The organism is Aquibium carbonis (assembly GCF_003970795.1).
Taxonomy (GTDB): Bacteria; Pseudomonadota; Alphaproteobacteria; order Rhizobiales; family Rhizobiaceae; genus Aquibium; species Aquibium carbonis.
In genome coordinates, this window is the sequence record NZ_RWKW01000041.1 from 1 (window position 1) to 55,385 (window position 55,385).

The 55,385-nt window shown below is 63.0% G+C and carries 59 protein-coding genes, 1 tRNA gene and 1 riboswitch (1 of these 61 running past the window's edge); of the genes, 28 read left to right on the forward strand and 32 right to left on the reverse strand.

Annotated features, from left to right (window positions below; all coding sequences use genetic code 11):
• The 6 genes from EJC49_RS11820 to rpsT all read right to left on the reverse strand — a co-directional run.
• Positions 1-905, reverse strand: a 905-nt coding sequence (locus tag EJC49_RS11820) for an aconitase X (protein ID WP_126700139.1), incomplete at its 3' end; no start/stop codon positions are given.
• A 9-nt stretch (positions 906-914) separates the two neighbouring features.
• Positions 915-1,694: a molybdopterin-synthase adenylyltransferase MoeB gene (locus EJC49_RS11825; RefSeq protein ID WP_126700140.1), complete on the reverse strand. Its 780-nt coding sequence runs from the start codon at positions 1,692-1,694 to the stop codon at positions 915-917.
• A 31-nt stretch (positions 1,695-1,725) separates the two neighbouring features.
• A complete protein-coding gene (gene recF, locus EJC49_RS11830) occupies positions 1,726-2,892 on the reverse strand; it encodes a DNA replication/repair protein RecF (protein ID WP_245453374.1) in 1,167 nt (388 codons plus the stop codon).
• 5 nt (positions 2,893-2,897) lie between these two features.
• Positions 2,898-4,016 carry a DNA polymerase III subunit beta gene (gene dnaN, locus EJC49_RS11835; RefSeq protein ID WP_126700141.1) on the reverse strand — a complete coding sequence of 373 codons (1,119 nt, stop codon included), beginning with the start codon at positions 4,014-4,016 and terminating at the stop codon, positions 2,898-2,900.
• Between the two features lie 204 nt (positions 4,017-4,220).
• A complete protein-coding gene (dnaA, locus tag EJC49_RS11840) occupies positions 4,221-5,681 on the reverse strand; it encodes a chromosomal replication initiator protein DnaA (RefSeq protein WP_126700206.1) in 1,461 nt (486 codons plus the stop codon).
• An 897-nt stretch (positions 5,682-6,578) separates the two neighbouring features.
• The gene (gene rpsT / locus EJC49_RS11845; RefSeq protein ID WP_126700142.1) at positions 6,579-6,845 is read right to left on the reverse strand and encodes a 30S ribosomal protein S20; all 267 of its coding nucleotides are present in this window, start codon (positions 6,843-6,845) and stop codon (positions 6,579-6,581) included.
• A gap of 333 nt (positions 6,846-7,178) precedes the next feature.
• Here rpsT and rimP point away from each other — a divergent pair, with 333 nt between their 5' ends.
• From rimP to ubiG, 7 genes are all read left to right on the forward strand, one after another.
• On the forward strand, positions 7,179-7,799 hold the full coding sequence (gene rimP, locus EJC49_RS11850) for a ribosome maturation factor RimP (protein ID WP_126700143.1): 621 nt from the start codon (positions 7,179-7,181) through the stop codon (positions 7,797-7,799).
• 48 nt (positions 7,800-7,847) lie between these two features.
• Positions 7,848-9,440, forward strand: a complete 1,593-nt coding sequence (gene nusA / locus EJC49_RS11855; RefSeq protein WP_126700207.1) for a transcription termination factor NusA — start codon at positions 7,848-7,850, stop codon at positions 9,438-9,440.
• A gap of 38 nt (positions 9,441-9,478) precedes the next feature.
• Positions 9,479-10,129, forward strand: coding sequence for an RNA-binding protein (locus EJC49_RS11860; protein WP_126700208.1), 651 nt, complete (start codon positions 9,479-9,481; stop codon positions 10,127-10,129).
• Entirely contained in the window at positions 10,126-12,696 is a 2,571-nt protein-coding gene (gene infB / locus EJC49_RS11865) for a translation initiation factor IF-2 (protein ID WP_126700144.1), read from the forward strand. The genes EJC49_RS11860 and infB overlap by 4 nt, the downstream gene beginning before the upstream one ends.
• Positions 12,697-12,802: 106 nt before the next feature.
• Positions 12,803-13,210: a 30S ribosome-binding factor RbfA gene (gene rbfA / locus EJC49_RS11870; RefSeq protein WP_126700145.1), complete on the forward strand. Its 408-nt coding sequence runs from the start codon at positions 12,803-12,805 to the stop codon at positions 13,208-13,210.
• Positions 13,210-14,196: a tRNA pseudouridine(55) synthase TruB gene (truB, locus tag EJC49_RS11875; protein WP_126700146.1), complete on the forward strand. Its 987-nt coding sequence runs from the start codon at positions 13,210-13,212 to the stop codon at positions 14,194-14,196. Before rbfA ends, truB begins: the two co-directional genes overlap by 1 nt.
• 82 nt (positions 14,197-14,278) lie before the next feature.
• Positions 14,279-15,031, forward strand: coding sequence for a bifunctional 2-polyprenyl-6-hydroxyphenol methylase/3-demethylubiquinol 3-O-methyltransferase UbiG (gene ubiG / locus EJC49_RS11880; RefSeq protein ID WP_126700147.1), 753 nt, complete (start codon positions 14,279-14,281; stop codon positions 15,029-15,031).
• Positions 15,032-15,061: 30 nt separating this feature from the next.
• Here the strand turns inward: ubiG and EJC49_RS11885 are convergent, their stop codons facing one another.
• The 5 genes from EJC49_RS11885 to EJC49_RS11905 are packed head-to-tail and all read right to left on the reverse strand — an operon-like array spanning position 15,062 to position 18,368.
• Positions 15,062-15,952 (reverse strand): DMT family transporter, encoded by an 891-nt coding sequence (locus EJC49_RS11885; protein ID WP_126700148.1) that lies wholly within the window; start codon positions 15,950-15,952, stop codon positions 15,062-15,064.
• A gap of 50 nt (positions 15,953-16,002) precedes the next feature.
• Positions 16,003-16,428: a DUF1178 family protein gene (locus tag EJC49_RS11890; RefSeq protein ID WP_126700149.1), complete on the reverse strand. Its 426-nt coding sequence runs from the start codon at positions 16,426-16,428 to the stop codon at positions 16,003-16,005.
• Positions 16,425-17,288, reverse strand: coding sequence for a carbon-nitrogen hydrolase family protein (locus EJC49_RS11895; RefSeq protein WP_126700150.1), 864 nt, complete (start codon positions 17,286-17,288; stop codon positions 16,425-16,427). The genes EJC49_RS11890 and EJC49_RS11895 overlap by 4 nt, the downstream gene beginning before the upstream one ends.
• A gap of 11 nt (positions 17,289-17,299) precedes the next feature.
• Complete coding sequence (gene grxC, locus EJC49_RS11900; RefSeq protein ID WP_126700151.1) at positions 17,300-17,560, reverse strand: glutaredoxin 3; 261 nt, start codon at positions 17,558-17,560, stop codon at positions 17,300-17,302.
• Between the two features lie 22 nt (positions 17,561-17,582).
• The gene (locus EJC49_RS11905; protein WP_425358810.1) at positions 17,583-18,368 is read right to left on the reverse strand and encodes a ComF family protein; all 786 of its coding nucleotides are present in this window, start codon (positions 18,366-18,368) and stop codon (positions 17,583-17,585) included.
• An 84-nt stretch (positions 18,369-18,452) separates the two neighbouring features.
• Here EJC49_RS11905 and EJC49_RS11910 point away from each other — a divergent pair, with 84 nt between their 5' ends.
• Entirely contained in the window at positions 18,453-19,325 is an 873-nt protein-coding gene (locus EJC49_RS11910) for a methyltransferase domain-containing protein (protein ID WP_126700152.1), read from the forward strand.
• A gap of 7 nt (positions 19,326-19,332) precedes the next feature.
• On the opposite strand, the gene EJC49_RS11915 is transcribed toward EJC49_RS11910, so the two are convergent.
• From EJC49_RS11915 to EJC49_RS11940, 6 genes are all read right to left on the reverse strand, one after another.
• Positions 19,333-19,533 carry a Flp family type IVb pilin gene (locus EJC49_RS11915; protein WP_245453375.1) on the reverse strand — a complete coding sequence of 67 codons (201 nt, stop codon included), beginning with the start codon at positions 19,531-19,533 and terminating at the stop codon, positions 19,333-19,335.
• An 81-nt stretch (positions 19,534-19,614) separates the two neighbouring features.
• The gene (locus EJC49_RS11920; protein ID WP_126700153.1) at positions 19,615-19,905 is read right to left on the reverse strand and encodes a hypothetical protein; all 291 of its coding nucleotides are present in this window, start codon (positions 19,903-19,905) and stop codon (positions 19,615-19,617) included.
• Between the two features lie 119 nt (positions 19,906-20,024).
• Positions 20,025-20,438 carry a (deoxy)nucleoside triphosphate pyrophosphohydrolase gene (locus EJC49_RS11925; protein ID WP_126700211.1) on the reverse strand — a complete coding sequence of 138 codons (414 nt, stop codon included), beginning with the start codon at positions 20,436-20,438 and terminating at the stop codon, positions 20,025-20,027.
• A gap of 2 nt (positions 20,439-20,440) precedes the next feature.
• Positions 20,441-21,196, reverse strand: coding sequence for a GNAT family N-acetyltransferase (locus EJC49_RS11930; RefSeq protein ID WP_126700154.1), 756 nt, complete (start codon positions 21,194-21,196; stop codon positions 20,441-20,443).
• A 33-nt stretch (positions 21,197-21,229) separates the two neighbouring features.
• Complete coding sequence (argJ, locus tag EJC49_RS11935; RefSeq protein WP_126700155.1) at positions 21,230-22,471, reverse strand: bifunctional glutamate N-acetyltransferase/amino-acid acetyltransferase ArgJ; 1,242 nt, start codon at positions 22,469-22,471, stop codon at positions 21,230-21,232.
• Between the two features lie 28 nt (positions 22,472-22,499).
• Complete coding sequence (locus tag EJC49_RS11940; protein WP_126700156.1) at positions 22,500-23,381, reverse strand: peptidylprolyl isomerase; 882 nt, start codon at positions 23,379-23,381, stop codon at positions 22,500-22,502.
• Between the two features lie 242 nt (positions 23,382-23,623).
• On the opposite strand from EJC49_RS11940, the gene secA reads away from it, so the two are divergent.
• The 3 genes from secA to EJC49_RS11955 all read left to right on the forward strand — a co-directional run bounded on the left by secA (position 23,624) and on the right by EJC49_RS11955 (position 29,227).
• Positions 23,624-26,350 (forward strand): preprotein translocase subunit SecA, encoded by a 2,727-nt coding sequence (secA, locus tag EJC49_RS11945; RefSeq protein WP_126700157.1) that lies wholly within the window; start codon positions 23,624-23,626, stop codon positions 26,348-26,350.
• 181 nt (positions 26,351-26,531) lie between these two features.
• Positions 26,532-27,941, forward strand: a complete 1,410-nt coding sequence (locus EJC49_RS11950; protein ID WP_170314691.1) for a lipopolysaccharide biosynthesis protein — start codon at positions 26,532-26,534, stop codon at positions 27,939-27,941.
• A 2-nt stretch (positions 27,942-27,943) separates the two neighbouring features.
• Positions 27,944-29,227, forward strand: a complete 1,284-nt coding sequence (locus EJC49_RS11955) for a GNAT family N-acetyltransferase (RefSeq protein ID WP_126700159.1) — start codon at positions 27,944-27,946, stop codon at positions 29,225-29,227.
• A gap of 6 nt (positions 29,228-29,233) precedes the next feature.
• Here EJC49_RS11955 and EJC49_RS11960 read toward each other — a convergent pair whose 3' ends face one another.
• Both EJC49_RS11960 and EJC49_RS11965 read right to left on the reverse strand, forming a co-directional pair.
• On the reverse strand, positions 29,234-30,886 hold the full coding sequence (locus EJC49_RS11960; RefSeq protein WP_126700212.1) for an AMP-binding protein: 1,653 nt from the start codon (positions 30,884-30,886) through the stop codon (positions 29,234-29,236).
• Between the two features lie 31 nt (positions 30,887-30,917).
• Positions 30,918-31,002, reverse strand: a tRNA-Leu gene (locus EJC49_RS11965).
• 252 nt (positions 31,003-31,254) lie between these two features.
• Here EJC49_RS11965 and EJC49_RS11970 point away from each other — a divergent pair.
• Together EJC49_RS11970 and EJC49_RS11975 are read left to right on the forward strand one after the other, a co-directional pair.
• Positions 31,255-31,836: a YqaA family protein gene (locus EJC49_RS11970; protein WP_126700160.1), complete on the forward strand. Its 582-nt coding sequence runs from the start codon at positions 31,255-31,257 to the stop codon at positions 31,834-31,836.
• A gap of 12 nt (positions 31,837-31,848) precedes the next feature.
• Complete coding sequence (locus EJC49_RS11975; protein WP_126700161.1) at positions 31,849-32,355, forward strand: disulfide bond formation protein B; 507 nt, start codon at positions 31,849-31,851, stop codon at positions 32,353-32,355.
• Between the two features lie 159 nt (positions 32,356-32,514).
• On the opposite strand, the gene EJC49_RS11980 is transcribed toward EJC49_RS11975, so the two are convergent.
• Positions 32,515-33,072 (reverse strand): HNH endonuclease, encoded by a 558-nt coding sequence (locus tag EJC49_RS11980; protein WP_126700162.1) that lies wholly within the window; start codon positions 33,070-33,072, stop codon positions 32,515-32,517.
• 142 nt (positions 33,073-33,214) lie between these two features.
• On the reverse strand, positions 33,215-33,859 hold the full coding sequence (locus tag EJC49_RS11985; RefSeq protein ID WP_126700163.1) for a DNA-3-methyladenine glycosylase family protein: 645 nt from the start codon (positions 33,857-33,859) through the stop codon (positions 33,215-33,217).
• Positions 33,860-33,930: 71 nt separating this feature from the next.
• Between EJC49_RS11985 and gluQRS the strand changes: the two genes are divergently transcribed.
• Positions 33,931-34,800 carry a tRNA glutamyl-Q(34) synthetase GluQRS gene (gene gluQRS / locus EJC49_RS11990; protein WP_126700164.1) on the forward strand — a complete coding sequence of 290 codons (870 nt, stop codon included), beginning with the start codon at positions 33,931-33,933 and terminating at the stop codon, positions 34,798-34,800.
• A 20-nt stretch (positions 34,801-34,820) separates the two neighbouring features.
• Here gluQRS and EJC49_RS11995 read toward each other — a convergent pair whose 3' ends face one another.
• Positions 34,821-35,180: a hypothetical protein gene (locus EJC49_RS11995; RefSeq protein WP_126700165.1), complete on the reverse strand. Its 360-nt coding sequence runs from the start codon at positions 35,178-35,180 to the stop codon at positions 34,821-34,823.
• A gap of 46 nt (positions 35,181-35,226) precedes the next feature.
• Here EJC49_RS11995 and EJC49_RS12000 point away from each other — a divergent pair, with 46 nt between their 5' ends.
• Positions 35,227-36,114, forward strand: coding sequence for a DMT family transporter (locus EJC49_RS12000; RefSeq protein ID WP_126700166.1), 888 nt, complete (start codon positions 35,227-35,229; stop codon positions 36,112-36,114).
• Here EJC49_RS12000 and EJC49_RS12005 read toward each other — a convergent pair.
• Complete coding sequence (locus EJC49_RS12005) at positions 36,081-36,932, reverse strand: YihY/virulence factor BrkB family protein (RefSeq protein ID WP_126700167.1); 852 nt, start codon at positions 36,930-36,932, stop codon at positions 36,081-36,083. The genes EJC49_RS12000 and EJC49_RS12005 overlap by 34 nt on opposite strands.
• Before the next feature lie 226 nt (positions 36,933-37,158).
• On the opposite strand from EJC49_RS12005, the gene EJC49_RS12010 reads away from it, so the two are divergent.
• The 6 genes from EJC49_RS12010 (at position 37,159) to EJC49_RS12035 (ending at position 41,654) form a co-directional block, all read left to right on the forward strand.
• Complete coding sequence (locus EJC49_RS12010; protein WP_126700168.1) at positions 37,159-37,359, forward strand: twin transmembrane helix small protein; 201 nt, start codon at positions 37,159-37,161, stop codon at positions 37,357-37,359.
• Positions 37,360-37,379: 20 nt separating this feature from the next.
• Positions 37,380-37,961, forward strand: a complete 582-nt coding sequence (locus EJC49_RS12015; protein ID WP_126700169.1) for a cob(I)yrinic acid a,c-diamide adenosyltransferase — start codon at positions 37,380-37,382, stop codon at positions 37,959-37,961.
• A gap of 17 nt (positions 37,962-37,978) precedes the next feature.
• The gene (locus EJC49_RS12020) at positions 37,979-38,737 is read left to right on the forward strand and encodes a rhomboid family intramembrane serine protease (RefSeq protein ID WP_126700213.1); all 759 of its coding nucleotides are present in this window, start codon (positions 37,979-37,981) and stop codon (positions 38,735-38,737) included.
• Between the two features lie 222 nt (positions 38,738-38,959).
• Positions 38,960-39,709: an electron transfer flavoprotein subunit beta/FixA family protein gene (locus EJC49_RS12025; RefSeq protein WP_126700170.1), complete on the forward strand. Its 750-nt coding sequence runs from the start codon at positions 38,960-38,962 to the stop codon at positions 39,707-39,709.
• Positions 39,710-39,736: 27 nt separating this feature from the next.
• The gene (locus EJC49_RS12030) at positions 39,737-40,666 is read left to right on the forward strand and encodes an electron transfer flavoprotein subunit alpha/FixB family protein (protein WP_126700171.1); all 930 of its coding nucleotides are present in this window, start codon (positions 39,737-39,739) and stop codon (positions 40,664-40,666) included.
• Positions 40,667-40,778: 112 nt separating this feature from the next.
• Entirely contained in the window at positions 40,779-41,654 is an 876-nt protein-coding gene (locus EJC49_RS12035) for a 3-hydroxybutyryl-CoA dehydrogenase (RefSeq protein WP_126700172.1), read from the forward strand.
• 83 nt (positions 41,655-41,737) lie between these two features.
• Here the strand turns inward: EJC49_RS12035 and EJC49_RS12040 are convergent, their stop codons facing one another.
• The 5 genes from EJC49_RS12040 to EJC49_RS25645 form a co-directional block, all read right to left on the reverse strand.
• Complete coding sequence (locus tag EJC49_RS12040; protein ID WP_245453376.1) at positions 41,738-42,748, reverse strand: GGDEF domain-containing protein; 1,011 nt, start codon at positions 42,746-42,748, stop codon at positions 41,738-41,740.
• Positions 42,749-43,035: 287 nt separating this feature from the next.
• Positions 43,036-44,340 (reverse strand): nicotinate phosphoribosyltransferase, encoded by a 1,305-nt coding sequence (gene pncB, locus EJC49_RS12045; RefSeq protein ID WP_126700173.1) that lies wholly within the window; start codon positions 44,338-44,340, stop codon positions 43,036-43,038.
• 101 nt (positions 44,341-44,441) lie between these two features.
• Positions 44,442-44,804: a response regulator gene (locus tag EJC49_RS12050; RefSeq protein ID WP_126700174.1), complete on the reverse strand. Its 363-nt coding sequence runs from the start codon at positions 44,802-44,804 to the stop codon at positions 44,442-44,444.
• Between the two features lie 59 nt (positions 44,805-44,863).
• Positions 44,864-45,406 (reverse strand): hypoxanthine phosphoribosyltransferase, encoded by a 543-nt coding sequence (gene hpt / locus EJC49_RS12055; protein ID WP_126700175.1) that lies wholly within the window; start codon positions 45,404-45,406, stop codon positions 44,864-44,866.
• Positions 45,406-45,582, reverse strand: a complete 177-nt coding sequence (locus tag EJC49_RS25645; protein ID WP_170314692.1) for a hypothetical protein — start codon at positions 45,580-45,582, stop codon at positions 45,406-45,408. Before EJC49_RS25645 ends, hpt begins: the two co-directional genes overlap by 1 nt.
• A gap of 640 nt (positions 45,583-46,222) precedes the next feature.
• Between EJC49_RS25645 and ftsE the strand changes: the two genes are divergently transcribed.
• The 4 genes from ftsE (at position 46,223) to EJC49_RS12075 (ending at position 49,523) form a co-directional block, all read left to right on the forward strand.
• On the forward strand, positions 46,223-46,882 hold the full coding sequence (gene ftsE / locus EJC49_RS12060; RefSeq protein ID WP_126700176.1) for a cell division ATP-binding protein FtsE: 660 nt from the start codon (positions 46,223-46,225) through the stop codon (positions 46,880-46,882).
• Complete coding sequence (locus EJC49_RS12065; protein WP_126700177.1) at positions 46,869-47,846, forward strand: cell division protein FtsX; 978 nt, start codon at positions 46,869-46,871, stop codon at positions 47,844-47,846. Before ftsE ends, EJC49_RS12065 begins: the two co-directional genes overlap by 14 nt.
• A gap of 136 nt (positions 47,847-47,982) precedes the next feature.
• The gene (locus EJC49_RS12070; RefSeq protein WP_126700215.1) at positions 47,983-48,657 is read left to right on the forward strand and encodes a YdcF family protein; all 675 of its coding nucleotides are present in this window, start codon (positions 47,983-47,985) and stop codon (positions 48,655-48,657) included.
• A gap of 77 nt (positions 48,658-48,734) precedes the next feature.
• Positions 48,735-49,523, forward strand: a complete 789-nt coding sequence (locus tag EJC49_RS12075) for a lysophospholipid acyltransferase family protein (protein WP_126700178.1) — start codon at positions 48,735-48,737, stop codon at positions 49,521-49,523.
• Between the two features lie 67 nt (positions 49,524-49,590).
• On the opposite strand, the gene EJC49_RS12080 is transcribed toward EJC49_RS12075, so the two are convergent.
• Complete coding sequence (locus EJC49_RS12080) at positions 49,591-50,115, reverse strand: gamma-glutamylcyclotransferase (protein WP_126700179.1); 525 nt, start codon at positions 50,113-50,115, stop codon at positions 49,591-49,593.
• A 63-nt stretch (positions 50,116-50,178) separates the two neighbouring features.
• Here EJC49_RS12080 and EJC49_RS12085 point away from each other — a divergent pair, with 63 nt between their 5' ends.
• Entirely contained in the window at positions 50,179-51,174 is a 996-nt protein-coding gene (locus tag EJC49_RS12085; protein WP_170314693.1) for a DUF2125 domain-containing protein, read from the forward strand.
• Positions 51,175-51,199: 25 nt separating this feature from the next.
• Here the strand turns inward: EJC49_RS12085 and EJC49_RS12090 are convergent, their stop codons facing one another.
• On the reverse strand, positions 51,200-52,135 hold the full coding sequence (locus tag EJC49_RS12090; protein WP_170314694.1) for a prephenate/arogenate dehydrogenase family protein: 936 nt from the start codon (positions 52,133-52,135) through the stop codon (positions 51,200-51,202).
• A gap of 2 nt (positions 52,136-52,137) precedes the next feature.
• Positions 52,138-53,241, reverse strand: coding sequence for a histidinol-phosphate transaminase (gene hisC, locus EJC49_RS12095; RefSeq protein WP_126700181.1), 1,104 nt, complete (start codon positions 53,239-53,241; stop codon positions 52,138-52,140).
• 99 nt (positions 53,242-53,340) lie between these two features.
• Positions 53,341-53,418: riboswitch (SAM riboswitch) on the forward strand.
• Between the two features lie 69 nt (positions 53,419-53,487).
• Here hisC and metX point away from each other — a divergent pair.
• Together metX and metW are read left to right on the forward strand one after the other, a co-directional pair.
• Entirely contained in the window at positions 53,488-54,663 is a 1,176-nt protein-coding gene (gene metX / locus EJC49_RS12100; RefSeq protein ID WP_126700182.1) for a homoserine O-acetyltransferase MetX, read from the forward strand.
• Positions 54,663-55,280, forward strand: coding sequence for a methionine biosynthesis protein MetW (metW, locus tag EJC49_RS12105; RefSeq protein WP_126700183.1), 618 nt, complete (start codon positions 54,663-54,665; stop codon positions 55,278-55,280). The genes metX and metW overlap by 1 nt, the downstream gene beginning before the upstream one ends.
• Before the next feature lie 80 nt (positions 55,281-55,360).
• Here metW and EJC49_RS12110 read toward each other — a convergent pair whose 3' ends face one another.
• A protein-coding gene (locus EJC49_RS12110; protein WP_126700184.1) for a hypothetical protein crosses the window boundary here: on the reverse strand, positions 55,361-55,385 show its end. The gene runs 179 nt beyond the window's last position; only the last 25 of its 204 coding nucleotides appear in the window; its start codon lies beyond the right edge, outside the window — the gene reads right to left on this strand; its stop codon occupies positions 55,361-55,363.

Genomic DNA, 55,385 nt, shown 5'->3' on the forward strand with positions numbered 1-55,385 from the left:
CGCTCTTCCGATCTGTCGATGCGGTCCACCGGCCCGGCGGTCGACAGCCTCGCCTGCGCGTCCGCCGCCATCGCCGGCGTCACGCGGATCGTCGTCGCGGGCGGAAGACCACCGGTCGCGGCGTCGAGGTCGGCCGCTTCGGGGGTGACGCCCGCCACGTGGAACAGCCCGACCGCGCCCGACGAGGCGGCGGCCGCGCCGAAGGCCTTCAGCGCGTCCTCGCCGGGATGGGCCGCGATGCCGGTCACCACGCCGATGGCGTCTCCCACCATCCGGCCGTAGAGGCTGCCCAGCACCGGCCAGGCGATCTCGGCGGCGAGGAAGCCCGGCGACAGGCCGGACACGTCGAAGACCACGGTCGCGCGGCGGTTTTCGGCCAGGTGCAGGCCCACGCGCGGCGCGCGTCCGGCAATGGCGCAGGCGATGTCGAGGAAGTCGCCGTAGCGGTTCGTGCGGGCGCCCAGCACCGAGTTGCAGAACACCACCGCGTTGGACTCGCCCCAGGCCACGTCGGTGCCAGGCGCCGGCCGGTGGCCCGCCTGGTAGGGCGCGCAGGTCCAGGACGGCTCGCAGCCGAGCGCGCGATAGGCCTGCATCATCCGCTTCGCCATGTCGCGCCGCGCCCCGTCCAGCCGCACCCGGCAGCTGCCGGTCAGGTCCAGCGCGCCGACGTTGAGCGTGGCGCGCACGGCGACCGTCGCCCCGCCCTCCACCAGCTTCTCGGCAAACAGCGTGCCCGAATCGCCATGGTAGAGCGCCCCGTCGATATGGGCCGACGCGACGGGGATCAGCCGGTCGGCGCCGAGCAGGCGGGCGCTGTCGGCCACGATGCGCATGGCCATTGCCGCGCCCGGGCCGTCCCGGCCGTCGGCGATGGCGCGTTCCTCGTCGGTCAGGTCGAGCATGGGCGCCCGCTACTCCGCCGCCTGTCGTCGCGCCTTGTAGCGCATGACGTCGAACCGCGCGCCCAGCGCGTCGTAGAGCAGGATCCGGCCGACCAGCGGCTCGCCGATGCCCGCGATCAGCTTGATCGCCTCCATCGCCTGCAGCGTGCCCATCACCCCGGTCAGCGCGCCGAGCACGCCGGCCTCCGCGCAGGACGGCACCAGGCCGGCCGGCGGCGGCTCGGGAAACAGGTCGCGATAGGACGGCAGCGGCGCGCCGTCCGCGCCGGTCTCGAAGGGCTTCAGCACCGTCAGCGATCCGTCGAAGCGGCCGACGGCGGCCGCCACCAGCGGCCTGGCCGCCGCCGCGCAGGCATCGGCCACGGCATAGCGCGTGTCGAAATTGTCGGACCCGTCGATGACGACGTCGTAGGCGGACACGAGGTCCGCCGCATTGCCGGCGTCGAGGCGCAGGCGGTGCCTTTCCACGACGACGTGCGGGTTGATGCGGCCGATGGTCTCGGCGGCGCTGTCCACCTTGGCCCGGCCGACCGAGGCCGTGTCGTGGATCACCTGCCGCTGCAGGTTGGACAGCGACACGGTGTCGTCGTCGACGATGCCGAGCGTGCCCACCCCGGCCGCCGCGAGATATTCGAGCACCGGCGCGCCGAGCCCGCCCGCGCCGATGACGAGCATGCGGGCGCGCTTCAGTCTCTGCTGTCCCGGGCCGCCGATCTCCGGCAGCACGATGTGGCGCGCGTAGCGCTGCAGCTCTTCCGTCGACAGCGGCGGGGATGGCGAGGCGATCATCACCCGATCATAGGGCTCCCGGCCGGCGATGTCAGCCTGTCGATACGGCGCCTGCTGACACCGTCAGGAACCGGGCGCGGCCTTCGATCGCCGCGAAGAGTTCGCGTTCGGTGCCGGTCATGAAGACCTGGCATCCCAGGTCGTCGAGGATGCCGAACAGGGCGGCGCGGCGGCGGTGGTCGAAATGCGCCGCGATCTCGTCCAGCAGCAGGATCGGGGCCATGCCGGAAAGCTCCCCGGTCAGGCGTGCATGCGACAGCACCAGCCCGACCAGCAGCGCCTTCTGCTCGCCGGTGGAGCAGAGCTCGGCCGGCATGTCCTTGGGGCGGTGGCGCACCAGGAGGTCCGAGCGGTGCGGCCCTTCCAGCGTCCGGCCAGCCGCGCGATCCCGTTCGCGGCCTTCCGCCAGCCTGGCGCGAAAATCCTCCTCGGCATCCACGGCCGCGCCCGACGCCAGGCCGGCCTCCAGCACGCCCGACAGGGCGACGTCGGCCTTGGGGAAGGGGCCCGTGTCCGGTGCGCGCTCGATCATGGCCTTGAGAAGCCGCACCATCTCGAAGCGGGCGGCCGCGATCGCCGCGCCCGTCTCGGCCATCTGGGTCTCGATCGCGTCGAACCAGGCACTGTTGCGCGATCCCTCGGACAGCAGCCGGTTGCGGCCGCGCATCGCCTTTTCGTAGTCGAGCGCCCGACGGCCATGGCCCGGGTCGATCGTCAGCACCAGCCGGTCGAGGAACCGGCGGCGGTCGGCGGCGGGACCGGTGAAGAGCCCGTCCATGGCCGGCGTCAGCCACATCACCCGCAGCCATTCCAGCATGTCGTCGGCCGAGCGTGCAGGGGCGCCATTGATGCGAACCTTGCGCACGGCGCCCTCGGCATCCGGATCGCTTCCACCCGCGCCGGTGCCGATGTCGGCCTCGCCCTCCGGCCCGTCCACATGGGCGTGAACCACGAAGCCGCCCGCCGCGCCATCGCGCGCGATCTCGGCATAGGCGGCGCGGCGCAGCCCTCGCCCGGGAGACAGCAGCGAGATCGCTTCCAGGAGGTTCGTCTTGCCGGCGCCATTGTCGCCGGTCAGCACCACGGCCCCGGGCGACAAATCGACCGAAAGGGACGCGTAGTTCCGGAAATTCGTCAGCCTGAGCTTGCCGATCGTCACCGGCGGCGGCGCGCCCCGGATGGTCGTGTCGTCCGGCACGACCGTCAGACGCGCATCGGCATCAGGACATAGAGGGTCTGCTCGTCCGCGGTGTCGTTGATCAGCGTCGGCGATCCGGCGTCCGCCAGCATGAACTGGGCGTTGGTGCCGCCGAGCTGCCCGGCGACGTCCAGCAGGTAGCGGGCATTGAAGCCGATCTCGATCGGATCGGCATCGTAGTCAGCCGCGATTTCTTCGACCGCACTGCCGGAATCCGGATTGTTGACCGTCAGCGTCACCTGGCCGTCGGCGATGGCCAGTTTCACGGCGCGGCCCCGCTCGGACGAAATGGTCGAGACGCGGTCCACAGCGGCGGCGAAGCTCTGCCGGTCGATGATCAGCCGCTTGTCGTTGCCGGACGGAATGACGCGCTGGTAGTCCGGGAAGGTGCCGTCGATCAGCTTCGACGTCAGCACCACGCTGCCGATCGTGAACCGGATCTTGGTGTCCGACAGTTCGACCACCACCTTGATGTCGGGATTGTCGACGAGCTTCTGCAATTCGCTCACCGTCTTGCGCGGGATGATCACGCCGGGCATGCCTTCAGAGCCCGCCGGCGCCTCGATCTCGGCGCGCGCCAGCCGGTGGCCGTCGGTCGCCACGGAGCGCAGCATCAGCTTGCCGCCGGATTCATGGGCATGCAGGAAGATGCCGTTGAGGTAGTAGCGCGTCTCTTCGGTCGAAATCGCAAACTGCGTCTTGTCGATGAGGCCTTTCAGTGCCGGCGCGTCGAGGCGGAAGATGTGCGAGAAGGAGCCGGCCGACAGTTCCGGGAAATCCGATTGCGGCAGGCACTGGAGCTTGAAGCTCGACCGTCCCGACGTCACGGACATGGTATGGCCGTCGGCATCGGTGCGCAGCATCACCTCTGATCCGTCCGGCAGCTTGCGGACGATGTCATAGAGCAGGTGCGCGGGCACGGTGGTCGCGCCGGACTGCTCCACCTGCGCGGGGGTCGCCTCCGTCACTTCGAGATCGAGATCCGTCGCCTTCATCTCGAGAACAGCGCCTTCCGCCTTCAGCAGCACGTTGGACAGAATGGGAATCGTGTTGCGTCGCTCCACCACGCGATGCACGTGGTTCAACGACTTCAGCAGGTTGGAACGTTCGAGGGTGACGCGCATGACGACTTGGGGCCTGTGGACGTTGTCAGGATTGCCTCGGGGCGAAGCACAGAAACGAACGGCCCGCATCCCGGGCCGGCAGGCGGTCAAAATGACAGCAAAAACACCGCGAAGGCAAGCCCGCGCGAGGGGTTGGCTGCAGTAACGCGGGCTTTCCCGGGGATAATTCCCCGGGCTTGTCGATGAAACGCTGCAATCGGCCGCTCAGGCCTGGTCGTTGATCAGCCTGCGCAGGAGTTCGAGCTCCTGCTCCAGCTTTTCGTCCGTGCCCGACAGGTTCTCGATCTTGCGCACGGCATGGAGCACCGTCGTATGATCGCGACCCCCGAACCTGCGCCCGATCTCCGGAAGCGACCGCGGGGTCATCACCTTGGCGAGGTACATGGCGACCTGCCGCGGCTTGACGATCGTGCGGGTGCGGCGGTTGGACAGAAGTTCCGTCTTCGACACGTTGTAGTGCCGGGCAACGATGCGCTGGATGTCCTCGATACGGATGCGCTTCGGATCGCCCGAGCGGAACATGTGTCCCAGCAGTTCGTCGATCCGCTCGATCGTCAGGTCCGGCTCGAAGGACTGGCGGAAAAGCAGCTGGTTGAAGGCGCCTTCCAGCTCCCGCCCGCTGCCGGTGACCGTGCGTGCGACATGCTCGAGAATATCGTCGGCGATCGAGATGGCGGGGTCGTCCTGACGCGCCGAGTCGAGACGCTGCTTGAGCATGGAAAGCCGCATCGGCATGTCGGGCGACGACATTTCGAGCGAGACGCCGCCCTGCAACCGCGAACGGACCCGGGGCTCAAGGGATTCCAGCTCGGAGGCCGGGCGGTCGGCGGCGACGACCACTTGCTTGGCACTGTCGAGCAGCATGTTGATCAGGTGGCAGAACTCGTGCTGGATCGACTTGCCTTGGAGAAATTGCATGTCGTCGATGATCAGCAGGTCGATGTCGCGCAACTGCTCCTTGAGCATCAGCGCATTGTTGTCACGGATTGCAGTGGCGAAGCGCCACATGAAGTACTCCGCCGTCAGGTAGACGACCCGGGATGACGGACGCCGCGATAGCGATTCCGCAGCGATCGCCTGCAGGAGATGGGTCTTGCCGAGCCCGACCGACGCGTGGACGAACAGCGGGTTGAAGCGAAGCGAAGCAGGCGCGTTTTCCGCAACGGCGCGCGCGGCGGCGAAAGCGACCCGATTGGATGGGCCGTCGACGAAGGATTCGAAGGTATAGCGCGCATCGAGCGGCGATCCGAGAATGCTTTGCCGATTGGATGTGTCCGGCGTCGCCCGCGGCTGAGCAGGCCTGGATGGGTTGACGGTACCGCTGGAGAGTGCGGTCTGGGAGGACCGGGGCGCAGCTTTTGGTCTGGTTTCCTCCACTTCGATCGCGCCGCGAGTTGCCCGCGTGGCGCTCCTTACGACGATTTCCAGTCGCAACAAGCCCGCATCCTCGACCTTCCAGATGTCCGTGATGAGCGCCAGATAGTGGTTGTTGATCCAGGAGCGCAGAAAAGCCGTCGGCACAGACAGCCGGACGATGCCGCGCGAAGCCTCCGCAAGCTTCATGCGTCCAAACCAGCTGGAGTAGACGTCAACGCCGAGCCGAGCCTGCAATTGGGCCCGGAGCTTCTCGAAGATCGAGCCCGCGTCCGTCCCCGCGTCAGCCATTGCTGGTTCTCCACCGCTCATTGGGATGAAAGGAAGCGCCGCATCGGCTCCCGTTTCAATGCCGCCAAACATGTCCTCGTTCCTTCTTCTCGTCGTCTTCATAGCAAAAGCGTACCCCTCGCGCATGGCACGCCATGCGCGTCTTCCTCGTATGTCCGCGGCTGACGCCGCCATTCTTGCTACCCGACCCCTGCCGCCCGTAGCGGACGGCGCACCTACTCGCACACGGTTGTACAAACCGCTCCCAACCGAGGCAGGCAAGAACCGTCGAGGCAGTGCCCGGACGTCCCCGTTCTCGCCATGCTTCAACGCGGCATTTCGGCCGCATCGAAAGGACAAATTTCGCCCGACCGCCGAAAAATTTCCGGCGTTGCATCGGTTAAAATTTCTTGGGATTGTGGCCTTGGGCCCTGCCCCTTTCGATGTCTGGACCTTAGAAAAATGGCCTTGGGAGAGCAAGTCCGTGTTTCACGGTTTTTTAAGGATCGACGCTCTTCGTGCCGTCGATTCGAGGCTTGTATGACAGCCCGCCCGGTTTATCCCTTTACGAATCAACCCCTTTCAGTCGGGGGAGAAATTCGGTGTCCGGCTGCAAAAAAAAATCCAAATTTCAGCTTGACACGAGTTATTCCCGCAGGGAGCCGACCCGGGGCGAACAAGCTGTGGACAACCTTCTATAAGTGACTGATCTATAACGGTATTTTCTGATCGCGGCGCAACGCCGAGAAGGTGCGCTTTAAAAGCCCCGGAAGGTCTGGGTGGGGCGCCGGCAAAGGATGTTTTCTGCCGCTGCGTAAGGGAGCCACAAGGCGTAATCCGCCTGTCATTAAAAACAAAAAACCCGGCCGCGAGGCCGGGTCTGGTCGAGCGAGCCGGGCGGCTCGTCTGACGGGTATGTCAGGCTTCGAGAGCCTTGAGCCGCTGCGCCAGGCGGGACACCTTGCGCGAGGCAGTGTTGCGATGCATGACGCCCTTGGTGGCGGCGCGCATCAATTCCGGCTGGGCTGCGCGGAACGCGTCCGCCGCTGCCGACTTGTCGCCGGACGCAAGTGCTTCCTCAACCTTGCGAACGTAGGTTCTGACCCGCGAACGGCGGTTCTTGTTGGTAGCCGTCCGGCTCGCGATCTTGCGCGTTGCCTTCTTGGCCGAGCTGGTATTGGCCATGTCGCCTCTCTCGTTCTTCAGACGGACGCTCTGCACGACAGCCGGCAGGCGCGAAAACAAACGGGCGGCCGGGTAGGCCGCCTCAGTGGTCGCGGCTTATAGTCGAGCTTGTCGGTCGCGTCAACGGTCGACGAGGGTCCCGGTTTCAGATTTGCGACTAGCTTTGCACGCCCGTCTCCCCACGGTTCGACATCAAGACGCGGCTGCGCTTGAAATGAACCGCCGGCTCCTGTATATCAAGCGCGAATTCTTGGTCGTACGGAACAAGAGTGGGCCCTCCCGGACCCGCTCTTTTTTGTTACCCGCACGGTCGCAATGAGAGCAATGCAGGGCATGGCTGATACCGACACACAGGCAGACGACCGCATCATCCGAGAAACTGGAACGGATGCGCGCGTGGCTTTGCTGATAAGGCCACTGATCGAGACGATGGGCTACCGCCTCGTCAGGGTTCGGTTGTCCGGCCAGAACGGGATGACGCTTCAGATCATGGCGGAGCGGCTGGATGGCACCATGACCGTGCAGGATTGCGAGGAGGTCAGCAAGGCCATTTCGCCGCTGCTCGATGTCGAGGATGTGATTGACAAGGCATACCATCTCGAAATCTCGTCGCCGGGTATCGACCGCCCGCTTGTCCGCAAGTCCGACTTTGAACAGTGGGTAGGCCACCTGATCAAGCTCGAGACCTCGATGCCCGTGGCGGAGCGGAAGCGATTCCGCGGCAAGATCGCCGAGACCACCGAGATGGATGTCGTCATCGAGCGCGACGTCGCAAGCTACGGCGATGAACCGGTGGTCCGTGTTCCCTTCGATGCCATTTCGGATGCGCGCCTCATCCTGACGGATGATCTCGTGCGGGACGCTTTGCGGGCCGACAAGAAGGCGCGTCAGGAGCAGAAGAAGCGCCGCGGTGAAGATGCCGACGGCGAAGACGACAACAACGCTGAAGACTGAGATCGCCGGCTGGCCGTGCGGCCGGGGCGATACAAGGGAGACCACCACATGGCAGTCAGTGCAAACAGACTCGAACTTTTGCAGATCGCAGATGCGGTCGCGCGCGAAAAGTCGATCGACAAGTCGATTGTGATCGCCGCGATGGCGGATGCGATCCAGAAGGCGGCGCGCTCGCGTTACGGCCAGGAAACCAACATCCGTGCGGACATCAACCCGAACACGGGCGAGATGAAGCTTCAGCGGCTGATGGAGGTGGTGGAGAACGTCGACGAGTTTGCCCGGCAGATATCGCTGCGCGACGCGCGTGATCGCAATCCGGACGCTCAGGTCGGCGATTTCATCGCCGAGCAGCTTCCGCCGATGGACTTCGGTCGCATCGCTGCCCAGTCGGCCAAGCAGGTCATCGTCCAGAAAGTTCGCGAAGCCGAGCGCGACCGCCAGTACGACGAGTACAAGGACCGCATCGGCGAGATCATCAACGGTACCGTCAAGCGTGTCGAATATGGCAACGTGATCGTCGATCTTGGTCGTGGCGAAGCCATCATTCGCCGTGACGAACTCATCCCGCGCGAGAATTTCAAATACGGCGACCGCGTGCGCGCCTATGTCTACGACGTCCGCCGAGAACAGCGCGGGCCGCAGATATTCCTGTCGCGCACCCATCCGCAGTTCATGGCGAAGCTCTTCCAGATGGAAGTGCCGGAAATCTATGATGGCATCATCGAGATCAAGTCGGTTGCACGCGACCCGGGTTCCCGGGCCAAGATTGCAGTGATCTCGCGTGACTCGTCGATCGATCCGGTCGGCGCCTGTGTGGGCATGCGCGGCAGCCGCGTGCAGGCGGTCGTCGGTGAATTGCAGGGCGAGAAGATCGACATCATCCCCTGGTCTCACGACGCTGCCTCCTTCATCGTCAACGCCCTTCAGCCGGCGGAAGTCGCCAAGGTCGTTCTCGACGAAGACGCGGAACGTATTGAAGTCGTGGTGCCGGATGACCAACTATCTCTGGCAATCGGCCGCCGTGGCCAGAACGTTCGTCTGGCCTCGCAGTTGACCGGTTGGGACATTGACATCCTGACCGAAGAAGAGGAATCGCAGCGCCGCCAGAAGGAATTCGTCGAGCGATCGACCCTGTTCATGGACGCGCTGAACGTCGACGAGATGGTCGGCCAGGTACTGGCATCGGAGGGCTTCACTTCGGTCGAGGAGGTCGCCTATGTCGATGCGTCCGAGATCGCCTCGATCGACGGCTTCGACGACGACACCGCTTCGGAAATCCAGGCGCGGGCGCGCGAATACCTCGATCGCATCGAGGAAGAGCATGACGCCAAGCGCCGCGAATTGGGAGTCGAAGACGAGCTGCGCAATGTTCCTGGCGTAACCACGGCCATGCTGGTGACCTTGGGTGAAGATGGCGTGAAGACGATCGAGGATTTCGCGGGCTATGCGGTCGACGATCTCGTTGGCTGGAAGGAGCGAAAGGACGGGGAAACCAAGATGTTTCCTGGCGTTTTGGCTGCGCATGGTGTGAGCCGTGCCGATGCTGAGCAGATGGTGCTTTCGGCGCGTCTGCAGGCTGGCTGGATATCCGAGGACGATCTCGCTATCGAGGAGGCGGAAGGGGAGGCGGCGGAAGCCTGACTTGGGCCGAGGCCGGCAGGGAGACGCTGTTGAACGGCATGGTCGAGCGGACATGCATCGTGACCCGCCGTGTGGGCGAGCCGGACGAGATGATCCGTTTCGTCGCAGGGCCGGACATGTCGGTCGTTCCCGACCTGAAGCGGAACTTGCCAGGCAGGGGCTGCTGGGTCACGGCTGAACGGACGCGTGTCGACGAGGCGGTTCGCAAGAAGCTGTTTCGCCGGGGCTTGAAGGCTGAGGTGACGGTCAACCCGCAACTCGGCGTCCTCGTCGACTCGCTGATGGTGAAAGCGTTGTCCGGCGGGCTTGGTCTTGCGCGCAAGGCAGGCGCTGTGGCATTGGGCTCGGCGAAGGTCGATGCCGCGATACGGTCGGGCAAGGCGCTCTTCGTCCTCCACGCCTTCGAGGCAGCGGAGGATGGGGTTCGAAAGATGACCCAGGCTCGCAAAGCAACCGTCCATCTGGGCGGTCCGGAGATACCCGCCTACAAACTCCTTTCGGAAGCCGAAATGGGTTTGGCAATGGGGGGGGCAAATGTGATACATGCTGCCGTGCTCGCGCAGGACGCAGGCAAGGCGGCATTCAGGCGCGCGGTTGCGCTTGACCGTTACCGGGGCGGACCTCCGGATGGCCGCGCGGCGGTTGAAGGCGTTCCGGTGACGACGACGCCTCATAAGGATACGGAATGACGGATACGAAATCAGGCGACGACAAGACGCTGACCGTGAGCACGAAGAAGACGCTGACCCTGAAGCGCCCCGGCGTCGAGCAGGGTACTGTGCGTCAGAACTTCTCGCACGGACGGACGAAGTCTGTCGTCGTCGAAACGAAGAAGCGCAAATTCTCCGCGCCCGGAGAACGTGCGGAGGGCAGCGGTCAGCCCCTGACGCTTGCGCCGCGCCCGCAGCCGCAGGCGCCGCGTCAGGCGGGGTCCACCCAGCCGGTGCAGTCCGATCGCGTGCGCCTGCCGCAGCAGCCGGAACGCTCGGGCATGGTGCTCAACGAATTGTCTGGCGACGAGATGGAAGCTAGGCGCCGCGCGCTGGAAGGCGCTCGCGGACGCGAGGCCGAGGAGCGCAAGCGCGCCCAGGAAGATGCCCTTCGCCGGGCGGAGGAAGACGAGCGTCGCCGCAAGGAGCGCGAAGATTCCGCTCGCCGTCAGGCCGAAGAGGAAGCCCGCTTGGCCGCCGAGGCCGAAGCGCGCCGTCGGTCGGAGGAAGAGGCTCGACGCCGCGCGCCCCAGCTTGAGGCCGAGCCGGTCGCCGAGGAAACAGAATCCAAGAGCAAGGCTCGTCCAGTGATCGCGCCTAAGCGCGCGCCCGCCGTCGAGGTTGCGCGTCCCGCCAAGACCACTAGAGACGAGGATCGCCGCCGCGGCAAGCTGACGCTGAACAGCGCCCTGTCCGGCGACGAAGCGCGTGGCCGCTCGCTGTCGTCGATGCGTCGCCGCCAGGAGAAGTTCAAGCGCGCGATGCACCAGGAACCGCGCGAGAAGATCTCGCGCGAGGTGACCGTTCCCGAGACCATCACCATTCAGGAACTCGCCGGCCGCATGGCCGAGCGCGCCGTGGATGTGGTCAAGTTCTTCATGAAGCAGGGTCAGATTCTGAAGCCGGGCGATGTCATCGACGCCGACACGGCGGAACTGGTCGCAAGCGAATTCGGGCACACGGTCAAGCGTGTCGCGGAGTCCGACATCGAGGAAGGCCTGTTCAACATCGCGGACAAGCCGGAAAATCAGTCGCAGCGCCCTCCCGTCGTTACGATCATGGGTCACGTCGATCACGGCAAGACCTCGCTGCTCGACGCCATCCGGGAGACCAGCGTGGTTTCCGGCGAAGCAGGCGGCATCACCCAGCACATCGGCGCCTATCAGGTCGAGAAGAATGGTCAGAAGATCACCTTTATCGACACGCCGGGCCACGCCGCCTTCACGGCAATGCGTGCGCGTGGTGCGCAAGCCACCGATATCGCCGTTCTGGTGGTTGCGGCAGACGACAGCGTGATGCCGCAGACGATCGAGTCCATCAGCCACGCGAAGGCAGCCGGGGTCCCGATCATCGTCGCCATCAACAAGATCGACAAGCCGGATGCCGACCCGCAGAAGGTTCGTACGCAGCTGCTTCAACACGAGGTGTTCGTCGAGACCATGGGCGGCGAAGTGCTCGACGTCGAGGTTTCCGCGACCAAGAAGATCAATCTCGACAAGCTTCTCGAGGCTATCCTGCTTCAGGCCGAACTGCTCGACCTTCGCGCCGATCCGGAGCGCACATCGGAAGGTGTCGTGATCGAGGCGAAGCTGGACAAGGGCCGCGGCCCGGTCGCGACCGTGCTGGTGCAGACCGGTATGCTGCTTCCAGGCGACATCATCGTGGCGGGCGACCAGTGGGGTCGCGTCCGCGCGCTGATCAATGATCGCGGCGAACAGATCAAGGATGCCGGCCCATCGACCCCGGTCGAGGTTCTCGGCCTCCAAGGCACGCCGAAGGCCGGCGATCGCTTCGCCACCGTGGAAAACGAGGCTCGCGCCCGCGAGATCACCGAGTATCGTCAGCGTTTGGCACGCGACAAGGCCGTGGCCAAGCATGCCGGCCAGCGCGGCTCGCTCGAGCAGATGATGTCGCAGCTCCAGACCTCCGGACTGAAGGAGTTCCCGCTGGTCATCAAGGGCGATGTGCAGGGCTCGATCGAGGCGATCTCGGTCGCGCTCGACAAGCTCGGCACAGACGAAGTCCGCGCGCGCATCGTTCATGCGGGCGCTGGCGGCATCACCGAGGGCGACGTGTCGCTGGCGGAGACATCGAGCGCGGCTATCATCGGCTTTAACGTACGGGCCAACAAGCAGGCGCTTCTGGCTGCCGAGAAGGCAGGCGTCGAAATCCGCTACTACAACATCATCTACAACCTTGTGGATGATGTGAAGCAGGCGATGTCAGGCCTCCTGTCGCCGGAGCGCCGTGAGACTTTCCTCGGCAATGCGGAGATCCTCGAGGTCTTCAACATCACCAAGACCGGCAGGGTGGCGGGTTGCCGCGTCACCGAGGGTCGCGTCGAACGTGGCGCGGGCGTCCGTCTGATCCGCGACGACGTGGTGATTCACGAAGGCACGCTGAAGACGCTGAAGCGCTTCAAGGATGAGGTATCCGAAGTACCAGCTGGCCAGGAGTGCGGCATGGCATTCCAGAACTACGAGGACATTCGCGCAGGCGACATCATCGAGTGCTTCCGCGTCGAGATGGTCACGCGGACACTGTAGTCCTACACGGATATCCTTTGAGCGGGGCGGCGCGTTGCCGCCCCATTGACTTTTCGAGACGTGTGGCGCGGTTCGATCCCTCGCGCACGATCCAGGATTTGAAATCATGTCTTCTTCCGCCTCCGGTCCCTCCCAACGCATGCTTCGCGTCGGCGAGCAGGTGCGCCATGCGCTTTCCGACGTGCTTCAGCGCGGCGAGGTACTCGACGAGGTCATCGAGAACACGGTTATCTCGATCTCCGAAGTCCGCATGTCTCCCGACCTGAAAATAGCCACCGCCTTCGTGACGCCACTTGGCACCAAGGACGGAGATGCCGTTATCAAAGCGCTGGCGCAGAACGCGAAATTCATTCGCGGGCGGGTATCCGGGGCGTTGCGGCAAATGAAGTACATGCCGGAGTTCCGCTTCCGGCTCGACACCAGTTACGACAACATGAGCAAGATCGACCAGTTGCTGCGTTCGCCCGAAGTGGCCCGCGACCTCGATCGTGACGGCGAAGAGGACCAAGACTGATGGCGCGGCGCGGAAAGAAGAAGGGTCGCCCGATCTCGGGCTGGGTGGTATTCGACAAGCCGCACGGCATGGGATCCACCGACGCCGTCGCCAAGATCAAGTGGCTGTTCAAGGCCGACAAGGCCGGTCATGCCGGAACTCTCGACCCGTTGGCGTCCGGCATGCTGCCGATCGCGCTCGGAGAGGCTACGAAGACTGTTCCCTATGTCATGGACGGCGCCAAGGTATACCGTTTCACCGTTACCTGGGGCGAGGAACGCTCGACCGACGATCTGGAGGGCGTGGCGACGAAGACGTCGGATCACTGCCCCACCGACGACCAGGTACGGGCGCTGATGCCGAAGTACACGGGCGTGATCATGCAAACGCCGCCACAGTTCTCCGCCATCAAGATCGCCGGCGAGCGGGCTTACGACCTTGCGCGCGAAGGCGAGACCGTCGACATCCCGGAGCGCGAGGTCGAAATCGGCCGGCTCGACCTGATCGAGTGGCTGGACGAACGCCGGACCGTGTTCGAAGTCGAGTGCGGCAAGGGCACCTACGTCCGCTCACTGGCCCGCGACATGGGCCGCGACCTCGGCTGCTTTGGACACATCTCGGAGTTGCGCCGCGTCGAAGTAGAGCCCTTCACGCCTGATGAACTCGTCACGCTTGAGGAACTCGAAGCCGCGTCCGCACTGGCCGTTCCCGTGGGCGATGCGGACGATGAGGGACGCATCATCGACCCGCGTACAGAAAGGGAGCGCTTCTCGGCCATAGACGCGCTCATGGTGGACACCGGAGCTGCGCTCGACTGCATGCCGCAGGTCTCCGTCTCAGACGATGCCGCGGTCAAGATCCGGCTTGGCAATCCAGTTATCGTGCGCGGGCGTGACGCGCCCGTAGAGGCCGAGGAGGCCTGCGTGACCGCTCGTGGACGGCTCGTCGCCATCGGAGCGATCGAGGCCGGCATGTTCAAGCCCAAGCGCGTCTTCGCCGGCCGCTGACAGCCCTTGAAATGCGCTGACCCGGATGTCTTGACATTGCCGGCCCGCCACCCACCTTGCAGTGTCGTAGAGGAGACCGCGCATGTCCGAAGCTCGTAGAACGACCATCGACGCCGCCGAAGTCGAACGCTTCTCGATGATGGCGGCCGAATGGTGGGACCCCAAGGGCAAGTTCAAGCCTCTGCACAAGTTCAACCCGGTTCGCTTGGCTTACATCCGCGACCGTGTCGCAGAACAGTTTGGCCGCGATCCGCATTCGAGCCGGCCTTTCGATGGACTTCGGTTTCTCGACATTGGCTGCGGTGGCGGGCTCCTTTGCGAACCGATGGCGCGCTTGGGGGCAACGGTAGTCGGCGCCGATGCGTCCGAGACCAACATCGAGGTAGCGAGGCTGCACGCCGCGCAGAGTGGCGTTTCGATCGACTACCGGGCCACGACGGCGGAGGATCTCGCCGACGCGGGCGAGCAGTTTGACGTCATACTTAACATGGAAGTCGTCGAGCATGTCGCCGACGTTCCGCTCTACTTGGCAAAATGTGCGCAGATGGTGAAGCCGGGCGGCATCATGTTTGTTGCCACCATCAACCGGACGCTCAAGGCGCTCGGCCTTGCCATCGTCGGAGCCGAGTATGTGCTGCGCTGGTTGCCGCGGGGCACACATCAGTATGAGAAGCTCGTGCGGCCGGACGAACTGGAGCAGGCATTGTCGGAATCGGGTATGACGATCATCGATCGTACCGGCGTGTCCTACAATCCACTGGCCGATCGCTGGCAGAAATCGCGCGACCTCGACGTCAACTACATGGTTCTGGCGCACAAGCCCGCCCTGTCCTGAGCGCGTAGGCGCGGGGCTTCGCTTCGGGAATCAACTGCCCTGTGACTGCGCGCGCGTGGTCATGCCAACGCCGATGGCAATGATGGCGGCTCCCACCCAAGTCAGGAGCCCATAGGACTCGCCGAGGAAAATCATTCCGGAGACGAGGCCGAGGGCTGCGGCAACATAGCCCATTTGGCTGAGATAGACTGGCCCGCCGACCACCTGCAAGCGAAAGAAGAACACGAACATGCCGGCCGACGACAGGACCTGCACCAAGGTCTCGAGCGGTACGGCCACCAATGGCGAAGGATCGAAGCCCCAGGGTGACCAGGCGCCGACCACAACGAGGACGGCTGCTGCCGCGAAATGGCTGCCATATGCCAATTCCAGCGAACCCGCATGGGCCGGCCAGTCTAGGGTGCGGTAGATGTTGCCGAGGGCCAGTGCCACGGGGATGAGCAGTCCCAGTGCCACCCAGGCCGCCGAGGCGGGTTGGCCGAGCTCGCCGCGCGTTGTCGCAACCACCAGGGCGCCAGCAAAGCCGATCGTTATACCGGCGATGCCTAGTCCATTCGGCCGTCGCAACTTGAGCAGTATCGAAAAGCAGAGTGTTATCACCGGCGAAAGCGTGAACATGATAGCCGTGAAGCCCGCGCCCAGATGCGGGATGGCGGCGAAAACGATGATGTTCGGAATGCAGTAGGAAATCGTCCCCGCGAGGATGAAGTAACGCAGGCTGTGCGCGTCCGGCCTGCGCAGTCCGCCGCGCACTGCGTCAACGGTGACGAGCGTTGCCGCAACACCGAATGAAATCACGAAGGACCAGATCACCGGCGAAACGCCCGCCTCGCCGGCAATCTTGCCAAGAGGGAAGATCATGCCGAGCAGGCCGCCAGTGATCAGCAGCAGCGCTGGCGCAGAATCCCGAACTGGTTTCATGGGGAGCTTCCGGATGTCAGGGTGAAGTGGGCGGTAGAATGTCGCCCGTGTCAGTTCCTGTCATCCGGGAAGACAGGAATGGGCATAAACTCCACGCCATCCTCGACCAATGCGCGCGCTTCTTCGGACGTCGCCTGGCCATAGATGCCGCGCGCTTCCGCCTCGCCAAAATGAATCTTTCGTGCCTCATCCGCGAACTTGTCGCCGACGTAATCGGCCTCCTGTTTCACCTTCTCGGTCAGTTCCTTGAGTTGCATCAGGATGCGCTTCTGCTCTTCACCCATCGCGAGCGCGATCTGCTCGCGCTTGCGGCCGGTCGATACGGAGGGCGCCATCAGCGACTTGGAAACGTGGCCAGACCCGCATTGCGGGCATTCGATCAAACGCCTCGCGGCCTGCGTCTCGAAATCCTCGTTGTTGCGAAACCAGGCATCGAAGTCATGGTCGCGGTCGCAGCGCAGCGAGAAATGGATCACAAGGCGGCACTCCGCGGCGAAGCGAGGGGCACGATCTCGTCGAGCACGAATTCGCGGGCGTTCTTCAGGTTCGGAACCTTGCGCCGCGCCGCCGCGGACGCCTCGGTGTCGATCTCGGCGATCACGATTGATGGTTCGTCATGATCCGCCTCTGCCACGATGCGTCCCCACGGATCGATGATCATGGAATGGCCGTAGGTCTCGCGCCCGTCCTCATGCCGGCCACCCTGTGCGGCGGCGATCACGAACGCGCCGTTCTCGATGGCGCGGGCGCGCAGAAGCACGTGCCAGTGCGCCTCGCCGGTCTGTCGGGTGAAAGCGGCGGGTACGGTGAGAATATGCGCTCCGGCCAAGGCCTGCACTCGGAACAACTGCGGGAACCGCAGATCGTAACAGACGCCGAGCCCTATGCGGGCTTCGTCGAGCATTGCAACCACCGCCCGCTGTCCGGGCTGGTAGGTAGCGGATTCGCGCCAGCTTTCGCCATTGTCCAGATCGACGTCGAACATGTGAATCTTGTCGTAGGTTGTCACCAGCGTTCCGTCCGATGCAAACAGGAACGCCCGGTTGGCAACCTTGCCGTCATCGAGTGCGATCGCGGTAGAGCCGACATGAATGAATATGCCGAGTTCGGCTGCGAGTTTCGAAGCCGTTTCCGCGATGATGTCCTCCGACTGGTTCTTCAGGATCGAACGCAACGTCTCACGATCGCGGACCAGCCCACCCGTCATTTCCGGAGACTGGACGTAGCGCGCGCCCAATCCTGCCGCCTCGCGCACCATCGTCTCGAACGCGCGGGCGTTGGCGTCGGGATCAGTTCCCGACCGCATCTGCAGGGCCGCGACCTTGAATACGTTCATATCCCGACCCTTCATGCGTTCCCGGAAAGAAGCTTGTCGAGGCGACCGGTCTCCTCCGCTTCATGAAGGTCGTCGCAACCGCCGACGTGGACATCCCCAATGAAGATCTGAGGAAACGTGTTGCGACCGGAGCGCGCCACCATTTCCGTGCGGATTTCCGCAGAAAAGCTGGCATCGCGCTCCGCATAGGACACTCCCTTCCGGTCGAGAAGCCGCTTTGCGGCGCTGCAATAGCCGCACATCATGCGGGTGTAAATCGTGACGTCGGGCATGGCATGGTTCCGGATGGCGCCCTTATATAGGGTCAGTTGCAGTATCGAGAAAGTCCTCCGGCAGAACACGCGCGAAGGTGAGCACATCGACGCCTCCGGCCCCGGCTCGCTTGAGCGAACGCGCGACGGACGAGACCGTTGCGCCTGTCGTGTAAACGTCGTCTACAAGTAAGATGCGTCGCCCACGAATCGCTTCGCGCGAGGCCTTGTCCACCACGAACGCGCCACGCACGTTTTCGTCACGTTCTGTACGGCCGAGCCCGACTTGCTGGAGGGTGTGGCGGCGGCGTTTGACGAGGTCCGGCTCGAAACGCAGACCGCTCGCTCTGGCCACGGCCCGTCCAAGTTCCGCCGACTGGTTGAAGCGGCGCCAGAGGAACCGCCGACGGTGCAGTGGCACTGGAACGACAATGTCGGCTTGGGCGGTCAGTTCGGTTCCCGCGCGAAGCATCCACACCGCCATCCATGGCGCGAGGTCGGTTCGGTCGTTGAACTTGAGTGCCTGTACCATCCGCCGCGCTACGCCGGTATATGCAACGGCCGACCTTGCCCGGTCGAACGCCGGCGGATTCGCAATTGCTGCCGGCGATACCGCGTCTTCTCCCATGTCGACCGGAAAGGGCGTTCCCAGGATCTCGCACCAAGGCCGCTCGATCATCCTCAATTCGCGCCAACATGTACCGCACAACGAACCTGGGATACTGACGATGGTGCGGCAGCCTCCACAGAGCGGCGGAAACAGAATGCGCGCGGCACTGCCTGCCAGCGCGGCCATTCTGCGCTTGATATCGAGTGTCGGATCGGCCACCACGCTCTCCAATGGGCAAGAGCCTAGCAGATGGCCTTGGGTCAGCCCATCGGCTCCGTGAGTTTCGTTGAAAGGCGGTAACGGATGGATGTGTTGTTCGAACCCGGTTTGGTGATCCGCCGGCGGAAGAGGGCGTTTGCCTATCCGGTCGATGGTGCGGACTTTCTCCTGCGTCGCGTCATTGATGATCTCGTCGACCGTCTCTCCGCCGTCGATCGGTTTTTTGCGCGCGCCGCCGCGGTCAAAGGCTGGACACCGCATCTTTCGGAAGCGCTCAAATTTTCCGGCAAGGTCGGCGAGGTCGTTCGGATTGAAGCCGACAAGTTCTTCCTTGGGCCGGACGATGGGGTGGTGGCCTCGGACGATCGGCTCCCGCTCGAACCCGAGAGCCTGGACCTCGTCGTTTCGGTGCTCGACCTTCAGGATTCGGATGACCTGCCGGGCCAATTGGTCCAGATGCGTCGCGCACTACGGCCCGACGGGCTGTTTTTGGCTTGCTTTGCGGGCGCAGGGACGCTGGCTGAATTGCGCGAAGCCCTTCTCATCGCCGAAACGAAAATCACCGGCGGCGTTAGCCCCCGCGTCAATCCTTTCGCCGACGTACGCGATGCCGGCGCGCTCTTGCAGCGCGCAGGCTTTGCCCTTCCTGTCGCTGATGTTGATACCGTCACGGTTCGTTACGAAGATATGTTCGGCTTGCTGCGCGACCTTCGCAATATGGGCGCAACGAATCCATTGCTTGGTCGCCTGAAGCGCCCGACCCGGCGCGAATTGTTCCTACGCGCGGCCGAACTCTATCGAGAGCGTTTCGCGGACGCGGATGGCCGAATCCGCGCGACCTTCAATCTGGTTTGGATGGCGGGTTGGGCGCCGCACGATTCGCAACAACAGCCGTTGAAGCCTGGCTCCGGGACGGTCTCGCTAGCGGAGGTGCTTAGACCGCGTGAGGGCACCTAAAATCAGGTCAATTCAGCGTGGTGCTGAGAGCAGACGTGGGTTCGCCAAAGAGGTACTCGATCGCATCGTACACATTTCCGATTCCGCCAATAATCGCAAGCGAGAGCACCGCGGCAATGAGCCCGTACTCGATTGCCGTTGCGCCGCTCTCGTTGATCCAGAATTTTATGAGCATCGGCGGTAGCACTTTCCCCTGATTGGCCGCCAATCTACCGTGCAGCCGGGAATATTCTCTTAAACGGCGTGGTTAACCATCGCTTCCGCTTGGTGGCAGCCCCGTGGAGGCGGTTCAGCCGCAATCGCCGCTTCGCGCGCCATTGTCACGGATGATGCAGACCGAATCGGGGCGTGACTGGAGAACGCTGCGGCGGATCGTGTAGCTGCGATTGATGTCAATGGATCCGGTCGAGATGAAGTCCAACCGCTCGACACCCGCCTTGCCCCTCAGACCACCTTCGGCGAGGGGTGCGACAACCAGTCCAAGGACAACCGCAACCGCGCTGACGATCAGCGTGAGACGAAGGGTGCTGCCCAAGACGAAACTTCTGTGAGAGCCGTTCCAGTCCTCTCCCGTCTGCATGCTCGATCTCCAACACCGTCTTGGTTTCCGCCGCCACGGCTCCTCGCTGATGAAGAATCGCATGCCGGCCTGAACGATTCTTTAACGCTGTTGACAACGAAAACGGCGCTGGAGTGGCTTTAGAGGAGATCGATGAGGAATGGAATCAACGGTTCGTCGGCGGGCGGCATCGGATAACTTCGCATGTCGCGCGCGCGAACCCATTTGAGTTGCTGTCCTTCAAGCCCGCGCGCGATGCCTTCGTACCGGCGACACACGAACAGCGGCATCAGCAGATGGAACCCCTCATAGGAGTGGCTTGCAAAGGTTAGCGGTGCCAGACAGGCGGCTTTTGTTTCGATGCCGATCTCTTCGCGAAGTTCGCGGATCAGCGTTTCCTCCGGTGTCTCCCCGGCCTCTACCTTTCCACCGGGGAACTCCCATAGGCCTGCCATGGCCTTGCCTGCCGGACGTTCGGCGAGAAGCACGCGACCGTCGGCATCAACGAGTGCGCAGGCGGCGACGAGCAGGATACGACTCTGGCTCCCGGACATCATCAGGAGGCCTGCGGCCTTCGGTAGTGATACCGATACACGTCGGCAAAGCCCAGTGATCGATAAAGCGTCACAGCGGGCGCGTTGTCCGCTTCTACTTGTAACCAAGCCTCACGCGCGCCGCGATGCCGTGCCCATTTGAGCGCCGACAACACAACTTGCCGGCCGAAACCCTTGCCGCGCAGTTCGGGCTTGGTAGCTACCTCGAACAACCCGGCAAGGTCCCGATCCTGGACGCAGATCGCAGTTGCGACGGGTTCGTCCCCCTCCTTGGAGACGAACAGGCCTGCCTCCGGTTCAATGGAACCTATGACCTCTGACAACCCTGGTCGCATTGCCGGTTCCATATTGTGGACCTGCAACGCTGCGCTGACGAAGCGCCCGATGTCCTTCATCGGGATCTGGTCCATCACGCCAATTAGGTGTGCGTTGTCGAGCGCCAGTCGCATGACAATCGATTCAGAGAAGCTCAGCCAGCGTTCTCGATCGAGATGTCTCGTGAGGTTCGCGCCCGCGAGCGGCGAAATACGAAAGGTGAGCGGCCGGCCATAAGCGTCGAATCGACGCTCCGCGCGAGCGATCCGATCGAGAATGTTCGATCCGTCGCCCGGATCAAGCGGGTTGATCGAGTTTAGGCGTTTGGCGGGTAGGCCTGCTGTGAGCCGGATCACCCAGGTTCCATCATACTGCACGAAAGACGCTGGCCATGCGCGGAAGCCAGCGGCCTCGTAGCGTCTAACCATTGCCAATTCAGGCATGTTGACCAGTCCAGTCCGCACTCGGCCCCCGATCTAGCTGCGGTAGTCCCCGTTGATGGCGACGTACTCCTTGGTGAGATCACACGTCCACACCGTAGCCTTTCCGCGACCGAGACCGATGTCGACACCGATTCGAATGCGATCGTTCTTCATGTAGTTTGAGACGGCCGCCTCCGCGTAGTTCGGGTCGCGCTCGCCTTCATGCGCAACGCGAATGTCGCCGAACCAGATCGCCAAGCGGTCGCGGTCGGCTGGTTCGCCAGCTTTGCCCACCGCCATGACCACGCGGCCCCAGTTCGCGTCCTCGCCGGCCACGGCGGTCTTGACCAGAGGCGAGTTGGCGATCGAGAGAGCAATACGCTTGGCCGAGCGAGAAGACGTGGCCCCGGAGATAGAGATCTCGATTTCCTTGCGCGCGCCTTCACCGTCGCGCACGACTTGGAGGGCAAGGTCCTTCAGGAGACGGTTCAGTGCGCGTCTGAACGGCGCAAGCGCTGGATCCTTTTCCGACGTGATGCGCGGTGCCCCGCGCCCGGCCGCAGCGCCTGTTGCGAAAATGAGCAGCGTGTCGCTGGTGGAGGTGTCGCTATCCACTGTGACAGCGTTGAAGGTCGAATCGGCGCCACGCTTCAACAGCCGTTGCAGCACCCGAGCTTCTATTGGTGCATCGGTGGCTACGAAGGAGAGCATCGTCGCCATGTCAGGCGCGATCATCCCGGCACCCTTGGCTATGCCGTTGATAGTAACGTCGACACCACCCAATTTCACCGTTTCGGTAGCATACTTCGGATAGGTGTCCGTGGTCATGATCGCCTTTCCAGCGTCTGCCCAGCGATCGGCTGTACCCTCTGCGGTCAGGCTTGAAAGGAGGTGCGAGAATCGGGTGGCATCCAGTGGCTCGCCGATGACACCGGTTGAAGCGAGATAGACCTCGTCCGGACTGCACAAGGCGGCTGCGGCGGCAGCCTCGGCCGTCATCGCGGTCGTCTGCCGTCCCTTCTTCCCAGTGAAGGCATTGGCGTTGCCGGAGTTGACCACCAGTACGCGCGCTTTGCCGGCCGGAAGATTCTGTCTGCAGAAATCGACCGGCGCAGAAGGACATTTCGAACGGGTTAAAACACCGGCAACCGCCGTACCCACGTCGAAAGTCATTACCAGTAGGTCGGTACGGCCCTTGTACTTGATGCCCGCCTCGGCGGTCGCGATGCGCACGCCCTCGATTGGCGGGAGGACGGGGTGATTGAGCGGGGCAAGCGGCGAGACGGTGCTGGACATGGTATGATGGGCCGTGTACTGGTCGAGCTTACTGAGCGGTGTCCCGATCCTCATCTGCGCCAAGTGCTTCCTTCAGCGCCGGATCCTGCACGTCGATTGTAGCTGCGTCACGTAGCACCTGTACGGCAGCGAAGTATGTTTCTCTGAACAACAGAGTGCGGACCTGCTCTTTGACCTGTTCGAAGGTTGGCGGTTGCTGGGTACGCTTGTCCTCGACCTTGATGACGTGGAAACCGAATTGCGTTTGAACCGGCTCCTTGGAGAACTGGCCCACTTCCAGCGCAAAGGCAGCTTGCTCGAAAGTCGGAACCATCTGGCCGGGACCGAAAAAGCCGAGGTCGCCACCCTGCGCGGCAGCACCATCGGTGGACTTCTCCTTCGCGATCGCTTCGAAATCACCGCCCGCATCGAGTTCTGTGATGATGGCTTCCGCCTCTTCCTTCGTCGCTACGAGGATGTGGCGCGCGCGTATTTCGTTGGTCGGTGGCGTTGCCGCAATCTCCTTGTCATAGCGTGCGCGAACTGCTTCGTCGGTCACCTCTGCCGCGACATTAGTTTCGATGAAGGCGCTGTGGAGCGCGCGCTGGCGCAGGAACTCCATCCGGCTCTTGAATGCATCGGTCTCGTCCAACCCTTCTTCGTCGGCCCTGTCGGCCAGAAGGCGGATCTCGATGGCTGCGCTCAGTGCGGCTGCACGCTTCTGCTCCTCGGGAAGTTGGGCGAACTGCGGGCCGAGGTCGCCCTGCGCCATTTCAAGGTCGTTCTCGGTTATGGGCGAACCGTTCACGATGGCGACGACACCCATGTTCGGGGCCGGGTCCTGGGCGAACACCGCGGCAGGAGCCGCGAACACCAGCCCAAGAGCAAGGCAGCATGCGGCAAACGAGCGATGGGAGACGATAGGACGCATCGGAATTCTCCAGATGGAAGCTTGGGGCGCAGGCTTTCGCGCCAGAATAAGGCGAAATTTGGCGAACGGAGGCTCCGGCGGCGAACGTTGACATCGCCAGCGCCCCCTCTTATCTGTCCTTCGACTTGGCGTCCAGAACCGTTTTCCGGGCGCTTTTTTGGTTGAGGACCGCGCTGAAAACCCCGCAAAGGCGCGATCCCGCCGGCCCACGCCGGAGCGGTTTCTTTTGAAAGGACCATTGAATGGTCAGTCTCGGTGGCCTCCCCCGCAAGATTTTCGGTTCGGCCAATGATAGGCGCGTGAAATCGCTGCGACCGAGGGTCGCCGCTATCAACGCCTTGGAAGCAGAAATGAAGGCTCTCTCCGACGAGGCGCTTCGTGGCAAGACCGACGAGTTCCGCGCGGAATTGGTCAATGGCCGTGAACTTTCGGATCTTCTCATCCCGGCCTTTGCCGTGGCTCGGGAGGCGGCGCGACGGGCAATCGGTCTCCGTCCCTTCGATGTGCAGCTGATCGGCGGCATGGTCCTGAATGACGGCGGCATTGCCGAGATGCGCACCGGCGAGGGCAAGACGTTGGTCGCGACGCTGCCAGTCTACCTCAACGCGCTCACCGGCAAAGGTGTGCATGTCGTCACCGTGAACGACTACCTCGCCAAGCGCGATTCCGAGTGGATGGGCCGCGTATATGGCTTCCTCGGTCTGACCACTGGCGTCATCGTTCACGGTATCAGCGACGAGCAACGCAAGTCTGCCTATGCCTGTGACGTCACTTATGGCACGAACAACGAACTCGGCTTCGACTATCTGCGCGACAATATGAAGTACGAGCGCTCGCAGATGGTCCAGCGCGGTCACAACTACGCAATCGTCGACGAAGTGGATTCGATCCTGATTGACGAGGCGCGCACCCCGCTGATCATCTCCGGCCCGCTTGACGACCGTTCCGAACTTTACAATCAGATAGACACCTTCATCCCCCGACTGGAAGCGTCCGACTTCGAAATCGATGAAAAGCAGCGTACGGCCACCTTTACCGAGGAGGGCACCGAGAAGCTGGAAAATTTGCTGCGCGAAGCAGGGCTTTTGAAGGGTGCTTCGCTCTACGATGTCGAGAATGTGTCGATCGTCCATCACGTCAACAACGCGCTGAAAGCTCATAGACTTTTCCAGCGCGACAAGGACTACATCGTTCGTGATGACGAGATTGTTATCATCGACGAGTTCACAGGCCGCATGATGCCGGGTCGCCGCTATTCGGAAGGCCTGCACCAGGCGTTGGAAGCCAAAGAGCATGTCAAGGTTCAGCCGGAGAACCAGACGCTCGCTTCGATTACCTTCCAGAACTATTTCCGCATGTACGGCAAGCTTGCCGGCATGACCGGCACGGCATCGACCGAAGCCGAGGAGTTCGGAAACATCTATGGACTCGGTGTCTCGGAAATTCCGACAAACCTGCCCGTATCTCGAATCGACGAGGACGACGAGGTCTATCGGACGGTCGAGGAGAAGTTCAAGGCGATTGCTCGCGAGATCAAGGAAGCCAGCGTCAAGCGACAGCCCATCTTGGTCGGAACCACTTCGATCGAGAAGTCGGAGTATCTCGCAGAGCGCCTGCGCAAGGAGGGGATTACAAATTTCGAAATCCTCAACGCCCGCCATCACGAGCGCGAAGCGCAGATCGTCGCGCAGGCGGGCAAGCCCGGCGCGATCACCATCGCCACCAACATGGCCGGCCGCGGTACCGATATCCAACTGGGCGGTAATGCCGATATGCGTATCGCTCACGAACTCGCAGGGGTTCCGGAGGGGCCGGAGAGGGACGCTCGCGAAAAAGCTATTCGTGAGGATGTCCAGCGACTAAAGGAAGAGGCCCTCGCGGCGGGGGGACTCTATGTGCTGGCGACTGAGCGTCACGAGTCGCGCCGCATCGACAACCAGCTGCGCGGCCGTTCGGGACGCCAGGGCGATCCCGGTCGATCCAAGTTTTTCCTGTCACTGCAAGATGACTTGATGCGGATCTTCGGCTCCGAGCGGATGGATGGAATGCTCCAGAAACTCGGTCTCAAGGAAGATGAGGCCATCATCCATCCATGGATCAATAAGGCGCTCGAGAAGGCGCAGAAGAAGGTCGAGGCACGCAACTTCGACATCCGCAAGAACTTGCTGAAATACGATGATGTGATGAACGATCAGCGCAAGGTCGTCTTCGAGCAGCGCAAGGAACTCATGGACGGTGAGAACCTCTCCGAAACCGTTGCCGAGATGCGCCAGGACGTCGTCGAGGAACTCGTCACCAAGCATATTCCCGAGAATGCCTATGCAGAGCAGTGGGACATTAAGGGCCTCGCTGAGGGCATTCGCACCAATCTTAATCTCGACCTGCCGGTAGAGGCTTGGGCGCAGGAAGAGGGCATCGACGAGCAGCAGATCACCGAGCGACTGACGCAAGCGGCCGAAGCGATGGCAAAAGATCGCGCCGAGCGCTTCGGGCCCGAGATCATGACCTATGTCGAGAAGTCTGTACTGCTGCAGACACTCGATCATCTCTGGCGCGAGCATTTGGTCAATCTCGACCATCTCCGCTCCGTAGTCGGCTTCCGGGGCTACGCCCAGCGCGATCCCCTAAACGAGTACAAGTCGGAAGCGTTCGAGCTCTTCCAGGCCATGCTCGGCAATCTCCGCCAGGCGGTGACGGCGCAGCTCATGCGGGTCGAACTCGTGCGCGAGGCCGCCGAGGCCCCGCCGCCCGCGGTGCCGCAGACTGTAGGCCACCACGTCGACGCGACGACCGGCGAAGACGAGTTCGAGGACGGCGAAGTCCTGGTGGCAGCCTATGCGACGACCGTCGTCCCCCCGGAGCAGCGCGATCCTGAGGATCCGTCGACCTGGGGCAAGGTCGGGCGCAACGAGGCCTGCCCCTGCGGCTCCGGCAAGAAGTTCAAGCACTGCCACGGTGCGTTCGTCTGACGCAACCGATGGTTCGCCGCGAAGTGCCCGCATCGGCCGGCCACCGGCTCGCGACGGAATGGCCTGCCCGTTGTATCGCGAGCGTCCGGTGCCACGACCATGGCGCGTCGCCGAACCGTTTCTTAAGCTGTCCGTGCTACGATTCGAAGCGTCACAATGACGCGTTCGGGGTATGGATAGGGTGCGTTTTTCAGCCGCAACGACAGCGGAAAGATTGCTGCCGGAGCGTCTCGCGGCGGCGGCCCGGCCGCTGCTTCAGCGCGCCGACGCCCTCTTCAGCGCGCGCGACGAGACGGGCGAGGCCGGCCGCGTCTCGCTGATCGCCTTCGCCATCCGCATCGTCAACGCCGTTATCGCCTTCGTTAGCCAGGTGTTGCTGGCCCGATGGATGGGTCCGTTCGAGTACGGCATCTTCGTGCTCGTCTGGGTGACCATGGTCATCGCGGGCAATCTGTCCTGCCTCGGCTTCCACACCTCGGTCATCCGCTTCGTCTCGGAATACCGCAAGAATTCCCGGATCGCAGAACTGCGCGGGCTCCTGCTGACGAGCCGCCTCTTTGCCCTCGCCTCTTCCACGCTGATTGCCGTAATTGGCTTTGCTGGGCTCGGGTGGTTCGAGGATGCGATCGAGAGCTACTATGTGGTGCCGTTCTACCTCGGCATCATCTGCCTGCCGATGATCGCTTTGTCGGATCTCCTGCAGGGTATCTCACGGGCCAATGCCTGGGCCTTCTCGGCGCTATCGCCGACTTATCTCGTCCGCCCGGTGCTCATCCTCCTGTGCATGGCGGGCGCGCTCGCCGCCGGATACGCGCCAAGCGCGCAAACCGCGGTGATCTGCGCCATCATGGCAACCTACGTCACGACCATCTGGCAACTCGTCACAGTCTCGGGCCGCGCCGACCGCCTGAACGGGCGAGGGCCCAGGCGGGTCCTTTTCAGGCAATGGCTGATGGTTTCGATGCCGATCTTCTTGGTGGAGAGCTTCTTCTACCTGCTCACGAACGCGGACGTGCTGATGGTCGGCCGCTATCTTCCGCCGGACGACGTGGCGATCTACTTCGCCACGGTCAAGACGCTGGCATTGGTCCATTTCGTCTACTTCGCGGTAAAGACCGGCGTCGCCCAGCGCTATGCGTCGATCTGGCACGGGGGCGACAGGGCGGCATTTCGCGCCTTCGCCCAGGCCACCGTCGGCTGGACCTTCTGGCCTTCGCTCGCGATGGCCGTCGTCGTGCTGGCGCTGGGCCAGCCGATCCTGGCGCTCTTCGGACCGCATTTCGACGAGGGCTATCCGCTGCTCTTCGTGCTGGTGCTGGGCGTGGTCGCGCGCGCCGCCGTCGGGCCGGCCGAAAGCCTGCTCACCATGAGCGGCAACCAGAACGTCTGCGCCCGGGTCTACGCGCTGACACTGGCGATCAACATCGGGCTCAACGTCATGCTCATACCGCTCTACGGCCTGTGGGGCGCGGCGGTGGCCACGGCGGTGGCGATGAGCTTCGAGGCCTTGGCCCTCTCCTTTACCGTGTGGCGGCGGCTCGGGATCGTCATGGCGGTCTTCGTGCCAGCAACCCTTTCCAAGGACGCTTGACCATGGCGGCGATCCCGATCCTCGAGGAGATGAGCGGCAGTCCGGCCGGAGCGATGATCGCCAGTCTGGCGGGGCTGAAGAACGACCTGCTGGACCCGAAGCGGGCGCAACTCGTGCTTTCGAACGGAACCGACCGCCGGTTGGCGGTCTATCCGGCATCGGCGGGCTTCGATCTCGTCGAGGAACTCGATTTCCTCTGCCTGCGCACGGTCGAGCCGAACGTGTTCTTCAATCCGCGCTTTCTCGCGCCGGCGATGCCGCGGCTGGAGGATCGCGAGGTGCGTCTTGCCGTCATCCGCGACGGCGACGAGGACAAGAACCGGCTTCGAATGCTGATGCCCTTCTCGGTGGAGCGCCCCACCGGCCCGATCGGCGTGCCGATCATGCGCACCTGGTCCAGTCCGTTCGGTCCCCTCGGCACGCCGCTGATCGATCGCGATGATCCCGTGGGCGTGATCGACGACTTCCTGGCCATGCTCGCACGGCCACATCTCAAGCTGCCGGGCGTCCTCGTCCTGCCGGACGTGCGCCTGGATGGCGCTGCCGCGCGCGTTATCCGTGCCGCGGCGCTGGGACGAAACCTGACCGTGATCGAGACCGACCGTACGAGCCGGCCCTTCCTCGAAAGCAATCTCGACGGCGAAGCCTATCTCAAGCAGACGCTGCGATCGCATCATGTGCGGGAGTTCCGTCGACTGAAGCGGCGCCTGGGCGAACACGGGGTGGTGAACCATGTGGTGGCGCGCCAGCCCGATGAGGTTCGGCTGGCGCTGGAGGAGTTCCTAACGCTCGAATCGTCCGGCTGGAAAGGCCGCGAGCGCTCGGCGCTGGCGGTGGACCGGTTCCGGGCGCCCTTCGCGCGGGAAGCGATCCACCGGCTGGCGCAGCGGGACCTGTGCCGCATCCATTCGCTGACGGTCGATGGCAAGACCATCGCCAGCCTCGTCGTGTTCGTCGAGCAGGGCGTCGCCTACACGTGGAAGACGGCCTATGACGAGGCTTACGCGGCCTATTCGCCGGGCACGCTTCTGGTCATCGAGATCACCCACAAGCATCTCGACGATCCCAACATCGGGGCGACCGACTCCTGCGCCGTCGCCGACCATCCCGTGATGAGCCGGCTCTGGAGCGAGCGCCGCGAGATGGGAACGCTGGTGATCGGCCTCACCCCGGGCGCCGACAGGCCGGCGCGCCAGGCCGCCGGGCAGATCCACCTCTATCGCGAAACGCGCAATTTCGCGCGGGCGGTGCGGACCCGCCTGCAGGGGCTCCTGAAGCGTCGTTGAGCCTTCTCAGAAGCCGGGGACGGACCTGTCCTCGGCTTCGCGGCGGGCGCGGTCCCGGAAGATGCGTCGGATCACCTTGCCGGTGGTCGTCAGCGGCATCGAATCCACGAACTCCACCTCGCGCGGATATTCATGCGCTGACAGTCGCTCGCGTACCCAGGAGCGTATCTCGTCGCGAAGGATCTCCGATGGCGCGACGCCATCCTTGAGAACGACATAGGCCTTCACGATCTCGGTGCGCAGGGCATCCGGCTTTCCGACCGCCGCCGCGAGCGCGACCGACTCGTGACCCGTCAGGCAATCCTCGATCTCGCCTGGGCCTATTCGGTAGCCGGCGGACGTGATGACGTCGTCGTCGCGTCCGAAGAAGTGGATGTAGCCGTCCGGATCCGCGATCCCCTGGTCGCCGGTGGTCATCCAATCGCCGATGAACTTCTGGGCCGTCGCCTCGGGATTGTTCCAGTATTCGAGGAACATCACCGGGTCGGGTCGGCGGACCGCGATCTGGCCGGGCTCGCCCGGCGGGACGGTCCCGCCGTCGGCGTCAATCAACGCCACGTCATGGCCCGGCACCGGCTTGCCCGTCGAGCCGGCGCGACTCACGCCGATCGCGGCACAAGAGCCGAGGACCAGGTTGCACTCCGTCTGCCCGTAGATCTCGTTGACCGTCAGCCCAAGTTCCGTTCGCGCCCAATCGAACGTCTCGCGGCCGAGCGCCTCGCCAGCCGAGGCGACCGAGCGCAGCTGGTTCGGGAAAATGCGTTCGATGTCGCGGTGGGACTTCATCATTCGCAACGCGGTCGGTGGAATGAACGCGTTGCGGACACCCGTTTCGCGCATCAGCGCGCAGGCCGCGGACGGGTCGAACTTTTCGGATCGGGACGAGACCACCGGTATCCCGAAATAGAGCGCCGGCAACAGGGCGTTGAGCAGGCCGCCGGCCCAGGCCCAGTCGGCCGGGGTCCAGAAGCGATCACACTCCCGCGGCATGAACTCATGCGCCAACTGCATGCCCGGCAGATGGCCGAGCAGGACGCGATGTCCATGCAGCGCGCCCTTGGGCGGCCCCGTGGTTCCGGAGGTGAAGATCATCATCGCCGGATCGTCGGGCGTCGTGTCCACGGGCGCGAAGCGAGGGTTGCCCTCCGACAGCAATTTTTCGATGCCGACGGCGCCGTCGGCGTCTCCCTCGACCAGCACGATGAGTTCCAGGTCGTTCAGGCGATCGCGGATGCGCCTCAGCTTGAGCGCGCCGGCGGCATTGGTGATCACCGCCTTCACGCCCGCGGTCGCCAGCCGGTATTCCAGCGCCTCGACGCCGAACAGAAGCGCCAGCGGCACCGCGATGGCGCCGAGCTTGTAGATCGCGACGTGGCTCATGGCAGTCTCGAAGCTCTGCGGCAGGAGCAGGGCGACGCGATCCCCGCGACCGATCCCTCGCGCTCCAAGCGATGACGCGATGGCGGAAGAACGGGTGGACAGTTCGAGAAAATTCAACGTCGCCGGATCGCCGTCTGGCCGCCACTCGATCAGCGCGGTGCGCCCGGGATCCCGCGCGGCCCAGGCATCCGAGACGGCGACGCCGATGTTGAACCTGTCGGGTATGACCCACCGGAAGGCGGATCGAAGCGCGTCGTAGGTGTCGCGGCGATCGAGCATCAAGCGATGCCGCCCCCCAATGGACGATGAATGGTGCCCCTGGCCGGGTTCGAACCAGCACTCCTTTCGGAACTCGATTTTGAGTCGAGCGCGTCTACCAATTCCACCACAGGGGCCTGCGGGACGTCTGGCACGGGCCGGACGGCTGCGGACTATACGAACGCGCGGCGGCACGTCAAACGCTTTCTGACGGCTTGCTTGAGCGGCGCAAGGACCGGCCGACCAGATGGGAGATGGGGCGATGCCACGTCGCACTCTTCCTCGCCCGCGAGACACCCCGCCGAAAAGCAGGGCTGGCGCATATGGTGGCCGCTTCCCTCCCGTCGCCAAAAACACTAAAGCGTGACGCATCGCACAGGAGCCCCCCGATGCTTCGCAGACTTTACGACTGGACGATGTCGCTCGCCGCAACGCGCCATGCCGAACGGGCGCTGGCGGGCGTGTCCTTCGTCGAAAGCTCCTTCTTCCCGATCCCGCCCGATGTGCTCCTGATTCCGATGGTCCTGTCCGACCGTTCGAAATGGATCCGCTATGCCGTGATCTGCACGGTTGCTTCCGTGCTCGGGGCGATGCTGGGCTATGCGATCGGCGCGTTCCTCTTCGACCTGATCGGACAGCCGATCCTGGAACTCTACAACGCGCAGGACTCGTTCGCGAGAATCCAGGCGTGGTACGACACCTGGGGCGGATGGGGCGTGCTGTTTGCCGCGATAACGCCCTTTCCCTACAAGGTCCTGACGATCTTCTCCGGTTTCACGGGTCTCGACCTCGTCACTTTCGTCGTCGTTTCCATCATCGGCCGCGGCTTCCGCTTCTTTCTGGTGACATGGCTCCTCAACCGCTTCGGCGAGCCGATCCGGACCTTCATCGAGAGGCACCTCGGTCTTCTTTTTACCGTCTTCATGGTGCTGCTGGTCGGTGGATTCGTCGCCATCCGATACGTTTTCTGACAGGTCCCGCGCATGTCCATCACCGCTTCGGCCGGTCGCCGGCAGATGCTCACCGCCTCTTTCCTGGCCCTGGCCATGGCCGGCGTGGTCGGCTCGGCGCTGCTGTTCGAGCATGTCGGCGGCTACCTTCCCTGCAAGCTTTGCCTGGAACAGCGCCTCCCCTACTACATCGGCGCGCCGGTGATGGCGTCGGCCGTGCTGGCATCGGCTCTGAACCTTCCCGGAATCGTCACCCGCGGCCTCATTCTCGTCGGCGCGCTGCTGATGACGTGGGGGCTATGGATGGGCGTCCATCATTCCGGCGTCGAATGGGGCTGGTGGGCGGGACCGACGGATTGCGGCGTCGTCAGCGGAGCGCCCGCAGGAGGCAACCTGCTCGATTCGCTAAACACGGTGATTCCGCCGTCCTGCGACGAGGCGGCGTTGCGGATCCTCGGGCTGTCCCTCGCCGGCTGGAACGCCATCGCCGCCCTGATCCTGGCAGCGATCGGCTACCGCGCCGCCTTCGCGAAAGCCTGAGCGTCTGATCCAAGAGTCGCCAGGCCGGGCTGCAAATCGCAATTTCCGCGCTTTCGGTGCTCACGCACTCGAATGTACGCTGCGCTCCGGTTCTCGAAAACGCCATTTTCGCCTCGGCCTGGCGCTTTTTTGATTCAGACACTGAACGGGCGGCGCGAATCAGGGCTCCAGTTCCACGTCCCAGTAGAGGTAATCCATCCAGCTCTCGTGCAGATGGTTCGGCGGAAACATCCTGCCATTGTTGTGCAGGTCGTGGACCGTCGGGTGAAACGGCTTTTGCATGGGCCACATACGCGCCTGCGCCGGCAGCATCCCGCCCTTCCTGAGGTTGCAAGGGGAGCAGGCGGCCACGACGTTCTCCCAGGTTGTCTCACCGCCGCAGCAGCGCGGGATGACATGGTCGAAGGTCAAGTCCTCGTGCGCACCGCAATACTGGCACTGGAATCGATCCCGCAGGAATACGTTGAAGCGCGTGAACGCCGGGTTGCGCGAGGGCTTCACATAGGCCTTCAAGCAAACCACGCTTGGGATTCGCATCGAGAATGTCGGGGAGGAGACGGCGTGCTCGTATTCCGCCACGATGTTTACCCGGTCGAGAAACACCGCCTTGATGGCGTCCTGCCAGGACCAGAGCGACAGGGGACAATAGCTGAGCGGTCGGTAATCCGCGTTCAGCACGAGCGCAGGCAAGCTATCCGGCGAGACGGAAACCGTCACTTCGATCCACTCCTTGTTGCTGAGAACGGAACGGCGCGGATACTGTAAGCCACAGATGTCAGGAATGTGAAGCGCCCAATTTGCCTCACGCGCGGTGATAGGGTTTCTCGCCGCGCGCGGTATTTCAAGGGCTTGCGCGGATTCAGGTCAGCGTCACCCCCTCGCGACCCTTCATGGAGCGATAGTAGGCCCAGAACAGCCGGGCGGCGGTGCCGCGGTGTGGAGCCCATGATTCGGCCAGGCCCGCAAGCCTCGCGGCGGCCGGACGGGGCACGATGCCGAGCGCGTGGCCAACCGCGCTCTGCAAGGCGACGTCGCGGGCCGGGAAGATGTCGGGGTAACCGGCCGAAAACAGGAGATAGATCTCCGCGGTCCAGCGTCCGATGCCATGAACGGCGGTCATTCGCGCGATCGCCTCGCCCGCGTCGAGCCGGCACAGCGCGTCGAGATCGAGTTCGCCCGCCATCGATGCCGCGGCAATGGCGCGCAACGTCTTCTGCTTCGGACGGGAGAGGCCGGCTTCGCGAAACAGGGAATCATCGGCCGCGTGGATCGCCTGGGCCGTCAAAGGGTCGCACAGGGCCGTCAGGCGTCCCAGTATCGCCGCGGCGCTCGCCACCGAAACCTGCTGCGACACGACGATCGAGACGAGGCTGGCGAAGCCCGGCTCCGTGCGCCGCAACGGGACGTCGCCGGCCCTGACGCGAACCGGAACGAGCCTGGAATCGAGCGCGCAGAGCGCATCCAGTGCCTCGTGGACGTCGGCGATGGTCTCGATCCTGCGCATGCCCTTCCTCTTTCGGCGCCCGGACAGTAGCAATCGAAACCGAACCGATCCATGCCGCCTCGCGAGCGCCGATGACCTTGCCCAGCTTTCGCTTCGCGCCGAGCCCCAACGGCGCACTGCATCTCGGCCATGCCTTCTCCGCCCTGCTCAACGCGCGGATGGCGGCCGAGGCCGGCGGGCGGTTCCTGCTTCGCATCGAGGATATCGACACGGAACGCTGCACGCGAGCGTTCGAGCGCGGCATCCTGGAAGACCTCGCCTGGCTCGGCATCCGGTGGGAGCAGCCGGTGCGACGGCAATCGGAGCACTTCGACGCGTATGCCGAGGCCCTGGAACGGCTCGTGGCGGAAGGCCTCGCCTATCCCGCCTTCATGAGCCGGGGCGAGGTTCGGGCGTGGCTCACCGAGGACGCTCCGGCCGAATGGCCGCGCGATCCGGACGGGGTGCCGTTCTACCCGCCCCGCGATCGCGGGTTGCCCCCGCGCGAGCGGGCGGCACGCATCGCCGGTGGCGAAGCCTATTCCTGGCGGCTCGACATGGCGGCTTCGCTGGAGCGTCTGCGGCGGCGGCCGACCTGGACCGAGACCGGCATGGGGCCGACAGGCGATTCGGGCGTCATCGTCGCCGACCCGGCCGCGTGGGGCGACGTCGTGATCGCGCGAAAGGATGTGCCGGCGAGCTACAATCTGTGCGTCGTGGTGGACGACGCCATCCAGGGCATCACCAACGTCGTGCGCGGGCGGGACCTCTTCCATGCGACGTCCGTGCACCGCGTTCTCCAGGACTTGCTCGGCCTGCCGGCGCCGTCCTACCACCATCACGACCTGCTCCTCGGAGAGGATGGACGCAAGCTCTCCAAGAGCCGGGGCGACACTGCGTTGCGCGCCCTGCGCGACATCGGCGCGACGCCCGGAGACATCGCGAGGCTGCTGGAGCGGTGAACCCGCCGGCTGGCGGATCGTCAGGCCCTGTTGAGGGCGGACTTGAGGAGAAGCACGGTGACGAGCGCGACGAAGGCGCCCGCAAGGCCCACGAACGACGCCTCCTGGAGGTCGGAAAGCCTCACGCCGTAGAGATTGAGCAGGTAGATCGAGCCGAAGAAGCCGCCCGTGAGGATCACCGTCATCGGGGTCGGGCCGACGCCGTCGCGGCCGATGATCACGCTCAGCCCTATCGAAAGGATGAACGACAGGATCGTCACGACCGAGACGGCCATGAAGATCCACCATACGCTCAGGTTCCAGATCACGACGTCGCGCCTCGTCACACGGCCAGATGCCCTGGCACCCACGATAGTCACCGCGTGGATACTATCGCTCAATCCTTTCCCTTTGCTTATTCGCCCGTCCAAGGACCCGCAAAGCGCCATGACCCTCGCCAGACTTGCTCCCGCCGTCTTCGTCGTCCTCTGGGCGACCGGCTTCATCGGCGCCCGCTACGCGATGCCCTGGTCGGAACCGTTCAGCTTCCTGGCGGTGCGGTTCGCGATCGCCTTCGCGCTGCTCGGCGTCCTGATGCTCGTCTTGAGCACGGCCAGGGCCGGATGGCGCGAAGCTGCGCATGCCGCCTTCGCCGGCATGCTCATGCACGGGATCTATCTCGGCGGTGTCTTCTGGGCGATCCGGCACGGCATGCCCGCCGGACTGTCGGCACTGATCATCGGGCTCCAGCCGCTCATCACGGCGGTGATGGCCGGGCTTTTTCTCGGCGAGCGCATCCTGCCCCGGCACTGGCTCGGTCTCGCCGTCGGCTTCGCGGGCGTGTCCATCGTGCTCTGGCCGAAGCTCGGCTCGATCACGGGCGGCGTGACCGCGTTGACGTTGACGGCGTCGGTGATCTCCGTGATCGGGATGAGCGCCGGAACGATCTGGCAGAAGCGTTTCATCACCGGCGTCGATCTCGTGGCGGTTACACTCTACCAGTATCTCGGCGCAACGATGCTTATGGCATTGGGTTCGATGGCTACGGAAACGCGCGTCTTTGTTCCGACTGTCGACCTTGTGCTGGCGATGGTCTGGTCGGTCTTGGTCCTGTCCATCGGCGCGATCCTGCTCTTGATGTATCTGATCCGCCACGGGGAGATGGCCAAGGTTGCATCTCTCTTCTACCTTGTGCCCGCATGCACGGCGGTCATGGCTTGGCTCCTCTTCGGTGAAGAACTTTCGACCATCCAGATTCTTGGTATGGTGATCGCAACGTTCGGTGTTGGCATGGCTACGGCTCAGCGTCCTATGAGAGCACGGGCTTCGCGGTAGCGGCGGATCGCGGCATTGAACTCGCCTCCCAGAATGAAGATCACAGAAACGATATAGAGGAATACGACCGCGATCATGATCGAGGCAAGGCCGGCATAGGTCGTCACATAGGTCGAAAACTGCGTAAGATAGGCTGCAAACAGTGCCGAACCTGCGATCCAGCCGACTACCGTCAGCGTAATACCAGGAAGAATGTCAAGCAGAGAGCGCCTGCCGGCCGGCAGCCAGAAATGCACGCAAACAAGTCCGATGACGATCACTGCGGAAGCGATCGAGTAGCGCCAAATCGTGATCGTGCCCATGTAGGGCGCAATCCAGTCGAAATGTTGCTCGGCGATCCTGCCGACCAGCGGAGCCAGAACTAGCAGTACACTGATCGCTAGGAAACCTAACGTGGCGATCAGCACGAAGGCGAGGCTCTGCAACCTGCGGAAAATGAAAGAGCGATGCTCGGTCACGCGGTAGGCACGGTTGAGCGATACCCGCAACGCTTCAATGCCGTTGGACGCGAAGATCCCCGCCGCCACAATGCCGAAAGTCAGTACGTCGGTCCGCTGGACCGTAAGCACGTTTGTCACTTCCCGCGCGATGGGTTCGGCGATTTCCTGCGGCCAGGTGTCGAAGACCAGATGCACGGCGGTGTCAGCGAATGCATTCGCCCCAAGAAAACTAGCGAGTGTTGTCGCGAAGATCAGGAATGGGAAAACTGCGAGCAGCGCGGACAAGGCCAGATGGCTCGCCATCGACCAGCCGTCATCCGTGTCGAAGTGGCCGTATGCGTCGGTCAGAATGCGCCGTGCCGCGGTCATTCCCCGCATGAACCCTCCTCGTCATTGTGCCGCCTCGGCGAATATGTGAAGTCAGGGAGCGCCAATGGCAACCAGCGTCAGCCCTCTGCTGGAGGACCAGGGGCGACACGATTATTCGTATCATTGTTCAACCGCGCACTGTTCAGATTTCTCGGAAGTCCTGTCACTGCTGGCCTAACGCCCTAGATCCCTCGCAGTTTCCACCCCGCCATTTTTTCAATTTCGGAACGTCGCCATGTCCACCGTCTTCAACATTCTCGCTATCGTTGTCATGGTGGCCGTCGTCATCGTGCTTACTCGGGGGCTGATCAATATGCTCCGCGGCGGTTCCGGCAATACGTCCAACAAGCTGATGCAGGCGCGTGTCCTCCTCCAGTTCGTGGCGCTCGTCTTCATTATGTTGGCGCTGTGGTACAGCCGCTCAGGCACCGGTTAAATGGGGAAAAGGGACCCGCGATGGTCAAACTGAACAAGATATACACGCGGACAGGCGACGGCGGCACCACCGGCTTGGTCAACGGAGAACGGCGCGCGAAATCGGACCTGCGGATCGAAGCCTTTGGCACTGTTGATGAAGCGAATGCATGCATCGGGCTGGCGCGCCTTTACACAGCGACGGACCATCCCGCTATCGATGAGATGCTGGAGCGGATCCAGAATGACCTTTTTGATCTCGGTGCCGATCTTGCGACGCCCGGTGGCACCCAGATCGAGGGATACGAGCCATTGCGTATCGTTGAAAGTCAGGTCGCGCGCATAGAAGCCGACATCGACGCCTTGAACGCAAGGCTCGAACCGCTTCGGTCTTTCGTGCTGCCGGGGGGGACGCCGGCAGCGGCCGCATTGCATCTCGCCCGCACGGTGGCGCGCCGAGCCGAGAGAGCGATGGTCGCCGCAAACGAGGCTGAAGCACAAGATATCGGTTCCGAAGCTATGAAGTACATCAACCGCGTCTCGGACTTCCTCTTCGTCTCCGCCAGGGCGGTGAATGGAATGGGTTCCGGCGACGTGTTATGGGTGCCTGGAGCCAATCGCTGATTCGAGGGGGTAAGGCGATGTTCATACCTCTTCATGACGCGAACACCCTCAAGCATATCCGGCTTCAGTACATCACGCTCGCGATCATCGCGGCCAATGTCATTATTTTTGTTTTCATGGCCGCCGGCGGCAGTTCCCAGGCCACGGTCTACGGACTCGGCTACGTGCCGGCGGTGGTGAACGACGTCGCCGAACTTCCCCCTCACTTGGTGCTCGTCCCCGAGGGCTTCACCTACGTGACCTACGCCTTCCTGCACGGCGATTTCCTCCATCTGGCCGGCAACATGCTGTTCCTCTGGGTCTTCGGCGACAACATCGAGGACGCCGTCGGCCATTTTCGCTTCCTGCTGTTCTATTTTGCCTGCGCCGCGGCCGGCGCCGCCTTCCACGGCATGCTCGCTCCAGGATCCGAGATTCCACTGGTCGGTGCGTCCGGCGCCATCGCCGGCATCGTCGCGGCCTACCTGATCCTGCATCCCCGCGTGAAGGTCTGGGTGCTAGCCTTCGGGCGCATCCCGTTGCGCATTCCCGCCTTTATCCCGCTGATTCTGTGGGTCGGGTTCCAGATGCTGATGTTGACCGTCGGCGACGACAGCAACATCTCATGGGCGACCCATGTAGGCGGCATCCTCTGCGGCGCTATTTTGATCGTCATCCTGAAACGGCCCGAGGTGCCGCTCTTCGACCGCCACATCGTCACGCCCGCCGCGGTCGAGACAACGACGGCTGAGCCGGATCCCGCGCGCAAGCCTACGACGCGCTGGGGCAGGCAGTAGAGAGTTGCCGATACGCCGTGACGTACCACATCTCGGCGCGGACGGCTGAGCAGCGCGTCTCCGCTGTTGACGTAAACGTCACTCAAACATAGGGTCCGCGTGCGCCAAGAGACCCGGCGCACGGCCATTTTTCGTAGCCGGATGTCGGCTTGGGACTAGCGGCGACTGTGGCGCGGATGTTAAACGCCGCCCAATCGTGTCCAAGGAGAGGTTCTAGCGCCCATGAAAGTTCTCGTCCCTGTGAAGCGGGTTGTCGACTACAACGTGAAGATTCGTGTGAAGACGGACGGGTCGGGCGTCGAACTCGCCAATGTGAAGATGTCGATGAACCCGTTCGACGAAATCGCCGTCGAAGAAGCTATCCGACTGCGGGAAGCGGGCAAGGTGACCGAGATCATCGCTGTGTCCGTTGGTCCGCAGCAGGCGCAGGAGACCATCCGCACCGCTCTCGCCATGGGCGCGGATCGCGGCATCTTGATCAAAGTGGACGAACTCGTCGAGCCGCTGTCGGTTGCCAAACTATTGAGGGGCGTGGTCGAATCCGAAGGGATCGAACTCGTGATCCTCGGCAAGCAGGCGATCGACGACGATGCCAACCAGACTGGCCAGATGCTGTCGGCGCTGCTCGGCTGGTCGCAGGGAACCTTTGCCTCCAAGCTCGAGATCGATGGCGCCACCGCGAGGATCACCCGTGAGATCGACGGTGGCCTTCAGGTTCTCGACCTGAAGATGCCAGCGATCGTGACCACCGACCTGCGTCTCAACCAGCCGCGCTACGCCTCGCTGCCCAATATCATGAAGGCGAAGAAGAAGCCGCTCGATGAAAAGAGCCCGGCCGACTATGGCGTCGAGATCAATGCGCGCCTGAAGGTGCTCAAGACCGAGGAGCCCGGCGGCCGCAAGGCTGGGGTCAAGGTCAAGTCGGTCACCGAACTGGTCGACAAGCTCAAGAACGAAGCCGGCGTGCTTTGATCGCAGCGTCAGGAAAGGAATAGACAAATGGCCATTCTTCTCGTCGCTGAACACGACAATGCGACCGTTTCCGACCAGACTGCCAAGGCGCTCTCCGCAGCCCTTGCTATTGGCTCCGATGTGCATGTCCTCGTCGCCGGCAAGGGCGCTCAGGGCGCCGCCGACGGGGCTTCGAAGCTCCAAGGGGTCACGAAGGTACTGTTGGCGGAAGCCGACGAGCTGGCGGAACGGCTGGCCGAGCCGGTCGCCGCGCTGATCGTCAGCATCGCCGGCGGCTACGACACCATCCTCGCGCCCGCCACGACCATGGGCAAGAACGTCATGCCGCGCGTGGCGGCCCTGCTTGACGTGATGCAGGTCTCCGACGTGATCGAGGTTGTTTCTGCTGACACGTTCAAGCGGCCGATCTACGCCGGCAACGCGATTCAGACGGTTCAGGCGACCGATGCCAAGAAAGTGATCACTGTCCGCACCGCGACGTTCCAGGCTGCTGGCGAGGGAGGATCGGCTTCCATCGAGACCGTCGATGCCGCTGCCAACCCGAATTTGTCCACTTTCGTGGAGAACCGCATTGCGGCCAACGACCGCCCCGAACTGACCTCGGCTCGGATCATCATTTCGGGCGGACGAGCGCTCGGCTCTTCGGAGAAGTTCCAAGAGGTCATCACGCCGGTAGCTGACAAACTTGGCGCCGCAATTGGTGCCTCGCGCGCCGCGGTCGACGCGGGCTACGCGCCCAATGACTGGCAGGTCGGTCAGACCGGCAAAGTGGTGGCTCCGGAACTTTACATCGCGGTCGGTATCTCGGGCGCAATCCAGCACCTCGCGGGCATGAAGGACTCGAAGGTAATCGTCGCGATCAACAAGGACGAGGAAGCGCCGATCTTCCAGGTGGCTGATTACGGGTTGGTTGGCGACCTCTTTGCCATCCTGCCGGAACTCGAAAAGGCGCTTTGAAGCCGCATCGACTGCGCATAAGATCGTGAGCGTTGCAGCAGGATAGCCTGTTGCGGCGCTCGTCGCGTCTAGGCGATGGCGCACCTCCGACACAGGTATCCGTAGGATCACCATGGCAATTCAGACGGTCGGTATCATTGGAGCTGGTCAGATGGGTGCTGGTATCGCCCACGTTGCCGCGCTCGCCGGCTATCGGGTGCAGTTGCATGACATCTCACAAGATCGAATTGAGAAGGGTCTCGCAACCATCAGCGGCACCCTCGCGCGGTTGTCTGCATCTGGTAAATTACCGGACGCGGAGCGTTCGACCGTAGTCGGCCGCATTGCCGCAGCTGAAAAAATTGAGGATCTCGCTTCGGCCGATCTCGTCATCGAAGCCGCTACCGAGGACGAGACGATCAAGCGCAAAATTTTCGCTCAGCTTTGCCCGATACTGAATCCGGAAGCGATCCTGGCCACCAACACTTCCTCGATTTCGATCACGAGGCTCGCGGCTCAGACCGATCGACCCGAGCGGTTCATTGGCATTCATTTCATGAATCCGGTGCCGCTTATGAAGCTGGTCGAGTTGGTTCGCGGCATCGCCACGGAGGATTCGACCTTCGAGGCCGCCAAGGCATTCGTCACCGACCTCGACAAGACCGTGACGGTGGCGGAAGACTTCCCGGCATTCATCGTCAACCGTATCCTGCTGCCGATGATCAATGAGGCGATCTATACGCTTTACGAAGGTGTGGGGTCAGTAGAGGCAATCGATACCGCCATGAAGCTCGGAGCGAACCATCCGATGGGACCGCTTCAACTGGCCGACTTCATCGGCCTCGACACCTGCCTGTCTATTATCCAGGTGCTGCATGACGGTCTTTCCGACTCGAAGTACAGGCCTTGCCCCTTGCTTGTGAAGTATGTCGAAGCTGGTTGGCTTGGTCGCAAGACCGGTCGCGGCTTCTACGATTATCGCGGCGAGCAACCGGTGCCGACCCGCTAGACTTGCACGCCCTATTTTCGCGGCCAGGATCTTGCACCAGAATTCGTTTCATGCCTGCATTGGTACGAGCCAGTCGATTGACCTTATTCAGACTTGTAAAGCTGCCAGTTTTTTGAAGTGGTGAGGTCTGGCAGGGCGGAGAACTGGGTGGACTGATTGCGGCCGTTCGCCTTCGACATGTAAAGGGCTCTATCGGCCTTGGCATAGAGATCGTCGGCGCTCTCGGCCTGCGCAGCCATACAGGCGCCGATCGACACTGTCACGGCGCCTCCCTGCGTCCCGATATGGCCACTTATAGGCACAAGCCGTTCGACGGCCTTGCGGATGGTCTCAGCGAGTTCCGTGACCGCGCTTTCCTTCAGCCCGTGAACGATCACAGCAAACTCCTCGCCGCCCGTACGTGCCACGACCATATCCGACGTGGCAGTTGTACGGATGATGCTTGCTACATGCTGAATGATCTTGTCGCCGACAGGATGGCCGTATCGATCGTTGATCTGCTTGAAGCGATCGATGTCGGCAAGAATGAGCGCGCTGTACAGAATCTTCTTAGGGTCGTCGTACACGAGGGCAATTGAGCGGTCGAAGGCGCGCCGATTGCACAACTGCGTCATCGGGTCGGTATCCGCGAGCTTCTTATACTCCTCGAGCTTGGATTTGACCTCCTCAAGCTCGGCCGACTTATCGATCATGTGAGAAACGAGTTGCTTGCCCTGCTCGATCTTGGAATCGGTTGCCGAAGCCATGATGCCAGAAATCCGTTGAAGGATCTCCTGGGTGACTACTTCACGATTTTTGAGGCCGTGGGAGCTCTGGCTGAGGATTGAGCCATAGCGCTCAAGCTGGATACGTTCACGTTCGAACAGTATCATCACTTCTTCGACCTTGTTGGCGATCTGGTCGCGAACGTTGTCAACGAAGAGCTGGTTGGTGGTCTGGATGAAGTACTTGATGCTGAGGCGATCGAGTTCGTCCTGCCGCGGTCGGGTGCCAAGCGCCCCGAGCTCGGCGTTCAGCTCCGAGTTCGATCCTGCGAAGACCTCGTAGTAGATTTCGTAGTTGCGAGGTGTTCCCATGACGCCCATGGCACGCATGGCAAGCGCTATCTTGGTCGCGATGTCGGACGAGTTGCTGTTCCGGGGCGCGGGCGCAGTCGTTGCCGTCGGAGCCGTCGAACTTACCATCTCTTTACCCAACCCGCTCCCCACGTCTCATGCGTGGTGTGCGGATCGTACGGCTCTGCCGTCTGGATCCGCTCTCCAGCCTCGTAAACACCCTTCAACCCAAGAGCGAGACATGCCACAACCCAGGCTGCTTACGCATACGTTAGCTTGGGCCTGCTAATTGTCCGTTAAAGTCATATGGTGGCGAAGAAAATGACTTACACTCGGAGAGGCTTTGACACCCGGTCCTCGCTGCCGAATATCCCGATGTAGCGCGATATCTCCTGCGGTTGGCCTGTCGCCTTCTCTGGATTGTCCGAGAGCTTGACCGCTGGCCGGCCGTTTGCGTCGCTGACCTTGCAGACGATTGAGATCGGCGTGAGTCCGCCGAGCTCGATAGGGGAGCAGCCCTCGAAGTCGTTGGTCAGGTTCGTGCCCCAGCCGAAAGCCATCCGCACCCGACCGTGGAAGTGGTGATAGGATTTCTCAATGGTGTCGACGTCGAGCCCGTCTGAGAAGATGAGGAGCTTTTCCTTGGGGTCGCGGCCGCGATCCTTCCACCATTCGATGATCTTCTCGCCACCTTCGATCGGAGGCGCGCTGTCCGGACGAAAGCCGGTCCAGTCGGCCACCCAGTCCGGCGCGCCCCGCAGAAACGAGGCAGTCCCGAATGTATCCGGTAGGACGATCAGCAGATTGCCTCCGTAGTACCGATTCCAGTCCTGTAGCACTTGGTAGGGCGCGGCAAGCAGCCCCTCATTGTCCTTGGCCATCGCAGCCAGCACCATCGGCAATTCATGGGCGTTGGTGCCCAGCGCCTCGAGATCCGTGTCCATCGCCAGCTTGACGTTGCTGGTGCCGGTCAAAGCTTCGCCGAGGCCTTCCTTCAGTGCCTCCACGCACCAACGCTGCCATAGAAAGGAGTGACGCCGCCGTGTCCCAAAGTCGGAAATACGCAAGTCCGGCAGTTTGCGCAGCCTTTCCACTTTTGACCAAGTTCTTGCCTTGGCGCGCGCATAGAGCACATCGAGGGTGAAGGGTCCGAGTGTTTTCATGGCGGATCGCGAGCGCAGCTCGTTGATGATTGCGAGCGCCGGGATCTCCCACATGCTGGTTTCCCGCCAACGGCCATGGAAGCGGAGCTCGAACTGGCCGTCACGCCGGTCGAGCTCATACTCGGGAAGCTGAAATTCGGCGAGCCAGGCAAGGAAGTCAGGCTGGAAGATCTGCTTGCTGCCGTAGAAGGTGTTGCCGGCGAGCCAGATCATCTCCTTCTTCGACATTCGAAGCGAGCGGGCGTGGTCGAGCTGCTCGCGGAGCTCGCCTTCGCTGATCTCATCCGAGAGTCGCACCGACGTGGTCCGATTGATCAGTGTGAACGTCGCGTCGACTTTGGGATAGAGCCCCCAGATCATTTGCAGCATGAGGAGCTTGTAGAAGTCTGTATCGAGCAGGCTCCGGATGATTGGGTCGAGCTTCCAAGTGTGATCATGGACGCGCTTGGCGATATCGGTTTTGGTCATGTCAACCCTCCTGCCGCCAGCGGCGATGCTCGGCCCCGGCTGGCTCTAGGACGATTGACGGGCCTCGGCAAGACGTGAGCGGGATGAGCGTTGGTCCAGGCTCAGCTCGCGTGCTGGCGGACCTTGGTGCGAATCTGGTCGAGCGTGAAGGGCTTGGGAAGGATCTCGAGGATGATGCTGCTCAGTTCTTCAGCATGTTCACGCATGTCCGCGTACCCAGTGATCAGCATAATCCTGAGACCCGGGAAAAGAGCAGCTGCTGCCTTCGCCATCTCGATACCATCCATTGCGGGCATCCGGATGTCCGAGACGACGAGGTCGTAGGCCCCGTTACTCGCACGGATGCGCTCGAGACCCATCTCGCCGTCTTCCGCGGTCTCCACCACATGCCCGTCGCGTTCCAGTGCGCGAGCAGCAAGGGCCCGAACGGGCTCGTCATCCTCGACGATCAGGATCCTGCTCATCCTTGCGGAATTCCGCTGTTCGATTGAGATATCACGAATCGAGGTCGCCAGTATCGATCTCAGGCGTCGCCCTTTACGACCCCGACGAAGGGCAGTTCCCGAAAGGCATGTGCAACATCCATGCCGTAGCCCACGACGAAATAGTCCGGGCAGTCAAAACCGACATAATCGGCAGTGAGCTCAGTTTGGCGTTTGCTGTGCTTGTCGAGAAGCACGGCTATCGAGACACTACGAGCACCGCGTTCAAGCATCAGTTCGCGCGTGAACTTCAGCGTTTTGCCGGACTCAAGTATGTCATCGATCAGCAGAATGTCGCGCCCGCGAACGTCGTTGTCGATATCGCGCAGCACCCTGACTTCGCCGCTGGTCGTACCCGTTCCATAGCTTGATATGAAAATAAACTCGACTTCTGGAGAAGCCCCTGCGTCATGCATTGCCCTTATTAGATCAGCTGCGAAGATAAAGGATCCTTTCAGGATCGAGATGACGAGCAGGTCTGTGTAATCGCGCGAGGCGATTTCCTTGGCGAGCTCGAGATTGCGGAGCGCGATCGTAGACGCACTGAAAAGAACCTCGATCTCTTTGCCGCGTACCACTGGCATCAGTCGTTCCCCTTGGTCACCTTCACAGCAACGCCCCCCACCGAACCCATCGGCGCGTTGACGCGGCTGGAGAAATGGTAGCGTTCGCCGGGCTCCACCATGGCGCCCCCAGCGTCCAGTGTGTAGCGGGTGATGCGCCCTGCGTCACTCGTCACTTCTATGGCAAGTCTAGGCATGTATCCAGATTCTGCGGCAGTGTTCTCGACGCTGCCGTCGATAATGAGCAGCCGTCGGGCGCCTCGTTCCTGCAGATGCGAAGTCAGTTGTGCTATACGCATTGGCTCTGTTGAGGACGGAGCAAGCACCGATCCCGAGAGCGCATGTCCCCCGGAAACCCAGAATGATGCGATGGCGACAACGACGCCAGAGATCCAGAACATCGGGCCAGCGCGCTCCCGAGAGGTACGATCTGTCGAGCCGCGCTTCAGCATGTCCATGCCGGCGCGCGTTTCGCTGTGGTTCATCCGTCTTTGCGGACCGAGACGGTCAGAGGAGCAGGGTACCACAGTCGACAGGTGCAGAACCTCGAACTCAGCATCCTCTATATCGCTTGCCATTGCGAGGCCGGACCCTCGGACGCAACGGACCGTCATGATTTCGCCCGAGACCGGGCGGAGGTGTCGCACATCGAACATCGGGACCGGCGATCATGGTGGAATCCTCTCCACGAGATAGAAGGAAATGGTTAATGTTTCGCTGCCGAAGGTCAGCCATTTCGCTTCGGCATCCGGATTCTTAACCAATCGTTAACCACGCGGCGTGAACGTCCCGCGTTCAGGCGCGGGCGAACAATGCAAACCAGAGCCGCAGGGTACAGTGATTCGATTTGAGAACGTCGGCTTGAGATACGGCATGGGCCCGGAGATACTCCGGGACATATCGTTCCACATTCCGCGCGGATCCTTCCAGTTTCTGTGTGGCCCGTCGGGTGCGGGCAAGACAACGCTGCTGCGCCTTCTTTTCCTGTCGCTGGCACCAACCCGGGGATTGATCACGGTCTTCGGCAAGGACCGCACCCAGATCCTCCGCGCCGAACTGCCCCTCATCCGGCGCAAGATCGGGATCGTGTTCCAAGACTTCCGTCTGCTTGACCATATGACCACCTACGAGAATGTCGCGCTGCCGCTGCGTGTCCGTGGACGCGAGGAAGCAAGCTACCGCAATGACGTCGTCGAATTGCTGAAATGGGTGGGCCTCGGCGACCGTCTGCACGTGTTGCCTCCAGTTCTTTCTGGCGGCGAGAAGCAGCGGGCCGCCATTGCGCGGGCGCTCATCGAGCAGCCGGAAATTCTGCTGGCTGACGAGCCGACCGGTAATGTCGATCCAACGCTTGCGCGCAGGCTCCTGCGCCTCTTCATCGAACTGAACCGATCGGGGACAGCGGTAGTGATCGCCACGCACGATCTCCACCTGATGGATCAGGTGGAAGCCCGTCGCATGGTGCTCGCGGAAGGCAGGCTTGATGTCCACGACTGACCAGACGCCGGCAGTCCAGCGGACCGGGTCGGGCGCCAAGACCTGGCGACGGCCGGCTTCGATCGTCCCGCAACGGAGCGTGGCGGGACACGCGCTCGTCATTGTCATCGCCATCATGACGTTCCTCTCCTGTCTCACCTTGGGCGCCGTAACGCTGGTCCGCGACACGGCTAGTGTCTGGCAGACCCAGATCGCGCGTGAGGCAACGATCCAGATCAAGCCGGGCGACGGTATCGACATGAATGCCGCGCTTGCGCAGGCGCAGGCGATCGCTGCCGGCTTCGGCGGGGTACGGTCGGCGACGATCATTGACAGCGCTGCGACAGCGCGACTTCTCGAGCCGTGGCTTGGCGCCGGACTGAACATCGAGGAACTCCCGGTTCCGCGCCTTGTCATCGTCACCATCGACGAACGCGCGCCGCCCGATTTCGCGGCCATGCGGCAAGCGCTGCAGGCGAGCGTGCCGAACGTTAGCCTGGACGACCACCGCAATTGGGTAGACCGACTGATTTCGATGGCACACACCACCGTCATGATCGGCATCGCCATCCTGATTCTGATGCTGGCGGCGACTGTCATGACCGTAGTGTTCGCCACGCGTGGGGCGATGGCAGGCAACGGACCGGTCATAGAGGTGCTTCATTTCGTCGGTGCGGAGTCTCAGTTCATCGCGGCGGAATTCCGCCGGCATTTCCTTTGGATCGGCCTAAAAGGCGCTGCAGCGGGCAGTCTCGCCGCTATCATCGTCTTCGTCGTCTTCGCCTGGTGGTCATCCCGAAATCTCGCCACGCCGCAGGCCGATCAGGCGACGGCTCTATTCGGGAACTTCGTGATCGGTACGACGGGCTACGTCGGCGTTCTCTTCATCATGGCGCTGGTCGCCGGATTGACGGCCGCGACAACCCATTTCACCGTGGTTTCGCGGCTGAATGGTATCGACATCGGACGGACGGACCATGATTGAAAACGGCACCGGACACGCGACGATAGGGCCGGGATGCCACCATGTCCGCCAGCAGGGCTGCTCTCTATCGAATGCCGCAATTGCAAGCTATGACAGGTCTACAAGGGATGCACGAAAGGGTGGCGGCGCCGGCAATATGAATCTGGATCGCGCCGATGGGGAACGAACGGGGCGTAGCCGGCTCGGCTGGTTCGTGCGCGGTTTCCTGGCCGCGTCCGGGATCGTATTCCTAGCCTTTATTTCCGGTTTCGGCTGGTTCGCAAACCAGATCGGCCAGCTCGAAACTCCCGCCGATCCACCCGGCGCGGATGCCATCATCGTTTTGACCGGCGGCCAGTTCCGTCTCGACGCGGCCGTCGACCTGCTTCGTTCGGGAAAGGGCCGCCGCCTTCTGATCAGCGGCGTCAATCCGATGGCGCGAGATTCGGAGCTCAAGGCTGTGATGGGGACCGACGATCACCTGTTCTCCTGTTGCATCGACATCGACCGGGCAGCCCTCGACACGATCGGCAATGCAGCGGAAAGCGCTAAGTGGGTGAACGAGCATGCCTATGATTCTGTCATTCTCGTTACAAACAACTACCATATGCCGCGCAGTCTGCTAGAGATGCGGCGCTTGTTGAAGACAACCGACCTGCGCCCTTATCCTGTTGTCAACAGCCGGCTCGACGATGGTAGCTGGCTTGTAAAACCGGACGCCGTGCGCGTTCTCTTCACGGAGTACACGAAATACCTGACCGCATTCATCCGCAGCCCCTTCGTCAGCAGCGCCCGGTCGACGATGCAGACGCACAGCGCTAATGCCGACTGATCGTTCGCGGACAGCCGAGGTTTCCCTTTTCCAAGGCCGGTGCTAGGTACGGCGGCTCAACATGACGCGGCCCACCGATGCTCGTTCTTCGATCGCTTGCCTACAACGTCGCCTTCTATCTCAACCTCATCTTGCAGATGTTGTTCTGGACGCCATTCTATTTCCTGGCGCCCCGGCATCTCGCCTGGTTCATCCCGAAATTCTGGTCGCGGTCGAGCCTCTGGCTGCAGACGGTCATTGTCGGAACCCGGTTCGAGATAACTGGAACCGAGAACTTGCCGGAAGGCTCATTCATCCTGGCACCCAAGCATCAGTCGTTCTGGGACGCCATCGCGTTCTTTCCCTATCTGCGCGATCCGCTTTACATCCTGAAGCGGGAACTGCTCTGGATCCCATTCTTCGGCTGGTATGTGGCCAAGATGCGTATGGTGCCGGTCAACCGCGGCAAGCGGTCGGCAGCGTTAAAGGCCGTAGTCGCGCGAACCCGCAAGGAAATGCAGCACAACCGCCAACTCATCATCTATCCCGAGGGAACCCGCAGGGCACCGGGTGCGGAGCCTGAATACAAGTGGGGCATCGTCGAACTTTACGCGCAACTCGACATGCCAGTGGTGCCCGTCGCCCACGTCGCGGGGCTCTACTGGCCGCGCCGGCAGTTCATGCGTTATCCTGGTACCATAAAGGCCCGCTTCCTGCCGCCGATCCCGCCGGGCCTCTCCAAGGAGGAGTTCATGCGGCGCCTGGTCGCCGAAACTGAAACAGTCGTCGACGAACTGCTGATCGACGCCGCGCATGGTCCAAACCCACCCGCCTTACCCCAAAGCGCCCGCAAGCGGCTCGCGGAGCTCGGCCGGCCGGTCCTCTGAACAGAAGACCAGGCAAGCAACCGTTCTCGATGGGCGCCTCGGCGATCCCGCGATCGCGGCGCGAATTTCAGGATCGCTCCGAAAGCCGCCGAGCCACGTCTTCCAGCCAGTGATCGCGGATGCCGAGCGCCTTTAGGTGGTCCACCGTGTTGAGGACATACTCCTCGTTGGGGCCGGATCGTCCCACCGCGCCGCGCACATGGGCGGCAGCTTCCTCGGCGTGCAGGGCGCCCGCGTATTGCGCATGCCGGCGATCAACGACGTAGGAGATCGCCTCCGCCCGTTCGCCATCCGGCAGGCTGATCGGCAGGAGCTTCTCGCGGTAGACGTAGGTGACGAGTTCGCGCTCGCGCAGATAGGCCATGACCTCGTCGCGCAGCTCGCCCGGCACCTGGAAGGCGAGGCCGATGCAGGAGCCGCCGCGGTCCAGCCCGAGGACGAGGCCCGGACGCTCCGGTGTGCCGCGATGGACGAAGGATCGGACGCAGAGCGCGCGGCGAAAGCCGTGAATACGAGCCCGAACCGTCCGCGTGTGGGCGAAACCGGGCCTCCAGATCAGCGACCCATAGCCGAACACCCAAAAATCGCCCATATGCAAAGCCTATTCGATGGACATGCCGGGATGCCGCCGGCGAGGGTTAGCGAGGTCGACCGCATGACGTCAAGTGACACCGAAGCACCGCGCGGCAGCCGCAAGTTCATCTGGCTGGCGGCCGGCATTATTTTCGCGATCGCGGCCTATACCGGCGGCTGGTTCTACGTCGTGGGCATTCTCGAGCGGAATGTCGACCAGACGTTGCAACGCGCCAACGACGATGGCGGGCAGGCCGTCTGCTCCAATCGGGAAGCGCGGGGCTATCCTTTCCGTGTCGGGGTATTCTGCGACAAGGTCAGCTTCACCGACGGCGAGGAGGACATTCTCATCGAAGGCAACGGCTTTCGTACCGCCGCCCAGATCTACGATCCGCTCAAGATCGTCGGAGAACTGGACGATCTCCGGCTGCGGCTCTCGGATAGCCGGGGCGGTTTCGGTGCCACCGGGCAGAACGTCCGCTTTTCCGCATCCCTCGACGATCCGCTGCCGCAACGTGCCTCGCTGACGCTGAAGGAGCTCAGCGTCGACTCCATGCCGCTAGGCCAGGGCCTCTCCACCATGTTGCGGGCACTCGCCGGCGAAGCGCACATGCGCCAGCGCGAAGGCAATCTCGACTTGTCCGTCCGCGGCCATTCGCTTCGCCTCGCTCCCCCGGAACTGCCGGGCGGGATCGATCTCGCGCGCGTCAAGTTAGACCTGACCGTCGAGGACGGCGTTCGCCTCGCCCTGACCCCGCCAGACAGCCTGCGCGGCCTCAGCTTCCTCGTGCGGTCGGCATCGGTGTTCGTTTCGGACGATGCGGGCGTCACCATTTCCGGACCGATCTCCATCGGGGCGGACGGGCTGATCGATGCGAGACTGGAAGTCGAGATGGATCGACCGGCCGAAGTGGCCGAGAAGCTTGCGGTGGCGTTGCCGGATCAGGCCAAAGAGATCCGCTCGGTCATGGGCGGCTTCGCCATGCTTGGCAACGCGGCCTCGCTGCCATTGAGGATCGAGAAGGGCCGCGCACGCATCGCCTTCGTCCAGCTCGGAAGGCTGCCGCCGCTGGACTGAAAAGCGTCCGCGCCTTGCGCTGGCCTCAGGCCTTCTCGGGATGCGCGACGACCTGGCGCCCGAAATCCGGTGCGTCGACTTCCTGGCCGGCCTCGATGATCGAACGACGGATAGCGCGGGTGCGCGTGAACAGGTCGAACAACTTGTCGCCGTCGCCCCAGCGGACCGCGCGCTGCAGCGAGGCAAGATCTTCGGAAAACCGCGCCAGCATTTCCAGGATAGCATCGCGATTATGAAGGCACACGTCACGCCACATCGTTGGGTCGGAGGCGGCCAGACGGGTGAAGTCGCGGAAGCCGGAAGCCGAGTACTTGATGACCTCGGACTTCGTAACGGCTTCCAGGTCATCCGCCGTGCCGACGATGTTGTAGGCGATGATGTGTGGCAGGTGCGACACGATCGCCAGCACCATGTCGTGATGGTTCGGGTCCATCACGTCGATGTTGGAGCCGCAGCGGCGCCAGAACTCGGCAAGCCTCTCGACCGCGGCCTCGTCGGCGCCGGCCTGCGGCGTGAGGATGCACCAGCGATTCTCGAAGAGCGAGGCAAAGCCGGCGTCCGGACCGGAGCGTTCGGTGCCGGCGATCGGATGGCCGGGAATGAAGTGAACGCCGTCGGGAATTTCGGGCGCCATCTGGGCGATCACCGACGCCTTCGTGGAGCCGACGTCGGTCAGGATCGCGCCGGGCTTCAGCGCGGGACCGATGGCCTTCGCCACTTCGCCCGAAGAACCAACCGGCACGGACACGATGACGAGATCGGCATTCGCGACCGCATCCTTCGGGTCGAGGTGATACGTGTCGCCTAGGTCCAGTTCGCGCGCCTGGTCGAGGGTCGACGAGCTTCGTGTCGAGATGGCGATGGTGCCAGCAAGGCCGTCCCGGCGGATGACGCGGGCCAGTGACGAGCCGATCAGGCCGATGCCGACCAGCGCTATGCGTTCGAACAGGGGATCGGCCATGGTCAGGTCTTCAGGAATTCGACAAGGGCGGCAACGACCCCGCGATTTGCCTCTTCCGTACCGATGGTCATGCGCAGGGCATTGGGGAAGCCGTAGCCGGCGACGCGGCGCAGGATGTAGCCGCGCTGGGTCAGATACTCGTCCGCCGCCGCCGCCGAATGGCGTTCGCCGTCGGCGAAGTGGACGAGCACGAAATTGCCGACGCTCGGCGTCACGCGCAGGCCGAGCGCGGTCAGTTCCTGTGTCAGCCAGGCGAGCCACTTGTCGTTGTGCGCGAGGGCGGCCTCGACATGGGCGCGATCCTTCATCGCCGCGACGCCGGCCTCGATGGCGGCGGCGTTGACGTTGAAGGGGCCGCGCACGCGATTCAGCGCGTCGATGATCTCGGCCGGCGCATAGATCCAGCCGATACGCGCGCCGCCGAGGCCGTGGATCTTCGAGAAGGTCCGCGTCATGACGACGTTGTGCGAGGACGACACCAGTTCCATCCCCGACTCGTAGTCGTTGCGCCGGACATACTCTGCATAGGCCGCGTCAAGCACTAGGATCACATGCTTCGGCAGTCCGGCATGCAGGCGCCGCACCTCGTCGAAGGGGATGTAGGTGCCGGTCGGATTGTTCGGATTGGCCAGGAAGACGATCCTGGTCTTCTCCGTCACGGCCGCCAGGATGGCGTCGACGTCGGCAGTCTCGTCCGTCTCCTTGACCGCGACAGGCACGGCGCTCGCGGCCTGCGTGTATATCCGGTAGACGAGGAACCCGTGCTCGGTGAAGATCGCCTCATCGCCCGGCTGCAGATAGGTGAGCGCGAGCAGGCCCAGCACCTCGTCGGAGCCGTTCGAGCACAGGATGTTCGCCGGGTTCAGTCCGTGCGCCTCGGCGATCGCCTCGCGAAGCCGTGTTGACGCGCCGTCGGGATAGAACTCCAGCTTCGCCGCCACGTCGCGAACCGCCTCGATCGCCTTGGGCGATGGGCCGAGCGGGCTCTCGTTGGAGGAGAGCTTGTGAACCTTGGCTACCCCCGCCGGCGCCGCGCTCTTGCCGGGCACATAGGCGGCGATGTCCATCACGCCGGGTTTTGGTTGCGGGCGCTGAAGCTCGGTCATGGTCGGCTGTCCTGTCGAAAGGGGCGGCGCCCCGGAATGCGCGGCCTGCTCTAGCAAAGCTTTGCCATTGACGCAAAGGGCGGAGGGCGATAATGAGCAGCCGACTTCCGTGGTGATTTGGCCGGTCGGCTTGCAGCCACGTTAAACAACTCGCTAAAGGGCCGATTGCGTTTTTCGTAACCGGCCTTGCACCCGTGCAACGCCGGTTTTTTGTTGCGCGGGCCCGACCGGTGGAAAGAAGGGAACATGGCCGCCGAGCGCGCCCACATCGCGAACAACGAAGCCAACGAGCCGTCGAGCAAGATCGTCCGGTTCGGGACCGACATGCCGCTGAAGCTCGACTCCGGCAAGATCCTGACTCCATTCCAGATCGCCTACCAGACCTATGGCGAACTCAACGCCGCGCGTTCGAACGCGGTCCTGATCTGCCATGCGCTGACCGGCGATCAGCACGTGGCCAGCGACAATCCCGTGACCGGAAAGCCTGGCTGGTGGGACGTGCTGATCGGCCCCGGAAAGGTGATCGACACGAACCGGTTCTTCGTCATTTGTTCCAACGTCCTCGGCGGTTGCCTCGGCTCCACGGGGCCTGCGACGATCAATCCGGAAACGGGCAAGCCCTGGGGCCTCGACATGCCCATCGTCACCATCGGCGACATGGTGCGCGCGCAGGTGATGCTGGTCGACCACCTCGGCATAGATCGGCTGTTTTCGGTGATCGGTGGCTCCATGGGCGGCATGCAGGTACTGCAATGGGCATCGAGCCATCCGGAGCGCGTCCACACCGCCCTGCCGATCGCCACCGGCGCGCGCCACTCCTCGCAAAACATCGCATTCCACGAGGTCGGACGCCAGGCGGTGATGGCCGATCCCGACTGGTGCGGCGGGCGCTACATCGAGGCCGGCAAACGGCCGGAAAAGGGGCTCGCGGTGGCGCGCATGGCCGCCCACATCACCTATCTGTCCGAAGCCGCCCTCCACCGCAAGTTCGGCCGCAATCTTCAGGACCGAGACGCGCTGACCTTCGGTTTCGACGCCGATTTCCAGATCGAGAGCTACCTTCGCCACCAGGGCATGAGCTTCGTCGACCGCTTCGATGCGAACTCCTATCTCTACATGACCCGCGCGATGGACTACTTCGATCTCGCCGCCGACCATGGCGGCCGTCTGGCCGATGCGTTCCGGAACACGAGCACGCGCTTCTGTCTCGTGTCCTTCACCAGCGACTGGCTGTTCCCGACCGAGGAAAGCCGCTCGATCGTGCATGCGCTGAACGCGGCGGGCGCGTCCGTGTCTTTTGTCGAGATCGAGACTGATCGTGGTCACGACGCATTCCTGCTCGACGAGCCAGGTCTTTTCAGCGCCATCGACGGCTTTCTGCGGTCGGCCGCCCGTGCGCGTGGGCTGGAGGAACTGGCCTGATGAGCATCAACAGCAATGGACCGCGCGTCGATCTGCAGCTGATAGCCGGCTTCATATCGCCGCGTGCGCGCGTGCTGGACGTTGGCTGCGGCGATGGCGATCTGCTCGCCTATCTGGAGCAGGACAAGCAGGTGGACGGGCGCGGCGTGGAGATCTCGCAGCGCGGCGTCAACGAATGCGTGGCGCGCGGCCTGTCCGCGATCCAGGGCGACGCCGACAAGGATCTGGTCTTCTATCCCGACAAGGGGTTTGACTACGTGATCCTGTCGCAGACGCTTCAGGCGACCCGAAATCCGCGCGAGGTGCTGGAACAGCTCCTGCGGATCGGCGAGCGGGCGATCGTGTCCTTTCCGAACTTCGGCTACTGGCGGGTGCGGCTGTCGCTCCTGCTGCGCGGCCGCATGCCGGTAACCCGTGACCTGCCCTACAGCTGGTACGACACGCCCAACATCCACTTCTGTACGATCCGCGACTTCGTGGCCCTGTGCGAGGAAGTCGGAGTGACCGTCGAGAGCGCCATGGCGCTCGACCGCGAAGGTCACTCGATTGGCGTATCTATGCCATGGTGGTTCTGGAATTTCTTCGGCCAGCAGGCTGTGTTCGTTCTGAAGCGCTAATTGTGGTCGCCCATGAGGGGCCGGGTTTCAAGGCGAAAGCATACGTTATCGTCACGGGAAGATTGCGAGACGGGTTGGCTTCACGCGGCTCGCATCGGTTGCGAT

Coding starts and splice junctions, on each gene's coding strand:
- rimP (WP_126700143.1), top strand. CDS start 7,179: ATGGCTGATACCGACACACAGGCAGACGACCGCATCATCCGAGAAACT.
- EJC49_RS11960 (WP_126700212.1), bottom strand. CDS start 30,886: ATGCTCGATCGCCGCGACACCTACGACGCGCTTCGATCCGCCTTCCGG.
- EJC49_RS12010 (WP_126700168.1), top strand. CDS start 37,159: ATGTCCACCGTCTTCAACATTCTCGCTATCGTTGTCATGGTGGCCGTC.
- EJC49_RS11920 (WP_126700153.1), bottom strand. CDS start 19,905: ATGCAGACGGGAGAGGACTGGAACGGCTCTCACAGAAGTTTCGTCTTG.
- nusA (WP_126700207.1), top strand. CDS start 7,848: ATGGCAGTCAGTGCAAACAGACTCGAACTTTTGCAGATCGCAGATGCG.
- argJ (WP_126700155.1), bottom strand. CDS start 22,471: ATGTCCAGCACCGTCTCGCCGCTTGCCCCGCTCAATCACCCCGTCCTC.
- EJC49_RS12040 (WP_245453376.1), bottom strand. CDS start 42,748: ATGCGTGCCATGGGCGTCATGGGAACACCTCGCAACTACGAAATCTAC.
- EJC49_RS11940 (WP_126700156.1), bottom strand. CDS start 23,381: ATGCGTCCTATCGTCTCCCATCGCTCGTTTGCCGCATGCTGCCTTGCT.
- secA (WP_126700157.1), top strand. CDS start 23,624: ATGGTCAGTCTCGGTGGCCTCCCCCGCAAGATTTTCGGTTCGGCCAAT.
- EJC49_RS11930 (WP_126700154.1), bottom strand. CDS start 21,196: ATGCCTGAATTGGCAATGGTTAGACGCTACGAGGCCGCTGGCTTCCGC.
- metW (WP_126700183.1), top strand. CDS start 54,663: ATGAGCATCAACAGCAATGGACCGCGCGTCGATCTGCAGCTGATAGCC.
- EJC49_RS11825 (WP_126700140.1), bottom strand. CDS start 1,694: ATGATCGCCTCGCCATCCCCGCCGCTGTCGACGGAAGAGCTGCAGCGC.
- dnaN (WP_126700141.1), bottom strand. CDS start 4,016: ATGCGCGTCACCCTCGAACGTTCCAACCTGCTGAAGTCGTTGAACCAC.
- EJC49_RS12070 (WP_126700215.1), top strand. CDS start 47,983: ATGAATCTGGATCGCGCCGATGGGGAACGAACGGGGCGTAGCCGGCTC.
- EJC49_RS12015 (WP_126700169.1), top strand. CDS start 37,380: ATGGTCAAACTGAACAAGATATACACGCGGACAGGCGACGGCGGCACC.
- EJC49_RS11925 (WP_126700211.1), bottom strand. CDS start 20,438: ATGTCCGGGAGCCAGAGTCGTATCCTGCTCGTCGCCGCCTGCGCACTC.
- rpsT (WP_126700142.1), bottom strand. CDS start 6,845: ATGGCCAATACCAGCTCGGCCAAGAAGGCAACGCGCAAGATCGCGAGC.
- dnaA (WP_126700206.1), bottom strand. CDS start 5,681: ATGGCTGACGCGGGGACGGACGCGGGCTCGATCTTCGAGAAGCTCCGG.
- EJC49_RS11985 (WP_126700163.1), bottom strand. CDS start 33,859: ATGCGCAGGATCGAGACCATCGCCGACGTCCACGAGGCACTGGATGCG.
- hisC (WP_126700181.1), bottom strand. CDS start 53,241: ATGACCGAGCTTCAGCGCCCGCAACCAAAACCCGGCGTGATGGACATC.
- EJC49_RS12020 (WP_126700213.1), top strand. CDS start 37,979: ATGTTCATACCTCTTCATGACGCGAACACCCTCAAGCATATCCGGCTT.
- EJC49_RS12000 (WP_126700166.1), top strand. CDS start 35,227: ATGACCCTCGCCAGACTTGCTCCCGCCGTCTTCGTCGTCCTCTGGGCG.
- metX (WP_126700182.1), top strand. CDS start 53,488: ATGGCCGCCGAGCGCGCCCACATCGCGAACAACGAAGCCAACGAGCCG.
- EJC49_RS12005 (WP_126700167.1), bottom strand. CDS start 36,932: ATGCGGGGAATGACCGCGGCACGGCGCATTCTGACCGACGCATACGGC.
- EJC49_RS12085 (WP_170314693.1), top strand. CDS start 50,179: ATGACGTCAAGTGACACCGAAGCACCGCGCGGCAGCCGCAAGTTCATC.
- hpt (WP_126700175.1), bottom strand. CDS start 45,406: ATGCCAGTGGTACGCGGCAAAGAGATCGAGGTTCTTTTCAGTGCGTCT.
- EJC49_RS12025 (WP_126700170.1), top strand. CDS start 38,960: ATGAAAGTTCTCGTCCCTGTGAAGCGGGTTGTCGACTACAACGTGAAG.
- rbfA (WP_126700145.1), top strand. CDS start 12,803: ATGTCTTCTTCCGCCTCCGGTCCCTCCCAACGCATGCTTCGCGTCGGC.
- EJC49_RS12090 (WP_170314694.1), bottom strand. CDS start 52,135: ATGGCCGATCCCCTGTTCGAACGCATAGCGCTGGTCGGCATCGGCCTG.
- EJC49_RS12080 (WP_126700179.1), bottom strand. CDS start 50,115: ATGGGCGATTTTTGGGTGTTCGGCTATGGGTCGCTGATCTGGAGGCCC.
- EJC49_RS11885 (WP_126700148.1), bottom strand. CDS start 15,952: ATGAAACCAGTTCGGGATTCTGCGCCAGCGCTGCTGCTGATCACTGGC.
- EJC49_RS12050 (WP_126700174.1), bottom strand. CDS start 44,804: ATGAGCAGGATCCTGATCGTCGAGGATGACGAGCCCGTTCGGGCCCTT.
- ubiG (WP_126700147.1), top strand. CDS start 14,279: ATGTCCGAAGCTCGTAGAACGACCATCGACGCCGCCGAAGTCGAACGC.
- EJC49_RS12075 (WP_126700178.1), top strand. CDS start 48,735: ATGCTCGTTCTTCGATCGCTTGCCTACAACGTCGCCTTCTATCTCAAC.
- EJC49_RS11895 (WP_126700150.1), bottom strand. CDS start 17,288: ATGAACGTATTCAAGGTCGCGGCCCTGCAGATGCGGTCGGGAACTGAT.
- gluQRS (WP_126700164.1), top strand. CDS start 33,931: ATGACCTTGCCCAGCTTTCGCTTCGCGCCGAGCCCCAACGGCGCACTG.
- EJC49_RS11955 (WP_126700159.1), top strand. CDS start 27,944: ATGGCGGCGATCCCGATCCTCGAGGAGATGAGCGGCAGTCCGGCCGGA.
- infB (WP_126700144.1), top strand. CDS start 10,126: ATGACGGATACGAAATCAGGCGACGACAAGACGCTGACCGTGAGCACG.
- EJC49_RS11970 (WP_126700160.1), top strand. CDS start 31,255: ATGCTTCGCAGACTTTACGACTGGACGATGTCGCTCGCCGCAACGCGC.
- truB (WP_126700146.1), top strand. CDS start 13,210: ATGGCGCGGCGCGGAAAGAAGAAGGGTCGCCCGATCTCGGGCTGGGTG.
- EJC49_RS12035 (WP_126700172.1), top strand. CDS start 40,779: ATGGCAATTCAGACGGTCGGTATCATTGGAGCTGGTCAGATGGGTGCT.
- EJC49_RS25645 (WP_170314692.1), bottom strand. CDS start 45,582: ATGCCTAGACTTGCCATAGAAGTGACGAGTGACGCAGGGCGCATCACC.
- EJC49_RS11910 (WP_126700152.1), top strand. CDS start 18,453: ATGGATGTGTTGTTCGAACCCGGTTTGGTGATCCGCCGGCGGAAGAGG.
- EJC49_RS12065 (WP_126700177.1), top strand. CDS start 46,869: ATGTCCACGACTGACCAGACGCCGGCAGTCCAGCGGACCGGGTCGGGC.
- EJC49_RS11975 (WP_126700161.1), top strand. CDS start 31,849: ATGTCCATCACCGCTTCGGCCGGTCGCCGGCAGATGCTCACCGCCTCT.
- EJC49_RS12030 (WP_126700171.1), top strand. CDS start 39,737: ATGGCCATTCTTCTCGTCGCTGAACACGACAATGCGACCGTTTCCGAC.
- pncB (WP_126700173.1), bottom strand. CDS start 44,340: ATGACCAAAACCGATATCGCCAAGCGCGTCCATGATCACACTTGGAAG.
- EJC49_RS11860 (WP_126700208.1), top strand. CDS start 9,479: ATGGTCGAGCGGACATGCATCGTGACCCGCCGTGTGGGCGAGCCGGAC.
- grxC (WP_126700151.1), bottom strand. CDS start 17,560: ATGCCCGACGTCACGATTTACACCCGCATGATGTGCGGCTATTGCAGC.